The sequence below is a fragment of the Lutispora saccharofermentans genome (genome assembly GCF_024363565.1).
Classification (GTDB): Bacteria; Bacillota; Clostridia; order Lutisporales; family Lutisporaceae; genus Lutispora; species Lutispora saccharofermentans.
Genome location: NZ_JAJEKE010000003.1, coordinates 173,014 through 230,684, shown reverse-complemented (window position 1 = coordinate 230,684; position 57,671 = coordinate 173,014). Strand labels below are relative to the sequence as shown.

Here is a 57,671-nt window from a genome sequence, read left to right as displayed (position 1 = left end):
TTGAAGCTTAGGATAATCCAGCAGCTTTTTGATCAGATCTATCTGATTGCGGCTTATGGTTATGTCACCGGTAGATCTCAGCTTTAAACCGGTTTCCTTCTCTATTTCGCGGGTTTTTGCCTGCCTTATTTCTTCCAGAACATACTCGGCCTTGGCCCTGGAAGCCCGCAAATCTCTTAATTCAGGAGAATAGCAGTCATATATGTAAAAGGTTTTCAATCCGCAGCTCTCAGGATCCAAAAGCCTTTCAACCTCTTCCAGCACATCTACTCTAAACTTTTCGGGTATTTCCCAATGAAGGAATGATTGGCTTTGAGATATGGATCGCATGATGGATATGAGATTTTTTATCTCGAAAAATTCTACGGAGTTCAAAACTCCGCCTTCTATACATCTCTCAACAGATTTTCTTATATCCTTAATGCCCCGCATGTAGGTCCTGATCTCCACGAAGACAGCCCTTTGAGTATCTACAAGCTCTTTTATTTTTTCTATCCGATCCAATTCTTCAAAAAGAGCTTTTGCATCTTCCCTCTCATAAGGCTTCATAAGGCTTTTAAATTTCATGCCAAAAGGGGTTATTGGGTGCAGATCGCCAAGCACTCTTTCTATATCCAAAGCTTTGTAAGATCTTTTATTAATAATCATAGCCGCTTCCTCCCTGCATCACATCAAATACCGGGATGTCCGGCACTGCCCTTCTCATGTTTTCCAGGAAGGTCAATGCTTCAAAATAGTAGCCTTCGGGGGAGTACGGATTTACAGTGACCGCGATGATATTTATGGCATCCACAACCTTCAGCTGCAGGCCCATCTTTTGCAGCATATGAAGGTCTCTTTGGGGGATGAAAACCCGGGTCCCATCCTTCACCAAAATTTGTATCTCGCCCCTGGCATTTTGCATAATATCCTTTATGGTATCAGTGGTAGCCGAACCGGAAAGCACCACATACCTGGTGCTGTCTGTCAGGTATCCGGCGATGAGACTTCCGCTCCTCAAAGAAGTGAGGGTGTCCACATAAGTTATTGATAAGTCCTCGTTTATCAGGCCGGTCTTGCCCTCTTCCATTATTTCCCGGGCCAGATCCCTGATCTCCCCTCTTTCCACGCTGGGTATGGAGTAGGTATTTATTATATGCATTGTCTTATCTATTACCAAATCCTGAGATCTGGCTAAGGCTGCTCCCGTAGCCAATATGGTGCCGTCAGAAACAAAGGGCGCCGCAGATGCCCTCCTGTCCAGGGATCCGTCTATCAGGACAAGCTTTGCGCCGAAAGCCATCATATCCTCGCACATGCTCTTTATGGTGCGGGAGGAGTAAGGCCCGGATATTTCTACATATCCGTCCTCCACGGCCTTGCCTATTACAACCCTTCCCATCGGTGTGTTGTAGTCGGTTACGGAGAATATCTCTATGCCTGCATACTCAGGCTTTATGGCATTTTCCACAGTGGTGACTATGGTCCCCTTCCTCACAAAAACAGGCGGCTTCTCCGTCTCTGTGAGCACATCGCGCCTTTCGCCGTCCCTGCCGGTGGAGATAAGGGCAAGCGATATGCCCCTGTCTCCGGCCTGGGCGATGATCTCATTTAAGGTGACGGTTTTGCCCGCATTCTTGCTGGTGCCTACTATGGAAACTATTCTGTTGGATGGATAGATAAGATCGATAAGTTTCATTTCAGCATTCCTTTCGGGTCTTTTTTTGAAAACCACGGAAAGACACGGAATTTTTCACAGAAAAACACGAAAAGGTTTCTTTTTCCCTTAACTGAGTCATTCCGAGCATGACCAAGCTAAATAGGCTTAAGTATTCCTATATGGTCTCAGATCCTTCACTTTGTTCAGGATGACAATAGCAGAAGCCTTTGCCTCATCCCTCCGTGAAAATCTGTGTTCTCCGTTCCCCGTTTCCTCTTATTTCTGTCTAAGTTTTGCTCTTTCTTTTCTCAGCATTTCGGTAGGTTCCAGGTTCATAGCATTGCCCTGGAGAAGTCCGGCTACGCCGCTGAGCTTATCTTCTCTTTCCTTCTTGCAGACCTCACAATTGCATGGTCCTTCAATATATTCCGGCTCTGTATAGGTGGTTATTACGCCTTCAAAGTTTCTCAGGATCACCTTCTGCTTGCTCTGAGATACGACATACTGAGGCATTACCGGAGTCTTTCCGCCGCCGCCGGGTGCATCAACAACGAAGGTGGGTACGCAGAAGCCGGAGGTATGGCCTCTCAAGCCCTCTATTATCTCTATACCCTTTGAAACAGTAGTTCTGAAATGCTCTATGCCAAAGGATAAATCGCACTGATATATATAATATGGTCTTACTCTGATCTTTACCAATTCATGAACCAGGTCTCTCATAATATGAACGCAATCGTTTACTCCTCTTAGCAGAACGGATTGATTGCCGAGGGGTATCCCTGCATCAGCCAGCATGGCACATGCTTTTGCGCTTTCGGGAGTGATTTCCTTGGGATGGTTAAAATGCGTATTAAGCCAAATCGGATGATATTTTTTCAGCATATTTACCAATTCGGGCGTTACTCTCTGGGGCATGACCACAGGAGTCCTGGAGCCGAGCCTTACTATCTCTACATGAGGTATCTCCCTAAGCTTTCTTATGATGTATTCCAGAACATCATCCTTTATCAATAGGCAGTCCCCGCCGGAGAGCAATACGTCTCTTACCACAGGAGTATTTCTGATGTATTCTATGGCTTTATCTATTCTTTCCATAGGCTGTGCATTATCATGCTGCCCTGCAAATCTTCTCCTTGTGCAGTGCCTGCAATACATGGAGCACTGGTCTGTTATAAGGAGGAGCACTCTGTCCGGATATCTGTGGGTAAGCCCGGGAGTCGGTGAGTCTTCGTCTTCATGGAGTGGGTCCAGCAGGTCTGCTTCTGCTTTATGAAGCTCAAAATTTGTCGGAACAGCCTGCTTCCTGATAGGACAATTGGGATCATTCGGATCCATCAGAGAAGCATAATAGGGTGTAATGGCCATTCTCAAGGTCTTCAGGCATTCATGTATGCCTTCCTCTTCTTCAGGGGTGATGTTTATTACTTTTTTTAAGTCTTCAACTTTTGTGATCCTGTTTGAAACCTGCCATTTCCAGTCGTTCCATTGTTCCGGAGTGACATCCTTCCACAATTCTATTTCATTATAATGCCTCATGAAACAAACCTCCTTTTATTTTTGGGGTAGTCCTTTTGGAGCCTAGAGGACGGGGAACACGTATTTGCACGTAAGGGTTTCTTTTTCCTTAACTTCGTCATTCTGAAGACTTTCATTTCCTGTCATTCTGAAGAAGCAAAGCGAGTGAAGAATCTTAAGTAAGATCCTTCAGGCAAAGCCTTCAGGATGACAGTGAAGCCGGACTTTTATAGCAATGACAATATTATATGATACTTATACAATGATTATAGAGCTTCAGACTCCTTCAGTGAAATTTCGTGTTCTTCAGTGCCTTCCCGTGTTTCCCGTTTCTTTAGCCCTGAACTCGTGACCCTAGCTCCTGAGTTCTGAGCTCTTGATCCTGAGTTCTATTAATTAGGCGTACAGTTCGGTGAAAATGTTCCTTAGGGCTTCGGATTCTCTGAGCAGCTGCAGTGTTATGTCTGCATGTCCTTTTGTATAGCCGTTGCCTATTATCATCGTCACATCGCTGCCTACGCCTTCTGCTCCCAAAGCTGCCTTTGTAAAGCTGGTAGCCATGCTGAAGAAATATACCAGGCCTGTATTCTTTGTGCTGAGTATGCTGGTCATTTCCGTATCCGGAACGTTTACGTTATTGATGGTTATGTCCGCCATTTGTCCGTTTGTATATTCTGCAACCTTATTCATCACTTCTGTCGGTGACTGGGCATTAGCTGAAAATACTATATCGCAGAAACCCAGCTTCTGAAGTCTTTCGGTGCTCTTCTGGCTGTGGCACAGTCCTATTACTTTACCTGTAACCCCTGCTCTCTTCTTTGCTTCGTAGCAGCAGAGCATGCCTGATTTGCCGCCGGCACCTATGATGAGCACCGTATCTCCCGGTTTAACAAGTCTTGCTACCTGTGCCGGAGCTCCTGCTACGTCAAGCGCAGAAAGCACCAGTTTTTCAGGCATATCTGTAGGAATCTTGGAATAGATGCCGCTTTCGAATAATATGGCTTTTCCTTCTATATCAACCTGATCGATATCTTTTCTTATCTCTTTTATCTTGTCTATTCTGAGCGGTGTGAGCGACAAAGAAACCAAAGTGGCGATCTTGTCCCCAATCTTTAGATCTGTCTTTCCTTCCAAGGCTTCACCTATCTTTTCTACCGTACCTATAAGCATTCCGCCGGAGCCTGTTACAGGGTTCTGATGCTTGCCTCTCTCTGCTACTATTCCCTTCATGATCTCAGCGATTTTTTCTTCATTGCCGCCAGCCTGTTCCTCTATCTGTGTGAAGCTAGCTGAATCTATATTTAGTGTCTGTACATTTATCAGAATTTCATTATCATAGAGAACATCCATGTTGTTATCGATTTTCTTTGCAGGCTGGGGCAATACTCCCTTCGGTTCAATAACCCTGTGTGTACCGTATTTGCATCCTTTTAACATAATATTCCTCCTATTATTGATAATTTTTTGATTTACAAATCTCTGTTGTGCTTACTGATAACGATTGCCTAAGCTCCGAGACTAAGACTTTGTAAGCTTGCATAGGGTTGCGTCAAAACTCGCTTTGGCTCAAACAGTTGACGCAACTTTTCCTATACTGCGCTAACAAACTCTAAGCCCCTTCACAATGCACTCTTATATCAGTAAGGACAACGGATTATTGCAGTAAAATTAGCTTAAGTATTCCTTGTAATGTTCTTTTATACTACGTTGCAAAAACTATGCCAGATTAAAAAAGGGGCAAATAGCTATGCTAAGCTGATTTGCTCCATTTATAATGCCGAAATTTAGGCTTTATATTTTGATTCCATATTTGCTTATTTTATATTGAAGAGTTTGGCGAGGCACTTCAAGCATTTCTGCAGCTCTCGTAATATTTCCTCCGGTTCTTTGCATGGCCTTATGGATCATGATGCTCTCCACTTTGTTTATCGTTTCTGTCAAAGGCTTTATCTCGGCTCTCTTTATCCTGGATCTATTCTTGATATAAATATCCTGGAGATAATGAGGCAGGGACTTGGGAGTGATCTCATCCCCCTCTGCCATATTCATCGCTCCTTCTATGGCATGCTCAAGCTCTCTGACATTGCCGTGCCAGGGATAGGACATGAAAAATTCCATAGCGCTTGCAGTTAAGCCCTTGATGTTCTTGCCCAATATCTTATTGTATTTTTCTATAAAAAATTTGGAAAGGACCGTAATGTCATCATACCGCTCCCTGAGAGGAGGCATTCTGAGAGAAATAACGCTCAGTCTGTAAAAAAGATCATCTCTTATATACCTGTTTGCCAGGGCTTCTCTTGGGTCTGTACCGATGGCAGTCATAATCCTCACATCCACATGTGTCACCTTGGTGTCTCCCACTCTCCGCACATTATTATCCTGCAGCACTCTCAAAAGCTTTGCCTGGAGGTTGGTGGACATGGAGTTTATTTCATCAAGGAAAAGGGTGCCTCCGCTGGCCAATTCAAACAAGCCGGGCCTGTTTTCGGCTCCCGTAAAGCTTCCCTTTACCGTGCCAAATAGTATGCTTTCCAGCAGGGTATCCGGTATGGCAGCGCAATTTTGGGCTATGAAGGGTTTATTACGCCTTGGACTTGCGTTATGTATGGCGTGAACCAGAAGCTCCTTGCCCGTGCCCGTTTCTCCATAGACCATTACCGGCGAAGGGGAATTGGATACGGACAGGGCATCCTTTTTCAGCTTCAGCATGACATCTGTTATTCCGATTATGTCTGCGAAATTATATACTGCCCCGCTGCCGTCCTTTTTTCTTGTGTGGTTGGCTTCTTTCAAAAGCTCTGCCTGGAGGTCTACAACCCGCTCCGACAGTTTCTTCACTTCGGTTATGTCCTTGGATATTTCTACAGCGCCAATTATTTTTCTGCCGGATTTTATGGGTATGGTGGTGTTGATGGTGGTTATCACCTGACCTCTGTAATTTCTGAAGGATTGCTGATGATTCAGTATGGGGCTGCCGTTTTTTATTACTTTCATGATAGTGCTGGTTTCTGCGGTGAGAGAGGGATATATTTCAAGTATGTGGCGGCCGATAGCCTCCTCAGGGTTTATGGCGTCCAGATCTGCGGCAAATTTATTGTAATAGATTATCTTTCCCGAGCTGTCTACAATGTGTATGCCATCATCAATGTGGTCCAATATCTCCTCAATATTCTCCTTAAAGAGAGAGTCTATCATCATTAGCCACCTCCACATTTATTCAAATTTTTATTTGCCAATTATTCGGCACATAGGGTTTATAATTAGCAGGTATATATTACCTGCTGTTTTCATTATATCATATTGCTCTTTTGAGTCAAATAAAAGAGTTACGAGGGCCAGGGTATTCCTTATGGGTCTTGGGAAAACGGGAACCACTGAAAGACACGGAAGAGCACAAAATTTCACTGATGAAAATCTAAATCTTTATAATCGTTGTAAACGGAAGTGAAGGATCTGAAGCCCTATAGTACTACTTTAACCTATAACGGAAAGCATTTCCTGTCATTCTGAAGGAGCAAAGCGACTGAAGAATCTTAAATAAGATCCTTCAGGCAAAGCCTTCAGGATGACAATTAAGCAAGATTTTTATAACAATGACACAGTTTAGGGAAAAGTAATCCACCGTGCCTTCAGTGCAAAATTCCGTACCAATCCGTGTTCCCCGTCTCTCCTGAGTTCTGAGCTCTGAATCCTGAGCCCTGTTAATACTTTTCTATATCTATTTTCTCTACCCAGCCCACGGGCTTATGCAGGAAATTTTCTCCTACCTTCTTGAACTTTACCGGGTTGTCGCTCACATAGTATTTGTATTCAGCCTGGCGCGGCCTTTCATTTTTCAGGCCGTTGGAATTTATCATAGTCTCAAGCACCTTAGCGGTTTCGTATGCCGGGTTTACCAGTCTGATATCCGTTCCCATGACTTCCTCTATGGTCTTTTCCATAAGGGGATAATGGGTGCAGGCCATCACAAGTGCATCTATTCCGCTGTCTCTCAGATCCGACAAGTATCTTAAGGCAGTCAGCCTTGCGATGTCCGTATCCTGCCAGCCCTCTTCCGCTATAGGCACGAACAGCGGGCAGGCTTTGAGCACCATGTTTACGCTGTTGTCTATCCGGTATATCGCCTTCTCATAGGCCCCGCTGGAAACAGTGCCCTCCGTTCCTATTATTCCTATTTTGTTGGTCCTTGTCACTCTGCAGGCAGTTACCGCTCCGGGTTCCACCACCCCTACTATGGGTATATCAAAGCTCTGCTGAGCCACATCCAAAGCGGCAGAGCTTGCCGTGTTGCAGGCTATCACTATTGCCTTTACTCCCTTTTCCAGCAAAAACCTGATGCACTGGAAGGAAAACTTTATAACCGTTTCTTTGGATTTGCTGCCATAGGGAACTCGTGCAGTATCTCCAAAATATATGATATCTTCATCGGGCAGAACTTCCATTATTTCTTTTACAACCGTCAGTCCGCCTATCCCTGAGTCAAATACGCCAATAGGTCGTCTATCCATGATTTACCTCCACATTACAGCATAAGATTTGCCAGCTCCCGGTCCTCTGCCGGTTTTACCCTGATGTGCTCATATTTCTCGTCTTTAGGCTTTTTGTACTTTACCAGTACCTCTTCCTCTTCTCTTGCTTTGCTGTAACGGGCCGCTATTGCAGCGGCAGATTGAATTTCATCCGCTGTAGGCTCATGTCCCCCGGATGCTTTAAGTGCAACGGTAGATCCGCTGTAATCTGCGGTATCGAAGATCAGCATATCATCTGTGATACGCTCCCACAGTGCTTTATATTCCTCTTCATTTCTGGTGCTGATGGCTTTTGCCTTATCTGTAAGGCGGAAATGCCTGCCGACCCTCAGCAGATCTATATCGCTTCTGTCAGTATTTTCTTTGTCATGTTCGTATAAATCCTTCAGCCTGCCTGCAAAATTAGGCTCGGTAAGGCTGCAGCCTCCTGCAGGGCTTGGATATTCCACTATGCCCAGCTTTTCTGCCAGAGCCATCTGAGGCTTTCTCGTCTTTCCGTTAAAGCCTAAGAGCCTGTTCCTATCCACCATACCGCTTAGTTCCATCTCTGTAGGCTGAAGGTTCAGGGCACTCAGAGGCCTCAATATCTTGTTCTCATAGCCCGACTCTTCCTTTACGGTTTGAAGAGCCTTATAATTTTGTGACATGGGTCTTTGGTTTAGAACTTCACCTGTTATAAGGAAATCATAGCCCTGCTCCTCCATAATTTTGCCTGCATAGTTAAGCATCATAGCGTGGCAGTCTATGCAGGGGTTCATGTTCTTGCCATAGCCATGCTTCGGCTGCTTGGTCATCTCCAGGTGCTCGTCGGTAAAATCAACGACCATAAGGGGTATGTCTATTTGTGCTGCCATTCTCTCCGCGTTTTTGCTGCCGAAAAAAGCCGATTTGAAGCAAAGACCTGTTACTTCAATGCCTTGATCCGCGATTATCTTCGCCGCCAATACGCTGTCGAGACCGCCGGACATAAGCGCCAGTGCTTTTGCCATGTATATCAAATCCTTTCGTTTCTACTAAATCCTTATCCACCTCAGATTGTTTCCCAGAATTTCCGCTTTCAAAATCCCTTCATCTGTCATATATGATAGGAATGCAGATACCGTTGATGAGGTCAGATAATATTGCCCCATATTCAGCTTTATATTATAGCAAGCTGCCATATATGCCGTGATTTCTTCCCTTGATCTGTACTCGCAGCAGAAATCAGCTATTTGGGATGCGATTTCGTCAATCCTCGCTATATTGGCTTCAATGGTGGGCATGGGGTCCTCCAGTATTTCTCCATGGCTGGGGACAAAATAATCATACTTTAAGCTTTTTAAATATTCAAGGGTGTTTATTGTATTTTTTATATCTGTAAAATATGCCAATCCGTATTTCTCCAATATGTTTAAGGAAAACAGGGCATCTGCGACAAATAGGACATCATCATCTGTCGCAATGCCTATCATACCGGGAGAGTGGCCGTTTAGGGGCACTATTTTAAGGTTTATGCCCCGAATCTGTATTTCTCCTTCTACTATAATATGATTTACGATGCTATCCTTTGCCATAAGGAACTTATTCTTCATATCTTTTGGCGGAGCAGCCGAGAAAAGATAGAAAGGCTCCAATAGAGGATTTTCAATCAACGCCTTTTCAAAAGCGGATGCATAAATGGGCACCGGGGTTCTTTTTGATATGAAGCTATTGCCTCCGCAGTGGTCTGCGTGAGAGTGAGTGTTGATTATAGCCGAAGGTACGAGGCCTTCCTCTCCCATCAGCTTTAATATCCTTCGCCCCATATCATCATCCAGACCTGTGTCCACTATAACCGCCCTGCCGCTGCCGTCACTTATTATCCCTATGTTTACAGCACTGTCTATATAATATGTATTTCCTTTAAGCCTGATAAGCTTTTGCGCCATCGTATCATCCTTTCTTTGAGCCGCTGAGAACCACTCTCTATTGGCTCTTTTATGAAAAAAGCAGCCTAGCCTTGCCAAACTGCTCCTTGTACTAAACAGGTAATAGCTTTCAACATATCATCATCTAAAGCTTGTTCACATTCTCTTTGCATGATTTGTAAACATTATAGCATATGATTCTGTCATATTGTAGGAAAAATTTTGCCATAAAAACAATAATAGACGGTGAGAATTTCCCACCGCCTATTTTGCTTTGACTGTTACCTGCCGCCAACTTTTCCGTTGGCAATTTCTATAGCCTTAGCTACGATATTGCCGCAGTCTCTTGAAGAGACTCCTCCCCAGCCCTGCGAGCTCACGATATGGTCTACTCCTAGTTCTCTGGCAATTTCATATTTAAGTTGCTCAGACATAAGGCCTTTTCTGCTCATGGCCGCACCTCCTGTTTTTTTAGGCTGTATTTATATTTTCTCCTGTATTAATTTATTTACACATGTAAATTTTTCATGCCGCCGGAGTCATAGAGGGCGGAAGGGTTTCTCTTGCCTTAACTGCGCCATTGTTATAAAAGTCTTGCTTAGCTGTCATCCTGAAGGCTTTGCTCCTTCAGAATTACTACGCGTTATCCGCACCACGATAAACGAAAACATATCTGGTCATTCTGAGAGCACAGCTCGAAGAATCTCAAATTAGATCCTTCGGGCGCAGCCCTCAGGATGACAAGAAAGCGGGTTTTTCATAACAATGACAGGAAATGCTTTTGTTATAGGCTTAAGTATTCCTATAGGTTCAGATCCTTCACTTCCGTTCAGGATGACGTGTATAATACACGCTTTACGTTTTTTATATTTATCGCTGAATGATCTCGTTCAAAATCCCCTCCGTGAAAATCCATAGGATTTCCGTATTAATCCGTGTTCTCTGTCCTCCTGAGCTCTGAGTTCTGAGCCCTGAATCCTATCTACCCTATTGCGTCAATATACCGTTGGCCTCTTTGATGATGCGCAATATGTTTTCTTCGTTGCCGTTGTCCGCATTTATATATATGAAGTAATCGGCTCCGTTATATATTCCCTTGAATTCATAGCAGAGCTGCTCTCTGTCTCCCGGCATTGGTATTATCGCCAGCCTTACCCGGTTTATCTGAACTTTGCTGCTCACCTTTGCCCGGGCTTGAGCCTCTGTTATGGCCGGTTTTGCGATGTTTCTCTGGTGATGGGCCATAAGATAGGGATAAGCGTCAAAACCTACGATATCACCATTATCCAGGGCGATCTTCACCTTCATCTGATCCGGATATACCAATACCCCGTTTCCTTCTAAGGCCACAAAGGTCACCGTGATGGTGTTGTCATTTTTATAATAGTAGGTTTCCTCCAGATTCCCAAAGTTCTGAGCCTTCAAGAAGGTTTTTGCCTTTTCCATAGCCTGCTCATCTGTAAGCTTTTTCTCGTTTACCACCCTGGGGTCCAGCATCCAAAGGACATGGCCGCCTTTTTTAGTTATATCAATGGATATAGATTTGCTTCTATCTCCATCCTTTGGTATTATCTCAAGGCCGAAGGTGTTGATTTTGCCCTTGCCGGAGCTTGCCTCAACAATCTTGCCTGCCTTCTGACCGTCGACAAACTTCTTCGCCTTCTCCTGGGCGGCGTTCATATCAATATCCTTTTCCGATTCCAGGCCCTTAGGCTTTCCATCTACCACGTTATCGGAAAAGGGTCCGTCATAAATCATGGACGGATATTCGGTGAATCGTTTCTCTAAGGTGCCGAATTGTGTATCTGTAGCATTCCCCGGAGTCTTTTTCAGATAAAAGGGACCTTTTTGAGCTATTTCTCCAAATTGTATCTTCCCTTTGTTTATATCCGCCTGCATAGTTCTAAGCTCTTTTGTAAGGCTTGCCGCATGGGTGTTGAGCTTTGACAGCAAGTTTTGCTGATCCTGGTTCATCAGCTTATTGGCAGCATTTTCCCTTGATATGGACAGGCTGAAATCCGATACCTGATTTAAAAATTTATGGGTTTTCTCCAGAACTCCTTGAGATATGGGGATCTGGCTGAGGCTTTGGGATGCCGAATAGCCGCATTTCCATATCTGATTCATCAGCTGGTTGCTCTGTACATTGCTGGCAGTGACTTCAGACTTATCCAACAGCACTTTCAAATTCTCCACTTCCTGCACCATATCTCTGAAGGATCTTTGATATTGATTCTGAAGAAAGGTCTTATACTCATTCCTCTGGGTATATATCCTATATCCGTAGCCTCCCGCCCCGATAAGAGCGATGGCCAGTGCCAAGGTCAGACCTCTCCATATATTTAAATTGCGCCTGTACTCCTTCTCTCTTTCATCTGCATGATTATCTTCCTTACGCTTTTCTTCCATACCTTCCACCTCCTATCGGGCAAAATAGTGCTTGCCTATTACTTTTATGACAGGTCTGGACCAAATCCAACTGCTGGTGGCCTTTGCGGGGTTATAATAATAGAGTGCCCCTCCCGAAGGGTCCCAGCCGTTTATAGCATCCTGAGCAGCCTTCAAGGCAGTATCTCCGGGCGGCTGGAACATCTGGCCGTCATCCACGGCGCTAAACGCACCCGGCTGAAATATAACACCGGCTATGGTGTTGGGGAAAAGAGGGCTTCTAATCCTGTTCATTATTACACCGCCTACAGCAACCTGGCCTATGTATGGCTCACCTCTGGCTTCGCCATGTATGCATTGGGCCAAGGTATATACTTCATTGCCTTTTGAACTTCCTCCTCCTGAAGAAGAGCTGGATTCCGGAGGTACGTTCATGCCCAGGGCTCTTGCTGTCTCATCGCCCACTATACCGTCTGCTCTCAGGCCGTTCTTTCTCTGAAAGTTCAATACTGCCTGGCGGGTTGCAGTGCCGTATATTCCATCGATGTTGCCGTTATAATAGCCCCATCGTTTGAGCTTATCCTGAACTACATATACGTAATCCCCTGTTGAGCCCCATTTGAGCAGTATCGTTTCCATTCCGTACCTGAATGGGTTTACCAAGTATCCGGAATAGAGAAGCCCTGAAATAATGGCTGCTGAAAATGCTCCGATAACTATAAATTTATATTTCTTCAAAAACTTCATCAACATAAAAACACCTCCTGCTGTTTTAATCTATTTTTTGCAGGAGAAGGTTATTTTATGTTGTTTATTTTTTCATAGATTTTGCCAGCAAAATATTGTTATATTTTTAACACTAATATGGAAAATAATATGTTTTTTTAATATTTACATCCCCCTTATCGCATCCTGGATTGAATGCTTCTGTATTTTGAATTGTCTGTATTTACTGAATAGTAGGAATACCTCAAAACAGATTGACTTATACCTAAGGTTAGGATATAATGTTAAATATTTAACAATTTGTATCATAATATAGCTCTGCTATTATTCGCTGATTGGAGGAATGTTTATGACAACCCGTCAACTGGAAAATGTCAATGAAATCCTAAGAAAGCACAACAAAAGAAAATCCGCATTGATAGCTATCTTGCAGGAAGTACAGAAGGAATACAGATATTTGCCCGAAGACATATTGAAATACATAGCAGCTCAAATGGAGATCACTCCTGCAAAGGTGTACAGCGTGGCAACCTTCTACGAAAACTTTTCCCTGGAGCCTAAAGGCAGATATATAATCAGAGTTTGCGATGGCACTGCCTGTCATGTGAGAAAATCAATTCCCATACTTAATGCATTAAGAGACAATCTTCACCTGAGCGATAAAAAACACACCACAGACGACCTTATGTTTACCGTAGAAACAGTATCCTGCTTGGGAGCCTGCGGACTTGCCCCTGTGATCACAATAAACGACAAGGTATACGCTAAAATGACTCCTGATGCGGTTACAGAAATATTAAATACTCTGAAGGAGGAAGCTTTACATGAAGTTGCGCAATAAAGCAGATTTTAAGGAATTTTTCAAGCTGTGTGAGGAAGCTCTCCAAAGGCAGAGCAAAAAGGTTCTGATATGCGCCGGAACAGGATGCGTATCCAGCGGCTCCATAGAAATCTATGAAAAGATTAAAAGCCTTATAGAGGCCAAAGGGCTTTTGGCTGAAATTGAGTTTACAGAGGATAACTGCGGTATAGGCGTGACTAAAAGCGGCTGTCATGGTTTTTGCGAGATGGGTCCTTTGGTAAGGATCGAGCCTGATAATCTTCTGTATTTGCAGGTCAGGCTGGAGGATTGCGAAGAGATTGTAAATGAAACGATCATAAACGGTATTCCCATCGTGAGATTGATGTATTCCCAGAACGGGGAAATATATCCGCAGCAGGAATCCATACCTTTTTACAAGAATCAGACAAGATTGGTTCTTGAACATTGCGGACATATTGATGCAGAGTCTATAAAGGAATATATAGCTAAAGGCGGATATAAGGCTTTCTATAAGGCCGTTTTCGATATGGAGCCGGAAGATATATGCCAGGAAATTTCTGATTCGGGCTTGAGGGGGAGAGGCGGCGGCGGATTTCCAACGGGCAAAAAATGGTTTCAAGTATTGTCTCAGAATAGTCCTGTCAAATATGTGGTATGCAACGGAGATGAGGGAGACCCGGGAGCTTTCATGGACAGAAGCCTTATGGAGGGGGACTCTCATAGAATAATAGAAGGCATGCTTATTGCAGCCGTCGCTACCCGCAGCACAGAGGGATATGTATATGTGAGAGCGGAATATCCTCTGGCTGTTAAGAGATTGAATCTTGCTCTGGAAAGCGCCCGCAAATACGGCCTTTTGGGAGAAAACATATTAAATTCGGGTTTCAGCTTTGATATCCACATAAACCAGGGAGCCGGAGCATTTGTTTGCGGTGAAGGAAGCGCTCTTACGACTTCCATAGAGGGTGAAAGAGGTATGCCGAGGGTTAAGCCTCCCAGAACGGTAGAAGCCGGACTTTGGGGCAAGCCTACAGTGCTGAACAACGTTGAGACCTTCGCCAATGTACCCAGCATACTGAACAACGGAAGCGGCTGGTTTAAGACCATAGGGACTCAAAAGAGCCCCGGTACAAAAGCCTTTGCCGTTACGGGAAATGTAAACAATACAGGGTTGATCGAAGTACCCATGGGAGCTACCTTAAGAGATGTGATCTTTGAGAGCGGCGGCGGCATAAAAGGCGGTAAAAAATTCAAGGCGGTTCAAATAGGCGGCCCTTCGGGAGCTTGCCTCACTGAAGAGCATCTCGATATGCCCCTGGATTTTGATTCATTGAAAAAGGAAGGAGCTATGATAGGCTCCGGCGGCCTGGTGGTCATGGATGAAGATACCTGCATGGTAGAGGTTGCAAGATTCTTTATGAATTTTACACAGAATGAGTCCTGCGGCAAATGCGTGCCTTGCAGAGTAGGAACAAAGACCATGCTGGATATACTGGAACGCATAGTGGAAGGCAAGGGCTCCTTGGAGGACCTTGCTCTGCTGGAGGAATTGGCAGATACCATAAGCGAGACTGCCTTGTGCGGCTTGGGCAAAACAGCTTCCAACCCTGTGGTAAGCACTTTGAAGCATTTCAGAGATGAATATATTGCTCATGTGGTGGACAAGAGATGTCCTACAGGAACATGCAAGGCTTTGAAAACCATAGCTATAAAAAAAGAATTGTGCAAGGGCTGCAGCAAATGTGCAAAGTCTTGTCCCGTAAGCGCTATAGAGGGCAAGCTGAAGGAGCCCTTTAGAATAAATGCGAGCAAGTGCATAAAATGCGGTGCATGCATAAAGATTTGTCCATTTTCTGCTATTAAGGAGGTTTAGTCATGAAGGGTACTATGATAATTGATGGTCAAAAGGTTCAATTTGACGGAGAGCAGCATGTCCTGGAAGTCATAAGAAAAGCCGGCATAGAACTCCCTACTTTCTGCTACCATTCTGATCTCAGCGTTTATGGGGCTTGCAGAATGTGCATAGTGGAAGACAAGTGGGGGGGTATATCTACATCCTGTTCAACCCCTCCTAAGGATGGCATGGAGATCTTCACCAACACACCCAAACTTCAGAAGCACAGGCGTATGATTTTGGAGCTGCTGCTGTCCAGTCATCATCGCGATTGCACCGTATGTGAGAAAAACAATCAGTGCAAGCTCCAGGAATTGGCAAGACGTTTTGGAGTAAGGCAGGTCAGGTTTGATACCAAAAATGGAAAGCTTCCCATTGATAGCAGCAGTACCTCTGTGGTAAGGGATCCAAATAAATGCATCATGTGCGGAGACTGTGTGAGAATGTGCGAGGAAGTACAAGGTGTGGGCGTTCTTGGTTTTGCCAATAGGGGCTCAAATATTAAGATCGTTCCTGCCTTCAATAAGGAGCTTGGAGAGGTTGATTGCGTAAACTGCGGCCAGTGCATTACGGTTTGCCCCACAGGCGCTTTGCTTATAAAAAATGATACGGACGAGATATGGAAAGCCTTATATGATAAAAAGAAAAGGGTTGTAGCTCAAATAGCTCCTGCAGTGAGGGTGGCTCTGGGCGAGGCCTTTGGCCTTGAGCCCGGAGAGGCGGTAACTGGCAAAATTGTAGCAGCGCTTCACAGGCTTGGCTTTGATGAAGTATATGATACGGCTTTTGCCGCTGACCTTACAGTCATGGAAGAGAGCAAGGAATTTGCCGAAAGATTATCATCCGGAGGGAAGCTGCCATTATTTACTTCCTGCTGCCCCGCATGGGTGAAACATGCCGAGAACAGATATCCGGAACTTCTGGACAATATTTCGAGCTGCCGTTCACCTCAGCAAATGTTCGGCTCTGTTGTCAAGCAGCATTATAGAGGCTCGGGGCATGAAAGGTCTACCTTTATAGTTTCGATAATGCCTTGCACGGCCAAGAAATATGAAGCTAAAAGGCCTGAGTTTTCAAATTCCGGCGAAAAGGATGTAGATGTGGTGATCACTACTCAGGAATTGATCATGATGATAAAGGAAACCGGTTTGCAATTTAGCGAATTGGAGCCTGATTCCTTTGATATGCCCTTCGGTATGGCCAGCGGCGCCGGCGTGATATTCGGCGTGACCGGCGGAGTATCGGAAGCAGTTTTAAGAAGATTGTATCAGCACAAGACCGCTTTGCACTTAAAAAGCCTGTCCTTCGATGATGTAAGAGGTATGGAAGGCATAAAGGAAACCCAGGTGGATCTGGATGGTAAAATCATCAAGCTAGCCATAGTTAACGGCCTTGAGAACGCCAACAGGCTCATCAAATCCATACAAAACGGGGAGGTGGAATATGATTTTGTAGAGGTAATGGCATGTCCGGGAGGCTGCATTGGCGGCGCCGGCCAGCCTCTGGCAAGCTGTGCTCTATCAAAGGAAGAGAGAGCAAAAGGCCTTTATAAAGTAGACAGAGTATCTCAGATCAAGACTTCTGAGGAAAATCCTTCAATTATATCTCTTTATAAAAACATGAGCGAGGATAGCCACGAAATGCTTCACAATAAATAATGTATGAGCCATAGGCTAGTGGCTTCTAGCTGCTAGCCTATGGCATCAGTGTATTCCTCTGGGGTCTTGGGGACGGGAAACACGGATTTGCACTGAACCCAAGAGGAATACACAAGATTCTTCACTGCGTTCAGAATTTCCATGCGGTACCAGTGCCACGTTGAACGAGACTTCATTCAGAGGGGGATTCAACCCCCACTGAATGTTAGTCGAGTCCATACTGGACTTAGCCGCTCTTGGCACCCGCCGCCTATAGAGGCGGGGGTCTTAGAGCGGGTTAGTTCAGTGATGAACGGAAGCATTTCCTGTCATTCTGAAGGAGCAAAGCGACTGAAGAATCTTAAATTAGATCCTTCGGGCAAAGCCCTCAGGATGACAACGAAGCTGGGCTTTCATAGCAAGAAATACCCTAATCTCCTGAGCCCTGAGTTTTGAGCTCTGAGTTCTGAACTCCGTCTGTTGCTTTGATTATCTTTGCTATATTCTTATTCAAATCCTTGGCCATCTCAACCAGCTTGAACTTTACTTTTACAGTTTTCTTGCCGTCTCTTTCTCCGGACCTTAAAAGCTCCAGCTCTTCCTCATTCAGCACTTCCTTAAAATCCTCTATGGCTTTATCGGAGACCACTCCCTGGGCTATATCCACAAAGCATAAGGGTGGAAACATGACACACCACCAATTTTTGCCTTGAGCCGTACCTATCTTTACATTTAGTGCTTGATAGGAGCCGGCAGGGAAGGTCAGCGGTCCATAAACCCTGGTAGGGAATTCAAATGTACCCAGTTCAATATCTATAGGAAAATTTTTGCCCAGTCTTTGCATTTCCTCTTCCGAAGCTTTTCTCAGCTCTTCCATGTTATCGCATATGAGCTTTTTTACTTCATCTTGATTTTTCAGGCTCTTAAGCTTTGGTTCCAGTTCTTTTATTATTACGTCTCTTATCTGAAGCTTTAAAGCTTGATCTTCAGGAGAATCACTGTTGGCAACTACATGAAGCCTTATTATTTTATCCTTGATATCTCCTAGAATGGAGTCCTCGTTAATATGCAAATTCATGAGCATGCCGTATATGAAGAAGGCAAGCAGTATAAAGGCTATGATTTTATATTTCATGCGAATCCTCCTTTCAGGTGTATATGTATCGAGTTTCGAGAACTAGGGCAATGGCGTTTTGGCACACCATCTGCCGAGCGCATGCAATGCGTTCCCTACAATTACATTATAACCACCAGATTGCCTTGCTATACAGTTTATCCCTTATTATTGTGATTTTCCTATCCTCCTGATCTTTACATCAGCCTTGACATTTATCACTACATCTCTCTGGAAGAATTCTTCAAAATCCTTTTCTATGCTTTTATACAGCTTCGTATGATACTTGTACAGATACTCTCTGACTCCCAGCAGATCAACCGCGTATTCCTCCTGCATCTTTTTTATCAGATCTTTACAATCCATCTCTATGATATTCTCCAATTTCTTTTCAAATTCTTTCAGCTTTTCTTCGTCCATAAGACTGCTTGCAATCGTGTACTCTTCCATAGAGCCCTCCGTCTCCAAGTTGTAAGTGAGATAAATTTTACCTTTCTCCACCTTATCCAGATTTATCCTCCTTTTGAAGGTGAAATAGGTAAAGGGATATGAGCAGGTGTTATTACTTATTTCTATGACTCCGCCTTTTGCTTTGCCATTGAGCCATTTATACGCTACCGTCTCTATTTCATTCAAGTGGCCTGTGTGCTTGTAATCCTTCATTATGCCCAAATATTGAGTGGTCAATCCATCTGCGGAAGGGGACAGGTCGGGTATGACCGCATCTCCGTTGTTATCGGCAAGCTGCTTCGTAAACTCCAGAAAAGTGGAGCTTCCTATCCGCGCTACCAATTTTTCGTTATCTGCTATGCCTGTGATATAATAGGCCAAAAGGCTTCTCATCTTGGGCCTGATCTTAAATATATCGGCAGCCTTGCCCGTTGTCATATATACCAGCATGCTGGAATTGAACTGATGGCCTCTGCCGAAGGCATCGAGAATATCCTTTACAAGGTCCGCATTCTTCAATAGTTCCTCCCCCAATATAAGCACCTTGGTATGATCATAGCTGTGAACCTTCGAAAACCGCTGCAGAAGATTAGCAACACCTGCGTTGTAGGAGGCAGCAACAGTATCATAGGTTACAAAGTCGAGAACTTTCCCTTCTTCTGCCTTAGCCGTGTCAGGGTTGACAAAGGTCAATAAATATTTGTTCGGGCTTCCGGCCTCTTCAGGTGCCTTATCAACTCCCAGAGACAATACAAAGGACCTTTCATCTATTTCAATCTTGTCCCAGCAGCCGGTGAGGGCTATAGTGCAAAGGAGTATCAATGAGATCAGCTTCCGCTTTTTCATGCCTTTATGCCTCCCTTCTTCCTGAGCTTGGCTATGATAAGCAGCATCAGAGGGACTATGAATATAAGTATCCTTCCAAAATACTGGAATACATATGTTGCATACCTGTTTATCTGAGCAACATTATCCGGAATCAAAGCAATATAATATATTAAAGGCACCATGGGCAGAACAAATTGCTTTTGCTCGCTTGCGCCAAAAATTTTTGACAATGAGTAAGTAAGGGCAAAATAGAAGGATATCATTGTGGTAAACACGGTAAAAACCCATATGCCTAGCATCACACCATCAAGCCTTTCTATAAAAAGCCCGGGCAAATTTATGGATCTAACATATCCGAGAAGAGGCCACTGTAATTCTTTTATCAGATTTTCACCATATACGGAAAAACACAGTACGGTGATCACTACATAGGATAGTGTTATGAAAGCCATAGCAATTGGAGCGCTTAGATAAGATTTATTGGGTTTATCCATAAAGCCGATATAAAAAAGCAGTACTTCATAGCCGGCAAAGCTCAAGGACATGATAGGGATAGAGAGCAATATCTTGGAAGGGATATCCTGAAAAACAGGCAGCATATTTGTCATTTTAAATCCTGCCATGCCGGGAAGCAGTATGAAAAACAAAGGTATGAAGAGAACAGGAAAGAATAGCTCCATGACCCTTCCTATGCATTCTACCCCTCCCCTTACCGCATAGGTGCATACCAAAATAAGGCTTATTATTATGACCTCAGAGGGTGTTCTGAATAGAAGAAACACTTTTACGACCTCATTTAATAAGCGAGCCTCATAAGCTATAAAGATTGCAAAGTATGCGGCATATATAAGATTAAGCAAAATAGCGGGGACCTTGCCTATTATTTCGCCTGTGAATTCAGAAAAAGTCCTGCCCGGAAATCTATTGGCCAGGACCAATATAATATATAGCGCTATCATGTTTATGATGCCGCCTATTATAATAATAAACCAGGCATCGGTGCCGGCGGTTTTAGCCAGCTGTGAGGGCAGTGAAAATATGCCTACCCCGACTATTGTCATAATAGTTATCATAGCTATTTGATAAGGGCTTATGACATCATTGTCTCTTATCATCCTTCGTGCCTCCTTTGGCTTTATCATCTATAACAGGCCTGTTGTTTCTCATCCTGACTACATTTTTGGAGGTAAGAGGTGGCCTTTTGATCATCTTGTATGTGGGAGCCCTGTATATGGTATCCTTGAAATCACCTGGCTCCACGGCCACATAAGGCGTCAAGTATGGCACATTGAAGCATTTTAACCGTGCCATATGGGTAAATATCATTATCAGCCCCAACGCCAGGCCGTATAAGCCCAATATTCCCGATATTACCATCAAACTGAACCTCAGCAGCCTGAAGCCTACGCTCAGATTATAGCTTGGATTGGCAAAGGACGCGATTGCGGTTATGGCAACGATTATTACCATTATGGGGCTTACTATGCCTGCTCTGACTGCTGCCTCACCTATTACCAGACCGCCTACAATACCTATGGCATTGCCTATAGATACGGGAAGTCTTATTCCGGCTTCTCTAAGCAGCTCCAGCGTTCCCTCCATTACGAAGGCTTCTACCAGTGCAGGAAAGGGCACGCCCTCTCTTGAGGCCGCTATGGATAAAATCAGCTTGGTCGGAAGTATGCCGGTATTATATGAAGTAAGGGCTATATAGAGTGATGGGAGTACCATGGCAATAAGGCTTGCAGCGTACCTTATCGTTCTCAGCACAGTGGCGATGATCCATCTGTCATAATAATCCTCAGGGGATTGGAACATGCTGTTTAGGGTAGCGGGCATTATAAGGCAGAAAGGAGAATTGTCCACCAGAATAACTACGCGCCCCTCATACAGCTCCGCAGCCGCCTCATCCGGCCTTTCGGAGGCCAGTATCTGCGGAAAGGGCGAATAAGGATCATCCTCTATGAGCTGCTCTATGTAGCCGCTGTCTAATATTGCATCTATCTCTATGCTTTTAAGCCTTCTGAATACTTCATCCACCAATTCCGCTTTGGCTATGTCTTCTATATAGAATACCCCTACATCCGTCTGGCTCCTTCTGCCTATCCTGAGCTGCTTCAGCTTCAGCTTATGGTCCCTGATCCTTCTTCTGACCAGCGCAGTATTCATTCTGAAGGTTTCTACAAAGCCGTCTCTGGGTCCTCGTATGACCGCTTCTGTAGAGGGTTCGTCTATGCTTCTCGCAGGCCAGCCCTTGACGCTTATGGTTATCAAGGTTCTGATACCGTCGATAAAGAGCACCGCATCACCTATAAGAATATCCAGTATTGCTTCATTTATATCCTCCGATTCCTTTAATTCCGAAGCGGGGATAGTGCCGTAGCGCACCAGCTCATAGAGCTTATTCGATAGCTTGGGAGCTTCGGGCGGTATATATCTCGCTTGGATCATCAAAGGATTGAGCACAGCATTATTCAGCTTGTGAGTGTCTATCATTCCATCTATATAGATAGCGGTGAATCTCAGTTTTTGTTCCACTCCTACCACAAATTCTTTGTATACTACATCGTCGCAATCCTTCAGGAGTTCTTTAACCTTGGTTATATTGACTTCAAGAGAGTCTGTGCTTTGAATTTTTTCTCTTTCATTTTCCTGTGCTTTTTTCTTTTTACCGAACAGGAACATAAGTATCACCTCAATTTAAATCTACTTTACTATTTTGGCTACTAAAGCCATTGCTACAGCTGATACAACCAAAACAATGCTGATGATGGATGTGATTTTGGCATCCTTGATGAGTCCTTGCCTTTTAAAAGCAGGCCTATCGACAAAAAATCCAAATATTGCTATAAGGATCATAACTCCAAGAATAGTGAAATCCGTTAAATCCTTTATGAACATTAAAGATTGACGAAACACAAAACCACAGCCTTTCCGCAAGTATCCCAATCCAGACTTAATCTCCAGTTAGCTTTTGCAGGCTGTGGTTTTTATATACATTTATACGTTTGTGAATTGATCCGTTATGCTGCCTGATAACGATTGCTTATGCTCCAGAGCTAAGACTTTGTAAGCTTGCATAGGGTTGCGTCAAAACTAACAAACTCTAAGCTCCTTCACATTGAACGAGACTTCATTCAGTGGGGTTTCAACTCCACTAAATGTCAGTCGAGTCCATACTGGACTTAGCCGCCCTTAGGCACACGCCGCCTATAGCGGTGTGGGTCTTAGGGCGAGTTAGTTCAGTGCTGCACTCTTATATCAGGCAGCATAACGGATTGAAACCTGAATTTTGCAGTAGTAGAATCTATACTATATTATCTGCTTGTTTTTTGATATACGTTTAGCGCTGCTGTAATTGCGGCTCCAACATCTGCTCTATGCCCTTGAGCCATAAATGCATCTCCCAGCGCCCCAAGCAGGAGTATAACATTATTCCTGCTTGAAGATTCGCCCATAAGCCCGACTCTCCAGGCTTTGCCTTTAAAGTCTCCAAGGCCTCCGCCGATTTCAATGCCGTATTTCTCTAATAGATATTTCCTTACTGCCGCATCTTCAACGCCTTCAGGTATGCTGACCGCATTAAGCGTAGGAAGCCTGTGTTCTTTGTTCTTCACTACCATTTTTAAGCCCATTGCTTCCACTCCGGCTACAAAAGCGTCTGAGTTCAGTTGATGCCTTTTAAACCTTTCTTCCAGACCTTCTTCATAAACCATCAGCAGAGCTTCTCTCAATCCATATATCATATTTATAGGTGCAGTATGGTGATAAGTTCTCTCCTGGCCCCAGTAGTTTTGAATCATGCTTAAGTCCAGATACCAGCTGTTAACTTTTGTTTTTCTGTTATTTAATGCTTCAATAGCTTTTTTGCCAAAAGTCACAGGGGATAGTCCCGGAGGGCAGCTCAATGCTTTTTGAGTGCCGCTGTAGCAGGCGTCAATACCCCATTCGTCTATTTTTAAATCAGTGCCTCCCAATGAAGTGACTGCATCTACCACTAAAAGGGCGTCATTTTCTTTTGCAATCCTTGATATTTCCTCCAAAGGCTGCTTGACTCCCGTTGAAGTTTCAGCATGGACTATTGCAACCAATTTAATATTGCTATTGTTTTTGAAAGCTTCCCTTACTTTTTCAGGATCGATTATTTCACCCCATGGTGCTTCTACGCTTATGACTTTCGCACCGCATCTGCCTGCCATATCTCTCAGCCTTTGGCCGAACACTCCGCTGACACATACAATAGCAGAATCTCCGGGCTCAAGCAGATTTACCATTACGGTCTCCATACCTGCACTTCCTGTGCCTGACATGGGCAAGGTCATCCTATTTTCAGTCTGAAAAGCATATCTCAGCAATTCCATTGTCTCATTGGCAATGTCCAAAAATTTATGATCCAAATGGCCATATAAGGGCTTAGACATGGCATTCAGCACTCTTGGAGAGACCTCTACGGGTCCGGGGCCCAATAAGAGTCTGTAGTCCGGAGCCAGTTGTTTGTATTCTTTTTTCATAGCAATTCCTCCTTGATATAATTGTTATATTTACTATTGGTAAATATATATTTAATATTAGTAAATATATTCTACATGAAATCAAAAATACCTTCTTAATCCGGACAAAAAAATAAAAAAGCTTCCATAGGAAGTATAGACCAATAAGCTTCATAAGCAATAGCATCCATGTATAGCTTCGTATAGTATATAAAAATTGATGACACTAATTATATAAGCATACTTAGTCTATACATGGATGCTATTTTACTGCAGCGGAATATATAAAAGTTTCGAGTTTCGAGTTGCGTGTCGCGAGAGCTAGGGTAGCCCGCTGAGGTCATAGGGGAATTCCGTGTCTTTCAGTGGTTTCCGTCCCCCGACTTGCCCAGACATACATACCATTCTGCTTATTGAGTTATAAGTATTTTTTTACAAATTCTACGTCCGATATTTTGTCCACATCATTTCCTATTTCAGGGTAAGGAGATATGACCACTGCTGCATTTATGTTGAGCAGCTTATCGCATTTTTTCTTTATAGCGTCTATGGTAAGTATCCCCAATGCAAGCTTTATCAGAAAAATAAATCCTAATATCCTTGCCATCTTAGCAGGGCTCTTTCTGAACTTCAGCATCTGGTCGGCAAAATCCCTGCATCGATCCTTTATCTCCGGATTAAAATAGAATACGTTGCCTCCGGTAAATTCACCTTCCTTTAGCTTTGCGTAGGTTCTCTTGACTTCCGGATATCTTTCATCATTTAAGCTTTTTTCAACTATAGAGTAGCATAGGTCTGCATTTTTTTCCCTTGCATTTTTGATGAAATGCTCTAGGGCTTCATGGGTGATCATAGGGATGTCACAGGTGAGAAGCAATATTTCTTTATCACCGGTAAAGCAGTCCAATGCCATTATGATATTCTCCACAATAGAGTCTGTCCCTTGGATTACATAATCGACTTTATCGGCTATGGCCTTGGATAATTGCTCTTCATCCCCTATCACAGCAATTTTGTCTATCTGGGGTACCTTTTTCAGACTGTCTAATACATAATCTATCATGTATTTGTCATTGATTTTGAGCAAAGCTTTATTCTCTATGGCATTTACTTTTTCTCCCTTTTTTTCACCTGCGAGTACAATGGCATTCATCCTTAGCTCCTCCCATGCTATGAATTTTCCCAATCGGGCAAAGGTTTCACCACAAATATCTCGTTGACCATCTGCTTTATATGGTCATAAGCATTATATGCAAGGGATTGATCATCGAAGAGTCCGAATACGGTGGGACCGCTGCCGCTCATGACACTGCCCAAGGCTCCGTATTCCAGCAATTTTGCTTTAATATCGGATATAAGGGGGCATTTTTTAACGGTGACATATTCCAGTACATTGGACAAGTTCTCCCCAATCTTTTGCAAGCTGCCCTCATTTATAGCCTTTACCATGGCATCTATGTCCGGTCTTTCCAGTATTTCCTCCATATCTATGCCTTCATATACTTCTTTGGTCGAAATATCTATATCGGGCTTGGCAAGGAGTATGTATGATTCGGGCATAGCCTTAAGAGGGGTCAGCTTTTCGCCCAGTCCTTCAGCCAAGGCTGTACCTCCCGATACGCAGAAGGGGACATCGGAGCCCAATCTTTTTGCAGCTTCCAATATCTCTGTCTTAGTCAGCTTGAGGCTCCAGGCTTTGTCCAGAAGATTGAGCACTGCGGCTGCATCCGTGCTCCCGCCTGCCAGACCGGCAGATACGGGTATATTCTTCTCTATATATATTTCAGCTCCATCTTTTACATTATACTTGTACCGTAGAAATTCAGCGGTTCTATATGCTATATTAGTGCTGTCCTCAGGGATACAGCGAGAATTGGAGGTAACGGTAATCTTGCCTCCATGAACTGGCTTCAGCGTTATAGTGTCATATAGCGCTATAGATTGCATTATCATGATGACATCGTGGAAGCCGTCAGGTCTTTTGCGCAGTACATCTATCGCAAGATTTATCTTTGCCGGTGCTTTTTGAGTATATTTCATACTTATCACGCTCCAATTTATTGCTACTTATATTATAATACACAAGTTAAGTTTTGGGTATTCCTATGTGATAGAACTCAGGGGTCAGAACTCAGGGGTCAGGATTCTAGGGTATTCCTCTTAGGTCAGCCACTAGCTTCTAGCCACTAGCCTCTGGCATTAAGGTGTGCCTCTGGGGTCAAAGGTTACGGCGAACACTGAAAGACACGGATTTTTTCACAGATTAACACGGAATGAGCACAGATTTTCACGAAGGGGTATTTTGTTGTCATACTGAACGTAGTGAAGTATCTTATACTTGTTAGGAATACCCCACCAAATATGCTCAGGTATTCCTTTTGGGCGTTAGATCCTTCGGTCGTTCCTCCCTCAGGATGACATATAAAGATTTAGATTTTCTTCAGTGAAATTTAGTGCTCTTCAGCGTCTTTCAGTGGTCTCCGTTCTCCTAAACCCCAGAGGCATATCCAAAAGGTGCACCCTAGCCACAATCATAAAAAAGCTAGAGAATTTAATCCCTAGCTCATTTAAACCTATTTGCCCATTTGCCTATTTGCCCATTCGCCTATTTGCCTGAAAGCCTCATATTTTTCATTATGAGGATCTTGTCGCCTTCGTGGATATTATCCGGATTCTCAATCTTGTTTAACTTTGCTATAGCATCTACTGTAGTGTTATATTTTTTTGCAACCTTCCAGAGCGTATCGTTCTTCCCTACCACATATACAGTTACTGCGGGCAGGGTGCTGTAGTCCAGAACTATGCCTTCCTTTTCTTCTACTTTGCCAATGATCTTCTTGGTCTTCTTTTTATATACATCGACCACTGTATTAATGATTATTCTGAAATCTATGACAGTGCTGCTGAGGACAGAGAAGCTGATGTTCTCAACCTTGCATGCTGCCTTAGCGTACATTTCTGTCTTGACATTGTCCATATCCAGAACTGCTTTGAAGGGGTATTGCTCCTGCAAAACATTCATAGGTTCTCCGCTGAAGGAAGAAGTATATATGCAGTCTACATCCACTATGCCTTCCACAGCTACCTTATCATCCATCACCTTTACTTCATTTATTATGACCTTGGCATCCATGCAGCACACTTTTTCTATTTCGGGGCTTTTGGGCTTGATATTTATGCTTTCCTTCAATACGGTGCTGGTGGTGCCTCTGCCCATAAACTCATTGAATTCATAGCCAAGCTTCTCTATATTGAGCTCTGAAGCAGGACTGTAAAGATCGCTTATGATCTCCGGCTCTGCGTCTTTATAGGTTTTACCTGTCAAATCCATGTTAGCATTTATGGAGATTTTTTTATTTTCGCCTTCTTCATTTTCAGATACATCCAGATAGCAGTCTTTGAACTGCAGATCTGCCGTGCTTTCCATATTGCTTTCTGCTTCTGGAATTTCTATGTACTCTGAGAAAGGAATTTCTCCTTCATAGCTTTCTACGGAGCCTGCATCCATCGATTTATACAGCATGGTAAAGCATAAAATACCGTTTATCTGAAGTTTTCCTTCCATAGTCTCGCAGTTCTTGGCAGAAGCCTTGAAATCTGTTTTAAGCACTTCATCGACTGCAGGTTTATCGGAGCCCATCTCTATCTCCTCTTTTATGGTATATTTGTCCTTGGTGAGTCCGGTGAGCTCCTTAGCATTGAAGCTTTCCTTCAATATCTGTATGTCCGATGAACCTCTGGCATCTGTGGGCAATTCCATGTCAAATATATCTTCAACCATGCAATTTATGTCCATTATTACTCTTATCCTGACTTTTCTTGAGTTTATTATCTTACATTCCACATGTTGTACTACAGCATCTATCCATTCTTTCATGCGAGGCTTTACGCCGGGCATTTCAATGGGCTGGTTGAAATCTGCAGAGATATTTATGCAGTTTAGAGGTCTACCTTCTGAATCAGCGGCGTATAAAATATTTATGAGCACTTGGCCGTCTATCATCACTTTATCCCCTGCTGTCTCTGAGTCTTTTATTATGACTCGCGCAGAGGGGTATAGTATTTTATACACATCAGGACTTACATCCGGTACATTTATGTCTTCTTCCACGACAGTGCTGGACACTTCTTCTCCAATTACCCTGCATACCTTTAAAGGATTTTTTATTAATTCAATAGGCATTGCTTTCCTCCTCCTATAAATAATTTGGCTTTTCCCATCTGTGGGCATAGCTATGTTCTATATCTATGTATATGAGGAGGATAAGGTTTTATGACAAAAAGTAGCACGCGTTGGGTATTCCTTTTGGGTCTAAGATCCTTCGGGCAAGCCCTCAGGATGACAGGATTAAAAAGTCACGGCATTTCTGGGTTCTGAGCTCTCAATCCTGAGTTCCATAAAAAATGAGCTATCGGAGACAATTCTCCGATAGCTCATTTTTTTATATCTTATTTCTGATCGAATGCTACTATTCTGCAGATGCTGGATTCGCCGCCTACGAATTTCCATGGGAAGCAGCCGATTACAAGTCTCTTGTTGAGAACCTTGTCTATATCTCCGCCTAAGTTTTCTGCATGGATTGCTTCATAGGGTTTGCAGAATAATTGAATATGCATTGCCTGATATTCTTCAGGCCATGGATACATTTCATTCAATGTCTTGCCGTATTTTGCCTGCATATATTTGTCGCATGCTTCTGCTTCTCTTGGCTCCCAGTCTCTGATCTTTGTGTTCATCGGATGGTCTGCAGATCCGCAGTCAACACCGATCCATTTGATCTCCATATCTCTTACCCACTGTACAAAATCATGGCTTGGGCCCGGATGCCTCAGCATGTATCTTCTTTCATCGGCAGTCGGCTGATCCCAGCCATATTTGTGATAGCCTGTGTTGATTATAAGTATGTCACCTTTTTTAACTTCTACTCTGTCGGTGATATCCTTTGGTGAGTAGATTCCGAAGTCTTCTGCCATATCTGAAAGATCAACAACTACGCCTGGTGCTACTAATTTAGTTAATTCTAAGGATGCAATATCTCTTCCTGACGTATCAAAATGCATAGGGCCATCCAAGTGAGTTCCAACGTGGTTTGAGGTTGTTATCAATTGACCATTGGCTCCGTTAGGGGAAAGTCTCTTGAAGAATTTGATCTGCAGAGGCTCATAAGTTGGCCATGGTGGTGTAAGATGGCTTATTGGTTGTGAAAGATCATAGATTTTAACGTTTTCCCAATTTTTAATCATTAAGCTTACCTCCTGTTATACTATTTTATATTTATAAGTACGCTTGGAATATGGCTCATAAGGCCATATTCTTCGCACTTATCAGCTAGTGTTATATGATGTTTTCTTTTTTGAGTTCAGCTATTTGTTCATCGGTATAGCCGAGGTATTTCTTGAGTATCAGCTCGCTGTGCTCTCCTATTTGGGGAGCCGCATCCTTCGGAATTTCTTCTTCCAGACCGGATAGCTTTATGGGGTTCCCTGCTATCTTTATCTTGCCTACTCCGGGTTGTTCCACTTCAACAAGCATTTTTCTTGCCGCTACTTGAGGGTCTGTAAATAGTTTGTCTACTGTGTTTATGGCACTGCAGGGTATTCCGTTTTTATTCAGGTATTCATCCCATTCCGCTGTCGTCTTTTGTCCGAATATTTCAGTCATGTATTCTTTCAGTTTGCGGACGTTTTTTACCCTGTCAGGGTTAGTTTTGAATTCGTCCATGGCTAACAGGTCTTCCCTGCTTGTGAGCTTGCAGAATTTTTCCCAGAGTGCGTCATTCCCGCAGGCTACTATCACATAGCTGTCCTTGGTTTTATAGGCTTCAAAGGGGGCTATGGATGGGTGTCTGGCTCCCAGTGGTTTTGGTACTTCACCTGTAGCAGTGTATCTGGATATGGCGTTTTCCAGTATGGATAGCTGCCCGTCCAGCATGGCTACGTCAACCATGCGGCCTTCTCCGCTTATGTCCCTGTCCACTAAGGCGGCGAGTATGCCTATGGTTCCAAACATGCCTGCTGTTATGTCTCCGATGGAGGTTCCTACTCTGACCGGGTCTCCGCCTTCTTCTCCGGTTATGCTCATTATGCCGCCCATTCCTTGTACTATCATGTCATAGGCAGGTCTTTTAGAGTATGGTCCTGTTTGCCCGAAGCCGGACATGGTAGCGAATATGAGCTTGGGGTTTATCTTTTTAAGTTCTTCATAGCCTATGCCCAGTTTTTCCATGGTGCCCGGCCTGAAGTTTTCTGCAACTATGTCTACTTCTTTTACCAGTTCTTTTACCAGTTCTATGGCTTTGGGGGATTTAAGGTCAAGAGCTATGCTCTTTTTACCTCTGTTTATGCTTACGAAGTAAGCGCTTTGTCCATTCATAAATGGACCAAAGTCTCTTGAGTCGTCACCGCTGCCGGGTCTTTCAATCTTTATGATTTCTGCACCCATATTTGCCAGGATCATGGTGCAGTAGGGCCCTGCAAGGACTCTTGTAAAGTCCAGCACTTTAATGTGTTCAAGGGGCTTTCTCATAATTTACACCTCCTGAGTTATGCAAGTCCTTCCTTTTCCAATTCCTCTACAAATGCTTCCAATGCATCTTCAAAGCACTTCATAGGAGGATTAACAAGTCCCGCACCAACCTGGCCAACACCTGGATCCTTGTGTGCCATACCTGTATTGATTATAGGAAGTATGCCTGTTTCTACAACTTTTCTTATGTCGATGCCTGTAGGTGTTCCTCTGAAGTTTAATGCGGGTATATTATACATTTTGTTCTCTTCTGTTGTTATTTCATACATACTTGTTGAGTAGTTTATTGCATCCTTTGGTGTGCCGCCTACAAATAATACTATTGCAGGAGCGGCTGCCATTGCAAATCCACCGTAGCCGCATGTTTCTGTTATACAGCTGTCGCCGATGTCCCTGTTGGCATCTTTTTCAGAGAAGCCGGGGAAATACAAGCCCTTGATATAGTTTGCCTGTGCTGTGAACCATCTGTCGCCTAATCCTGATACTCTTATACCGAATTCTGTGCCGTTTCTTGACATTGTATAAACTATTGTGCTGTATTTGATTCCTTTTGCAGCTTCAAGCGTGCATTTTGCAGCAGGCATCGTGAGGTTAAGCACAAAGTGGTCATTGCCGTTCATGAATTTTAATACATCGACTTTATCTTTTTGTGAGAAGCTGGTTTCAACTATATATGGTGCGAACTCTCTGATGAACAGAGAAGTGCCGGCTTTGTTTCTGTTATGGCCTTCATCGCCCATTTGAATCATCTGAGCTATCATCGTCTTCAGATCATATGGCCCATGAAGCTTTATGGCTTCCTTAACAACAGGGCCCAGAACTTTTTCCATCCATTTCAATCTTTCAATTACTTCCGGTCCAAAAGCACCGAATCTCAAAGCTTTGCCCAGGCCTTCATTCATGTTGCAATAGGAGTAATTGCCATAAGCTTTGTTTTGAAGTACCCAAACGGGCATTGAGTAAGAAGTAACACCTGCCATAGGTCCGACTGAGCTGTGCTCATGGCAGGAACCGAATTCGATTTCGCCTGATGCTGCAAGCTTTTCTGCTTCTTCTGCATCTTTAGCCAGGCCTTCGTATACTAAGGCGCCCATTATTGCACCTTTTAACGGGCCGCTCATGTTTTCCCATTTGCATGGCGGGCCTGCATGGAATATGGATTTTTTAGTCATTCCGGGGATTGCTTCCCCTGCTGTTGATACGTCTACCAATGTAGGTTGGCCGTTTTGAATGATTTCAAGAGCTTTCTTATTGGCTTGCTCTATTAATTGTTCGATATTTGCCAATTGTATTCCTCCCTTATATTTTAAATGTTTCAAGTTGCGTAAATTTAGTGCTTTCCGTTCCTACTTGCTTTTTAGCCTGGAGAGCAAGGATGAAAGCTTTTTGTTGCCTCCTGCAACGGGTCTCCAGTCTACATGTATTACAGGCACGTCTTGGGATTTTACATCATTTGCGAAGGATCGGAGTCCCATATTTATTACTTTTAGTTCTTCTTTGAAAAGCTCATTTACCTTCAACATTTTATAACCCCCCTTACTACCTTCATTGCAAATCTTATGGCCTGAGCATTGCTGGGCATAAGCACTGCACCTGCGTCTTCCAGCTTTTTAACCTGTTCGTCATAGTTTTGAGGATCAGCTTTTGTACCGCATACATATGCCACTACGCAGAGGTATTGCCCTCTATCGGCAAATTTTTTCTTTGCCAGCTTTATGTGATCTGCAAGGCTTCCTGCAGGGTCTTCGTTGGAGCCGTAACCAAGGACCACATCCATGATGAGAACTGCCATTTCGCTGTCTTCTGCCTCTTTTACTATCATTTGCTGTCTCATATAGGAGTCAATCATAGGATGAGGTCTTCCTACTGTGAATTCATCGTCTCCAAGATCCAATGCGGTATGCTTATAGCTTTTTTTGTTGTCTTCCAGTTTGTATTCTGGAGTCAAAGGTATATTGGAGTATATCCCGCCGAATTCCTTAGTGAAAAGCTTCAATGTTTCATCACAGAGAGTTCCGCCCGAGTATAAGCCCCTGAGGTATTTTTGATTTGATGCAAGCTTTTCTCTTTCTTTAGCTGCTAATTTATCTATTTTATCTTCAGATTCAGTAAATATTGGCGCATCCTTAGGTTCTTCGCCTTTTGCCAATGCTACTGCCTTATAGGCTGCATCTTCCAAGCTGCTCGCTGCTATGAAGCCATATTTTCTTATGAGCTCGTCATCGCCGCCTATAAAATCTACCACTGCCTTTTTGCCGCATTCTTTCAGTGTCTTAAGGACTTTTTCTGCAATTTCAATTGCCGGCGGTTTGGAGACAAGCACTATCACATCTGTATTGTCATCATTTGCCAATGCTTGTATACCGAGCGTCATCATGAGGCCGCCTATTTCTTTTTTCAGATCTCTTCCTCCGGTGCCTATTACCTGAGAACAGCCTCCGCCCATTCTGTGTACCTGAACCATTATTTCTTGAGTTCCTGTACCTGATGCTCCGACAATTCCTATATTGCCCTTATTAACCTTGTTGCAGAAACAAAGAGGTACCTGATTTATCATGGCAGTACCGCAGTCAGGGCCCATCATCAGAAGCCCCTTGGATACAGCCAGTTCTTTAAGTTCCTTTTCCTGTTCTATGGTAACGTTATCACTGAAAAGCATAACGTGTTTATCATTTTCCAGCGCCTTTTTAGCTTCAGCAGCAGCATATGCTCCCGGAAGAGATATGACTACCATGTTTGAATCAGGCATGTATTTGATAGCGCTATCCAATGTAGGAGGAGTATAATCCTCGCCTGCATCGGATTTTTTCTTGTTCAGCAGTTCATCTACCTTGGCAAGTATTTCATCAAACTTGCTTTCATCCTTCATTCTAACTGCGATGATAAGGTCATTTGCTGTAGTTTTATTGATTTCATCATTTAGGAGTCCTACATTGTTGAGCAAGTCTTTGTTAAGATCTGTGCCCATGACCACAACAGCATTTTCTACATCGTCTCTTGCTTCGATTTCCTTGGTTATGATCATCAATGTTACAGAATCATAATAGGAATTTTCCTTTATGAGCCATTTAGAAACCATTATTTTACCTCCTTGTTATTTATTAAGGCCAATATATTCGTCATACCAAACAATATGCCTGCCGAAATGTCCGATCCTGAGCTGCTGCCTATCTTCAGCATCTCAGAAAAAGCTGCTTCTATTTGCTGCGGATCTCCGTATATAACCGCGTCAGCCATATCCTCCACCCATTCTATGAAGCCTCCCATGGCACCCTGGCGCAGCATGTTATAGCTGATTATGTTGGTCTTATTTTTTGCTTTTCGAACCATTATATCCTTCAGGCCCGAGATAATATCTTCACTCATTCTAAAGGAATAGATGGCAGCGAAAACACCGAGAACAAAGTCATCCCCGGAAGGTGTAAGTCCAGGGCCAAGCCCTATCAGTCCCAAGAGCTTCTCTCCTGCTTCGTCAAACCTTTTCTGCAGGAAAAGGGTCGCAAACTCCGATAGAATAGGTGCTGCATATCTGGAATATATATTCTCTTTACCCAACAATCCGTTTTTATTTCCCTTTTGGCTTAATAAGCTTTCAAAATATATGTTGTTTCCTTCGGCTTTTATTATGTCTTCAGGAGCCGGTTTGTATCCACTTCTTCTATAAATGGTTTGGGAGTTCTTTATGCTGATCAACTCATTAAAGTCCAATGTATCCGCTGCTCCCAATCCTAAGCTTTTGAATTTTGCAAAATCCTCTTGTGCCAAAATAACTGCTTGCGGCCCTGCCGAATAATCTTCAGGAAGCAAAGTTATTATCCAATCGTTGTCATTTATTAAATTTACAGCATGCTCGAAAATAGAATGAACTTTAAGCCTGGAATCGGATTTTTCTAATATCTCTTCTACTCCGTCTCCGATCTTTAGTGCGTTGATAACACAAATCTGATCCGTTTTAATCACCTATTCCTATGGGATTTTGTTCATGTATAAGTAATTCTTTATTTTATCCTATATTCCTTTGTATAAATTTTATGAAGTTCTCCCTAAATATATTATTATTTTTGTGTACTTTATACATCGTTTTCTTGTGAAGAAAATGCTGCATCATTAATGATGCTCATTATTTTCAGGCTTACCTCTAAATTCAATCTATCATTGGAATTGGCCAGATCCAATTTTGTTATCTGCTGTATTTTCTGAATTCTATAGAGTATTGTATTATAATGTATATACATCTTTTCCGATACCTTTTTAAGATTGCCGCTGCATTCAAAATACATTTTCAGAGTCCTTATAAGTTCTCCGTCTTTTTGCTCATCATATTCGCAGAGAGGTTCCACGTTTTCTTTATAAAATCTGCGTATTTCAGATTCCTGATGCTCCATGCAAAGAAGCCTGAAAATTCCCAGATTATCGTAATGTATAATATTATCATTGTTAAATATTCTGGCAAAGGACAGGGCTTTTCTTGATTCCTCCAGGCTTTTCCACAAATCATTGAGCTTCCCATAGCACCGGCCTATTCCTGTATAAGGAGATATATAATTATAGTTCTGCTTCAATGCACCAATTATTCTCCTGGCCATGTCTATGCTCACATCTTTTATGCACTTTGATTCGTCAATATCCCTGAAAGCCAGAACTATGGTCAGAGTATTGCCTTTACAGCCGGAGAGTATCTTGATATCGCTCAGCTTCACGGCCGCTTCAATGGTTTTTATGAGTTTATTCTTGAATTTCGTTCCGTTTTCTCCGGGGCTGTCATAAAAATAACTTTCCAGATCATCAATGTATATCAAAAATACTGCATATTGATAGTCCGAATCCAGGCCGAATATATCCGCTTTATTTACAGATGAAGATCTTATATTTTCATCAGAAGATAAAAGCCCTTCTAAAAATTCATTTTTATGCCTGCTTTCTACTTCAAATATGGTCATCTGCTTCATAAGCTCCAACGCTACCACCGTACATGCATATTGAATGGCTCTCACATCAACCGCAGTAATCTTTTTATCCAGCTCCCATATGTGGATTTCCCCGTAAAGCCTCTTTCCTGCTATTATGGGAAATATGCATCTGCAGATTTCTCTGCCGTCAACTCTGTCCTTCAGCTTCTTGCAGGGCTCTTCCGCTGAGATATCAAGGCATAAATCCGTATAGGCATTTTCCGCCTTCATCACGCCTTTGATTTCTTTTTCAAGAATGAGCTTTTCTTCTTCGGGCGCTACAGGAACAGATTTTGAAAATATATTATCTTTTATGACAATGGGATTTTTGGTTATGCAGTGCAGGGTTGTCCCTATCTCCCTAAGACCTCCGCCCGATAATACTACATCGGTTATCTTCTGATGTATTTCATCCATTCTCATCAAAACATCGGCTTGTTTGTTATAAATTTCAAGAAGTATAGAATTCATAAGATCTGAAAAAGAGAGGTCATAGGGAAGTTCGATGATGGGGAAGCCGAGCCTATTGGCTTCTTCCGCCATTATTTCAGGAATTTTTTCCAGATATCTCTTGGTTTTTATAGCCAGGCCCGTTAAACCTTTGCTGTTGAGGCGGGGAATGAGATCTTTTTGGGCCTTTTTATCGTCTTTTATGGAATAAGCGGTGGTTATCAGTAGTTCGCCGGGCTTGACCCATTCCAGAATGTCCGGCACTTCCATTATATTGGCTCCGGTTATGACTTTTGATATGCCGCCTTCCCCTGCAGCTACTACTGCATCCTTCATTATCTCATGTTTCATCAGTTCTTCTATGGTCATTCCTCTTTCATTAAGCATCCATATCCCTCCTATCAAAAATGCTCAATAAGGCTTCCAAAACCCCTCCTCCTATGGCTCTTGCCTTATCTGATATAGTACGATAGTCGATCTTGCTCCCCCTAGGGTCTACATCTCCTATCTTCATTCCTTCATAAACCTGGCTGCCGTCAATTATCATGCCTCTTACTAGTCCGTCTATGGCTGCCAAAGCGTATTTGCCTTCTATTTCACAGAGGGGATCTCCTGCTTTAACCATGCTGCCTATATCTCTTATTATCCTCACTCTGCCTTGAGCAGGAGCTTTTATAAGTCTTTCCTTTGAGTAGCCTCCGATGTCTCCCGGTGTTCCGGTATTAGGCTCTGCAGATCCGTCCCATATAACCCTTCCCAGATAGTGGCCCCTATTGGTCTCCACCACCGCATGGGCATCTATGCCCGCAGTAAAGCCTGGTCCTGCTGCTACAACGGCAGGAGCCATATGTATATTTGTGCCCAAATTCTTTTTGGCGAGGATGCAATCTACCACTCCATCAGGTTTCAGCGCCTTAATGCTTTCGCCTGTAGGGTCTATCAAAACAGGTATAATATTTGTTCGAGATAAAGCAGCCGCTTCTTGATAGGTATCAGCCTTTACCGCCTTTATGCCTTCGATCTCTGCTTCACCTGCAAATACAGCAGTAGCAAAGGATACGGTCCTTCGTATCACAGTAGGTTTTTCTATTTCAAGCATTATTACTCTAAAACCGCCTTTTTTCAATCTATGACCTACACCGGAGGCCAAATCTCCTGCTCCTCTAATTATTATCAATTCTCGCATATTTTCTCCTCCTTTGTTTTGAGTATAGAAGCTTATACTTAAGCTTCCGCCCGCTGGGGTCCTGGGGCTACGGAGAACACGGAAATACACGGAAGGGCACTGAATTTTACTAAAAAACACTGAAGTATTTTCTATCGCCATATCACACAGGAATGCGAGTTACGAACCTAAGACTAAGTAAGGCAGTTCTTCATTCAGGCGGAATTTATCTCCGGCTGAATGTTAGAAATGTCAATCGGGTTCGTAGCGTGCCTTGCCTGCAGTTAATAAAAACTGAAGGCTTAGGCACGATAGAACGGGGTAAACTTGCTTACTGCAGCTTCAAAACTCGCTTTGGCTCAAACAGTTGAAGCTGCGGTCGTTACGCTTCGTTAACTTACTCTAAGGTTCTTCACAAAATTCCTGCTTAGATATGAGATTAGAAAAATAGAAAACCGTGTTAATCCGTGAAAAAATCCGTGTCTTTCAGTGGTTTCCGTAACCTTTGACCCCAGAGGCACACCTTAATGCCAGAGGCTAGTGGCTAGAAGCTAGTGGCTGACCTAAGAGGAATACCCTGGCTCCTGAGTTCTGAGCTCTGAATCCTGAGTTCTACATCATGCTTTTCCGAAGTGACATGCAGGATAAGTGCATACCTTGCATTGGGTGCAGAGGCCTCCGTAGCCGAGTGCGGCTATATCACGCCTTTTGATTCTTTCTCCCGCCAGCACTCTGGGAAAGATCAAATCAAATATGGTGGTTTTATGGTACATGCCGCAGGCAGGGAGCCCCATGATAGGCTTATCCCCATAATAGGCAATCATAAACATAGCTCCCGGCAGCACCGGCGCACCATAGCTTATTACCTCCGCCCCAGTAAGCTTTATCCCCTCCGGAGTCACATCATCGGGATCTACGGACATGCCGCCGCCGGTTATCACTCCGTCGGCACCGTTCTCAAAATGTTCCAAAATCGCTTCCTTTATCTTTTCCGCATCATCGGGAGCAAACTTTATGTCAATGAGTTCCGCCCCATATTCCTCCATCTTCTTTTTAAATACAGGAGCAAACTTATCTTCTATGCGTCCATAGAATACCTCATTGCCCGTTATTACAACGCCCAGCTTCATTTTTCTGAAGGGTTTCACCTGCAAGACCGGTTCTTCCCCCTTGCAGCTTTTTTCTACCTCTTCTATCTTATATCTTTCGGTTACAAGAGGGATGATCCTGGTGCCTGCTACTAGCTGTCCTGCCTTTACAGGGGTATTGTCCTGAAGCGATGCCATGCTGATATGTTCAATGCTGTTTATTTCATAGAGCAGCTCCTTGCGCACCTTGAGCAAGCCGTCATATTTGGCTTTGAAGCTCACTTTGCCCTCCGCAGGTTCGGTAAGCTCAATACCTGCACCGGCTGCTGCATTAGCCAGCCTCACTGCTGCTTCGTTTTCGTGGATTTGACTTTCGTTGAGCTCAAGAAGAAATATATGATCCTTACCCATGCTTTTCAGTATTCCAATATCAGCCTCGGTAATTATATGTCCTTTCTTAAATGCAGCACCTTTGAAATCGCCGGGTATGATCTTTGTCATATCATGACCTAATACCATGCCTATACTGTCTTCTACTCTTACCTTTTTCATTGCAGTTCCTCCACTTCTATGTTAATTAACAACAAATATTTTACGTTTTTTTGTGATTAGTATGTATATTCTATATAATATTCTAAATTCCTCTTCCTGATAGAAAATTAATCTGTTGTGGTAGCTGATAAAAGAGTATTTTGTGAAGAGGCTTAGAGTTTGTTAGCGAAGTATAGGAAAAGCTGCGTCAACTGTTTGAGCCTATATGCTGTTAAATCTAAAGCTCTCATAACTCACTTGAGTTTTAACAGTAACGACAAACGCTGCATGCGAGTTTTGACGCAGCCCTATACAAGCTTACAAAGTCTTAGCCTTGAAGCTTTATACTTGTTATCAGCTACCACAACCGATTAAATTAACATTAGCAATTACAAGCTTCATAAAAAATAGCAGCCATGTGCAGCTATGTATAGTATGCAAAAATTAAGCAATTTTACATACCATATATAAGCAATAACATGACTGCTATTTTATTTGCAGATATTATCACCAAGTTAAAATACGTGCCCGCAGGCACGTATTTTAAGTCTTAATTTATTAGTAATGAAGTAGGATTTTGGATTTTGTCCTTATTTATCTGTCTTCCGGTAAAATCTTATTGAGTATTATACCTACGATTGCGCCTAGAGCCATCCCGGCTAATTGGAATATTTTGAAATCAAATACTGCTCCGCCGATTCCAAGTACAAGTATAACAGCTCCTATCATAAGGTTCCTGTTAAGCGAGAAATCAACTTTGTTTTCAACAACTGTTCTAACGCCTATTGAAGCAATCATACCAAACAGAACTATGGATATACCGCCAATAACAGGGCCGGGGATGGTGGATATGACTGCTCCCAGCTTTGGAATCATGGAAAGCACTATTGCAAAGCAAGCTGCTATTCTCATTACCCAGGGATCAAAGACTTTTGTCAATGCAAGTACGCCGGTATTTTCGGAATAGGTCGTATTTGCAGGTCCGCCGAGCATTGCTGCCAGGGATGTGGCAACACCGTCTCCCAGTAATGTTCTATGCAGTCCGGGATCAGAAACAAAGTCATCTCCTACAGTTGCACTTACTGCCAGTACGTCGCCGATGTGCTCAACCATGCTGGCTATAGCAACAGGAGCTACTATGGATATGGCTGCTCCGCTGAATTTAGGCAGTACAAAAGGCGGAAGGCCAAACCATGCAGCTTGAGCTACAGGTGTAAAGTCAACCAATCCCATTGCTATTGCAGCTATATAACCAACAATCAATCCGCACAATACGGGAAGAACCTTCAAGAAGCCTTTGGCAAACAGGCTGACTGCTATAACCGTAGCAAGGCATATGCCGGCTAAAAGCCAATTATCCTTAGCCATATTAACAGCTGTTGGAGCGAGATTTAAGCCTATAACCATGATTATAGGACCTGTAACGATGGGCGGGAAGAAGCTGTATATAAGCTTAGGCCCTACAAAGTAAACCGCTACCGCTAATAACAGGTACATAAGGCCGGCTATTACTATACCGCCTGTAGCATATTCTATTCCGCCATAATTTTGAGCTACCAGAATTATCGGGGCGATGTAAGCAAAGGAGGAGCCTAAGAACACCGGGACCTTCATCTTGGTTACAAAGTGGAAGAACCAGGTTCCTATACCCGCCGTAAACAGTGCAACAGAGATGTTGAGTCCAGTCAGTATAGGCACCAGTACTGTAGCGCCAAACATTGTGAAGGTGTGCTGGAGACCTAAAATTATGAGCTTGTATAACGGCAGATCGCCTCTTCTGATTGCCGTGTCTTTGTTAGTGTTTGGGCTTGTTGCCATTTGATTACCCCCTTATTTATTATTATAGATTAGTATTGCGATAACCCTACTTCATTATCCGCAAACAATGCGCCGGGACAGCAGAGCCGTCCCATTTATATATAGAAAACTTCTATTGAAGCAATCTAAATAAAAAATCTTGTCTGCAAGATGCAGACAAGATAATAATTCACAATATAGGGCTTTTATATACACCTATAACCTTAGTTTAATATCTTGTCAGCATCTCTGTACATGACTTAAAAATATCGCACTTTTCCTATTGTAGCATGCACAAATATTTTTTTCAATATATTTTTTAAGCCGGCTTTAGTTGATTCCGCATTTTACCTGGCCTTCTCCATCCTCTCCTTTGTTGTTTTGAACCATCTTGCAGCTTACGCTTTTGTTGTTCTTAATGGCATCTAAAACTTTTTCAGCACTCAGCGGGAGAGAATTTATTCTGATCCCAAGTGCATCATATATAGCGTTGGCTATGGCAGGAGCTGTAGGTACCATAGCAGGCTCGCCTACTCCCCTGGCCCCATAGGGGCCTGTGACTTCAGGAACCTCTATTATCCTTACTACCATCTCAGGCACGTCTCTCACAGCAGGTATCTTATAATCTACAAAGTTAGGATTCTTTACTTTGCCATTTTCCATTATCTGATGCTCCAGCAGCGCCGATCCTATACCCTGCACTATGCCGCCTTCGATCTGGCCTCTGCAAAGCTGAGGATTGATCACCTTGCCCACATCATAGGCAGCCGCTACTTTGATAACTTCTATCTGACCGGTTTCCATATCTATTTCTATTTCGACCGCCTGAGCGCCAAAGGTCCAGAAGGCGACAGGCTTTTCGCCCTGACCGGTCTCCTTGTCTGTATTCCTTACATTGGGAGGTATGAAGGAGCCCCTGCCTATAATAGGCCCATGGACTCCAGAGCCGTCGGCCATTTCCAGGCCAAGGGCCAAAGAGGCAATAGACTTTTTCCTGTCAGGATAAACAGCGGATACTACATATCCATCCTCGAGTTTCAAATATTCTGCAGGAAGTCCCAGGCCGATGGAGCCCAGCTTCAGCAGCTGCTCTTTCGCATCCTCCGCTGCCTTTTTAACCGCATTCCCTGCGCAGTAGGTTATACGGCTGGCAACCGTCTGCCATTCATAAGGAGTTACATCAGTATCTCCGGATATAATGCTGATTTTTTCTACAGGTATAGTCAGGACTTCTGCTGCAATTTGGGTCAGAACAGTATCGGAGCCCTGGCCTATATCCATAGCTGTCACCATAAGGTTTGCAGTGCCGTCCTCATTTATCTTGATGATGGCTGAGGATGCAACATTGTTGGGCTGAGAAGGGGCTTTGTACATGCAGGCGATCCCCTTACCCCTCAGCTTGTTTGGCGCGGAAGCCTTATTAGCCTTGCCCCATTCGATGTCCTTTTCCACAGCTTCAATGCACTTGGTTATGCCTACATTATAAAGCTGCTGGCTTGTGACTGTATGACCCCCTTCTTTTATGGCATTTATCTTTCTGAATTCCACAGGGTCTATACCCATTTGTATGGCTATCATATCAAGGTTTTGTTCTATTGCAAAATGGATCTCGGACATTCCGAAGCCTCTGTATGGACCGCCCACAGGCTGATTGGTGTATACACAATAGGAGTCTGCCTTCACGTTGGGTATATCATAAGGGCCTGTCGATGCATAGCCCCCTGCCCTCGCGATGTTCACTCCGTATTCCGTATAGGCGCCGCCCTCCCAATAGAAGGTGTTTTCTTCCGCCACTATACCCCCGTCTTTTTTAACGCCGGTTTTTATTCTGGCCAGACAGCCCTGCCTTACAAAGCTTCCCACCATGTCTTCTTCCCTTGTATAGGTCAATTTCACAGGCCTTCCCATGCATTTTTTAGATAAAGGTATCGTGATGCCCTCCAGGGTCGTACCTGCTTTTCCCCCGAATCCTCCGCCCACTGTGGGCGCAATAACCCTGATCTTGTGAAGAGGAAGATCGAATGCTACCGATAAAGCTTTTCTTACCGCATAGGGCGACTGACATGCAGACCATACAGTAAGCTTACCGGAGGGTTCGGTCAAAGCGATTACCGAGTGATTCTCTATAGGGGCGTGCTGTATATGCGGGACATAGAACTCATTTTCCATTATATAATCTGCTTCTGCAAAGCCTTTATCTACATCGCCTTTTCTTATTTTATAGTGATTGCTGATATTGGTGCCGGGCTTTGGGAAAAAGATAGGACCATATTTATAGCTTCCCAAATCTTCGTGTATAAGAGGTGCATCATGTTTTATGGCATCCATGGCATTGAATACCCCAGGCAATTCTTCATATTCTACTTCTATCAATTCGATTGCTTCTTCCGCAATCTCTTCGCTGATGGCAGCCACAGCCGCTACAGCTTCTCCGACAAACCTGACCTTGTCCGTGGCCAGGAAGGTCTTGTCCTCCAGGTAAAGACCCACCCTGTTAGGCACGTCCGCTCCCGTTATTACAGCCTTGACTCCTTCCAGCGCCATGGCTTTGGATACATCTACCTTTAAAATTTTTGCATGGGCGTATGGGCTTTTCTTTATCTTTGCATAAAGCATTCCTGCCATTTTTATATCATCTACATATTTTGCATAGCCGGTGACCTTTTCAAGGCCGTCTACTCTTTTGATATCATGACCTACATATTTGTACATCTTCCACCCTCCCATCAATTGATTTGGCCGGCTGCTTCTTTTATCGCGTCAATTATCATCTTGTAGCCGGTACAGCGGCAGAGATTTCCGCCTATGGCCTCTTTTATATCATCTTCACTGGGGTTAGGGTTCCTCATGAGAAGAGCCTTAGCGGACATAAGCATTCCAGGTGTACAGTAGCCGCATTGCAGAGCGGCATTTTTTATAAAGGTTTCCTGCAGGGGATCCAGCACCCCATTCTTTGCGAGTCCTTCTACGGTTATTATATCCTTGCCGTTTGCTTCAACAGCAAGCATCATGCAGGAATTCACGGCCTTGCCGTCGACTATGACCGTGCATGAGCCGCATTCGCCTGCACCGCAGCCTTCCTTGGCACCGGTGAGGTTCAAGTCTTCTCTCAGCATCTTGAGAAGCGTTTTGTTAGGCTCCACTTCAAGATGAACCTGCTCTCCATTTATAGTAAAGGATATATCATGTTTCATCTCAACCATCCCTCCCAATTCCTATTGATACTGCAGAAGTGCAGCTAATACGGATCTCTTGAGGCTTATCCTGATCATATCGAGCCTGTATTCCCTGCCGGCTCTCACGTCGCTTATGGGCGATATCTCGGATGCCGCCGCATCCATAGCCGGCACTAAAGTGTCTCCATTTATTTCTTTCAAGTCATTCAATATAGCTTCGGCTTTATGCCCCCTCAATATGGTAGGCGCTACTGCCGCATATGCAATCTTCCACCGGCCCTCATTGCAGAAGGCTGCAGCTCCAACCGTAGCAAGGTCAACATCTTTTCTTCTTGCATGCTTGTAGTATGAGCCTCCATTTTTGCCCTCTATCTTGGGAAGCAATATGCCCATAACGATTTCGGCCGGCTTTAGGTCAATCTTTCTTACGCCCCGGATGAAATCTTCGATAGGAGCTACCCTTATACCGTCTTTGCTATAGATTTTTACCTTTGCGGAAAGCACATATAAGGGAGCTATAGTGTCTCCGGAAGGTGAAGCATTGCATACATTGCCCGCTATGGTGGCTCTATTTCTCAGCTGATAGGAACCCACCTCATGAGCCGCTTCTGCCAGTATTCTATACTTCTCCAAGACAACATTGCTGCAGATAACTTCATTCATAGTAACTGCAGCACCAATAAGCAAGCCTTCTTCTGTAAGCTCAAGCTTTTTCATCTCGGATATTCCTTTTATATCTACTACAACCTCAGGTTTTATGAGATTATCCCTCATCCTGACCAGAAGGTCAGTGCCACCATTTAGTATTTTGGCCCCATCTCCGTATTGCTGAAGTATATCGGCCATCTCTTCCAGCGTTGATGGTTTAACATACTCGAACTTCTTCAAAATCATCCACCTCCAATGATTTAAACGAAAACCCAATGCAATGAAACGAAATGTCTGAATATCATAATTTTTTGAATATTATTAAACTTCTACAAAATAGTGAATTTACCTTTGTATAAAATACCCAAAAAAGTATGTTAAAGAAAGATTTCTTATTGGTTATATTATATAATAACTTTTTCTTCAGGTATATCCTATTTATATGTTTTGCTATAAAAAATTAGCATAAGCAAGAGAGGCGATAATAAGAAACAAGGCCCCATACCGCTGCTGCAAGGGCATTCCTTGCTGCGGTATGGGGCCTCTAATATATGTTTACTTGTTGCAGTTCATTACATTGTCACTGCTGTACCGGCTTTCCCTTCCAAAGCATCAACTGCATTGTATAGGGAAGTTATTATTGCTTTTTTGCCTGGTTTGGACTTTGCGAAGTTAACGGCCGCCATTACCTTCGGAAGCATGCTGCCCGGTGCAAAATGTCCTTCTTCAATGAGTTTATAAGCTTCGTCTACGGTTATGGAATCCAAATCCTGCTGATTTGGTTTTTTGTAGTTTATAGAAACCTTTTCAACCTCTGTAAGGATCATGAGAACATCGGCGTCAACATCTTCAGCCAATCTTTCCGCAGCTAAATCCTTGTCAATAACCGCTGCAACTCCTTCCAAAGATCCGTCTTCCTTTTCTATAACCGGAATCCCGCCGCCGCCGACAGTGACCACTATTGTAGAATCCCAAAGCCTCTTTACCGAATCCAGCTCAACGATTTTTACAGGGACAGGCGAAGCAACTACTCTTCTCCAGCCTCTCCCGGCATCTTCCTTCATTACATAGCCCTTCTCGGCCGCAATTTTTTTTGCTTCTTCTTCGCTGTAGAAAGGACCGATTGGTTTTGTCGGATTTTTGAATCCCGGGTCGTCTTTATCGACTACAACCTGAGTAACCAAAGTTACTACGGGAATATCCTTTCCTTTTTTGGCAAGCTCATGCTTCAATGCTTGTTGTATATGGTATCCTATATAGCCCTGACTCATGGCTCCGCATACATCGAAAGGCATTGCCGGTGTGACGGAGGATGCAGTCTCAGAAGCAAGAAGTATCCTTCCTACCTGAGGGCCATTTCCGTGAGCTATTGCTACTTCATAACCTTTTTCACTTATTTCCGCTATATATCCTGCTGTCTTTTTTACTACTTCAAATTGAGCTTCGGCCGTTGCCGGAGTCCCAGCTTCCTGGAGGGCATTTCCCCCTAATGCTATCACAACTTTTGTTGCGCCCATGTTTTTCTCTCCTCGCTAAAAATATTGAATATATACCCTTAGAATACATTAGAGTCATATTCTATATAGGAAGCTCTTTTACCTTTGTGAACTATTAATAAAAAAGTGTGCATATATAATAAATACTTTATTATTTAACTACAATGTCGCTACGATGACTGCCTTTATAGTGTGCATTCTATTTTCAGCTTCGTCAAATACTACAGAATGCCTGCTGCGAAATACTTCATCGGTGACTTCTCTGATATCGTAGCCCTTGTCCATCATTTCTTTAGCCATCTTGGTCTCAAAATCATGGAAGGCCGGCAAACAATGCATGAAAATAACATCCGGATTGCTTGTCTTATTTATCATATCCATGGTTATCTGATAATGGGAAAGAAGCTTAACTCTTTCCGGTATCTTGTCTTCTTCTCCCATGGAAGCCCATACATCGGTGTATATCACATCTGCATTTTTCACTGCAAAATCCACATCATCGGAAACTTCGATGACGGCGCCTGTTTCTTTTGCAACTTCTGTTACTTGTTTCATCATTTCTTCACTGGGCCATAATTCCTTTGGTCCTAACGCCACAAAGTGCATGCCCATCTTGGCACAGCCATACATCCAGGCATAGGACATATTATTTCTTGTATCTCCAACAAATACCACCTTTACTTTGTTAAGGGGTTTTGCGATGTGTTCTTCAATCGTAAGCATATCCGCAAGTATCTGAGTCGGATGGTCTATGTCGGTAAGGCCGTTCCATACCGGAACTCCTGAATATTTAGCCAGATCTTCCACTACTGATTGCTTATAGCCTCTGTATTCAATACCGTCATAGAATCTGCCCAATACTTTCGCCGTATCCTCCAAGGATTCCTTTTTACCCATCTGAGAGCTGTTTTGATCCAGATACGTAACATGGGCTCCTTCTTCCAAAGCTGCAACTTCAAAGGCGCATCTGGTCCTGGTTGAAGTCTTCTCGAATAGAAGAACTATATTTTTGCCCTTGAGAAGGTAGTTATATATGCCTGCCCTCTTTTTGGCTTTCAGATCATGGGCCAAATCCAGCATATACCTGATTTCCGATGGAGTAAAGTCCATTAAAGTTAAAAAACTTCTGCCTTTTAAATTAACCGCCATTTTATATTCCTCCTTTTATGTATCTATATGGTATTCCTCTTGGGTCAGCCGCTGGCCTCTAGCTTCTAGCTTCTGGTATTTTGTTAGGTATTACTATTGGGTCCTAATACGTGGCACGCGGTTTTAGTTCTTCTCTGTAGTCTATGGTTATAGTAACCTGAAAGCTTCACGTGGCTTCACAAAACCTCACAGGGCTTCATAAAGATTTGCAAAATGTGGTTTCTGCTCCCCTAAAGCTCCAGCGGCACACCCTAATTTTATATTTCCTCTCTTGCCAGCGGCATGCTCATGCATCTTGGACCGCCTCTCCCTCTTACCAGTTCGGAACCGTCTATTTCAACAACTTCTATGCCATTTTTCCTCAGCACTTCATTGGAGGCTTCGTTCCTGCTGTAGGTCACGACTACTCCCGGTGCTATGGCCAATGTGTTTGTACTGTCGTTCCATTGTTCTCTTGCAGCGGTTATGGCATCCCCTCCGCCGCTTTCTATAAGCTTTATGGACGGAATTCCCAGGGATCTCTTCAAGGTATCTACCAAGTCGGCTTCAGGTATCACGTTAATCCTGCCGCTTTTACCTCTGACAAGGCTGTAGACCTCTACTCTGTCCTGGATTCCGGGATATATGGTGAATTTGTCGTAATCCACCATTGTAAATACCGTATCAAGATGCATGAAGGCTCTCAAAGGCGGTATTCTGACCACTACAACCTCCTTCAGCTCCTTCATGCCGGAGAAAAGATTTCTGGCCAGCATTTCTATGCCCTGGGCTGAAGTTCTTTCACTGCAGCCTATGGCTACAACTTCCTTGCTCAGCACCAGCATGTCTCCGCCCTCCAGGCTATGGGGTATGGTATGATCATACCATAGGGGAGATTCATCTTTGTTGAATAAAGGATGATTGTCATATATGTATTTTATGAGCATCGGTTCTCTTCGTCTCGCATCCGTATACATTGAGTTTATGCTTATACCATTTCCCATTACTGCTGCGGGGTCTCTCATAAAGTATAGATTAGGAAGCGGATTGATGTACAAAGGATACTGGGCCTCTATATAATCTGTAAGGCTATACTCCCTGTCGGAAACCTCTATTTCTTTTTTCTGCAAGCCTCCGATAGCCGCTTCAACCAATTCTTCAGGAGTTCTATCATTCAGGTTGTCAAATATTATCTGGTGAAGCTCCGGATTATCGATTTTGCACTGTTTAAGCATGTCATGGATAAAATTTTTCTTTACTTGCTTATTTTCGAAAATCTCCGCCAGCAAATCTTCCACATAAAGAACCTGCGCACCTCTTTTTCTAAGGACCTCTGCAAATTCATCATGCTCGATTCTCATTTGCTTCAACCAGGGTATGTCATCAAACAACAGCTGTCTCAAATATTCAGGTGTAAGCCTTTCCAGCTCTTTGCCAGGTTTATGAAGAAGTACGGCCTTTAACTTTCCTATTTCAGAAGTTACATTCAAAAGGCCTCTGTCTATGTCATCACCCATTTAATCTACTCCTTTCTATACTACTTTATGACCGGTATGCTTAATATTATCTGTGGAGTTTCAGAACTTAGAATACTTTTAATATTAAGTATATACTCTAAAATATATTATAACAAGCATGGGCAATTTACACAAATTGTATTTGGCGTTATTATATGTAACCTTCTGTATATTTATTTGAGGTCCCCCTTTGTCCGAACTTTATTGAGAAAAGTTTATCAATATGCTCCTTGTCTTTATATGCATTATCCGATCCAGCAATCAGAGTCTTTATGCATTTAGTGTATAATAATTTATTGTGAAGAATAAAAATTTTTATGTAATTCTTCCTCAAGAACCGTTGTTATATGGACTTTTATATAAAAACAAAATGGGCGTATAGCCTTTCAGGCAATCGCCCATATGAAATGACTCTTATTTAAAAACCTATATCTCTTAACAATATAGCCATTCAGTATTTCTTACACTACATCTTCTTTGATTTTGCCGCTGTTATAAACCTCCACCTCATCTACAGGCTTACCGATAAACCTCACTATAGCTATGAGTGCAGCTATCCCGATGACATACGATATTATGGGATGGCCATTGAAGCCTGCAACAGTGCAGCCTGCTAAAGCGGCAACAGCTGCGACAGTAAATGCATACGGCAGTTGGGTTCTGACATGTTCTATATGATCAGCACCCGCTCCCATCGAAGACATTATAGTAGTATCTGAAATAGGAGAGCAATGATCTCCGAACACAGCTCCTGAGGTAACTGCCCCGATCACGGCTATAACCAAATGATTCACTTCCATATTCGTATATGACATGACTAAAGGGATTGCTATAGGCATCATAATACCTGTTGTGCCGAACGATGTTCCTGTAGCAAATGCCAAAAAACATGCAAATCCAAATAGGATTAGCGGCAATAACATAGCCGGTATGGAACCGCCTACAAACCCTATTATATACTTGGCTGTTCCCAGATCACCCATAATCGCTCCCGAAGACCAAGCCAAAATCAATATGGTATTGGTCAAAAACATTCCTTTTGCACCGCTTAGCCATATATCAATCGCTTCATTAATGGTAGCGATTTTTTGGCCGACTGCCATAACGGCTGTTAAGACAGTGGTAAACATTACAGACCAAAGAATTACCACTGAGGAATCTGCGTTACCAAAAGCATTTCTGATTCCATTTATAGTAAAAGGCTCATTTAAACCTCCGCCATTATACCAAAGTCCGGCCACAACCGCTGTCAATAAAACTAATATTGGGATTATTGCATTATAAGGGCTTAGCTTTGACCCTTCTTTTGGGCTTACTGATTCATTATCCTCGGACATCATAGGATGGCCACCATCAGCTACTGTTTTACCTGTTTTTCTTGCCCTTCTTTCCGCTTCATACATAGGTCCATAATCTCTTCTCATAAAAATAAGTATCAACACGAAAGCTATAGCTAAAAGATTATAAAATCTATAAGGCACGCTTTTTACGAATAAATCATAGGCATTGACTTCTAAGCTCAGTGCTTCAAATGACATCTTTATCATGCTTATTTCATATGCTATCCATGTCGATATGAAAGCAATGTCAGATACCGGAGCAGCTGTTGAATCGAGAACAAAGGACAACTTTTCCGTAGATACTTTTGTTTTTTCGGCTAAAGGTCTCATAGTAGGTCCAACAATCAAGTTGCTTGCAATATCCTCAAAGAATATTATCAAACACAATAACCAGGTAATAAATAAAGTTCCTTTAGCGCTATTTGCCTTTTTTGATAATGATTCGGCAATGGCTTGCATGCCCCCCATTTTCATCATCAATGAAACTAATCCGCCTATTCCGAATATGAAAATAATCAAAGCCGCGTTCCATGAATCGGTCGCTTCACCCAATATGTAAGTATCGCAAACCCTTAAAAACGCATGAAATATATTTCCTTTATTCATTATAACCGAGCCGGTTAAAATGCCGATAAATAGCGATAAAACCACATTTCTCGTTGTAAAGGCCAATGCAATTATCAAGATGGCAGGAACTAATGTCAATATGCCATAATTGGGATCGCTTTCGCCGTCTGCGAAAGCCGGTGTTATGATCAACATCGCAGTCAATAAAAACAACATAATTATAAAATTAGTTCTTTTATTCATTGCCGTACCCCCATTTTATTTTTTATACTCACTAACAAATGAATTAATTATCTCAATGCTTTCATTGATCGAATCATATACTCTGTTTTTTTCCTTTAGCAGCTTTGTTTTCCAAAGATTATATTCATGTATTGAATTGTTTTCTTTGGCTTCTAAAATTTTCTTTATGGGAAAATATAAGCAAGGAATTGGGTATTCCGCTATTACGTAGCAACACGGGTCTTGTCCATATCTTCCGGAATAGGACCTTATGGCAGGAGAAATTTTCCCGGTTACTTTCAGCAAGGCTTCATTATACCTTCTCATCATTTGAGGTTCCATATACGGTTGCACTTTGGAAAACTCCAGGGCACTGTCATAAAAATCCATAGAAATTTCTTTTAGCTTTTCCAATTCCGCATCTGCTGCTTTACCGCCCAATCCTATGACCTTGTCTAATTTTTCTTTAACCTCATTTGCAATATCAACAATGTTATAAGGAATTATGTTTTGATTGCAGAGCCTGATAAGCAAGGCTGCAAAGAATTCAAAATGCTTGATATATAAATCTTTATCTATCTTGTCGATAGTATCTTCATTGCTGTGGAGCCAAGGGCTATAAAAGGCATAATTTAAATCTTTTAATTTTTCTTCCGTATATTCCGTAGCAAAAGATATGTATGGCACGCCAATGCCGAAGAAAGAAGAATCTCCACCGCCTTTGTATGCCCAATTCCATTTTCCGTCAACCTTCCAGATTTCTTTGATAATATCCAAAGTAAATCTTCTTACTTCGCTTACACTCTCCACTCCCGGAACAGAAGTGCCTTTAATGGCTATATTATCTACATTTATATAAGCCACGCATTTATTGACTATTTTATCCCAATAATTGTCAACAAACCAGGCGGAACCTCCGCATTCAGCAACTTCATGGCCATCCCAAAACGCAAAAATAATATTTCTTTTTAAATAGCTTCTATGAAGTGAAAATACTCTTGCAAGCTCAAGAAGCAACGCATTTCCGGATGAATTACATATTGCCGCTTTACCCCAGGCGTCAATGTGGCTGCCTATCAAAATGAATTCATCTGTTTCTTTTTCGCTGTTCAGAACCCCCATGGGTTGATTAGCTTCAACCCATTCCCTTGTAGCTTCTGCTCTAAACCAAACCTTAACGGCATCCTTATTTATGCATAATTCTCTCAAGTATTCTCCTGCCTGACGGGTGATGCTAAGAACCGGTATAAGAGGCATCTCCTTTATTGTATCCGGTGTAGGGTTTCCCCATTGGGATTTAACCCCTCCCATCTGTATAACCGGATTATCTTCTTTAGGGCCCCAGTTCATTATGATTAAAGCTTTAGCACCCAGTTCATAAGCTATTCTTGCTTTTTCCGGTCTGCCGGGACTCCAGGTCATATCAGTCAAAATAATCTTACCTCTGATGTCTTTATGCTTATAATCCTCATAGCCGCCGTTTTCCGCATAAATCAGTTCTCCCTCAACGCCTTCTTGTAATGTTGAAGTAATGTGGCATACAGGCTCAGCTGCAATGATTTTGTCTTCAGGATACAATACCTTCAATTCAGCTTTTACAGGATAGCTATTATACATTGGGAACTTATCTATTCTTGATTTCAGTCCATAAGATTCCAATTCACGATTTATATACTGCGCTGCTTTCTTAAGCTTTTCAGTGCCCGATTGTCTTTCGCCAATATCGTTTACAAGAAAGTCCAAATGTTCATACACTTTTTCATAAGATATATCTTTTAAAATACCGGCTTCTACATTGTACATGCTCAATCCCTCCTTATTAACTTATTGTTGAAAATGCTGCAGTGTATATATTACCCTCTCTTCAAAAATACTGTAGTGCAGTGAATGGCTCCCCAGCCCTTTAATATCTCGGAAAAATCTATAGAAATTACTTCTATGCCGTTCTTCTCCAGCAATTCCTTGCATCTGGGATTCCCTTCAGGTTGTATTACCAGACCAGGTTTGACAGCTACAAAATTAACCCCTAAAGTCTCTTTTGCTTCAGTCTGGGAAGGTGCCTCAAGAAGTTTTATCCCTTTTTTCTTCAAAGCATCACATACATCATAAGGAACCTGGGAAGCATGTATCATAGCTGTATCATGGCTTGCTAAATTAAGCAATCCATCTATATGGGCATGTCCGTAAGGAATTTGCATAGGGATGATATCAGTAACGCCCATTCTTCTTAATTCATATTCTACCTGTTCATAACCGTCCCTGTTTGTCCTGCAGCCTGTAGCTAAAATAACCGTATGCCTGTCTACCCACATGCCCATGGCGCCTTCAAAGGTTCCGCCGCCATTTATGGTCCTTACGATGGGTACTCCAATCTTAGCTAGTGCTTCCGCCACATATCTCTCTTCGCCTCTCCTTGCAGCCATTGCAGGCCTGGTCACTATGGCTCCTTCGGGAGTCATAAAGATCAAATCTCTCATAAATAGAGCATTGGGCCTGTCCTCCCTTTGGTTTTCAACATAATATACTTTAACTCCATGATCTCTGTAAATTTGAGCTAAATTATCATGCTGCTGTCTGAACTTTTCTACATTGATTGGCTCCTTGAACCTAACCTCCTTATAGTCAAAATTCTCGATTTCCTTGCCGGGTCTTCTCATCAAAACTGCTTTTAAATCATCAACCTCCGAGGCTACTCCCCAATCACCCCAGTAAAGCTGCATATCCTCTTCAAAGGATGTCTCCTTTGGAAACCATCTCTCTCCTGGGATGGCATCAATATCAAATTTCTTGGCACATGGACTCATATCAATTCCTCCTCTGATAATCAAATATTTAGTAGAATAGTCTTTATAAATATTTAAAGCAACATCCATGCCAAATCGTCTGAATATTCTCCATTCTGCTAGTGCCCTGATTTTACTCATTTACAGTTTTTTTATCGAATAGCTTTCTTTTATACAGAAAATTGGAGTAAAATAAATTTTACACATTAGTAAAATTTATTTTACTCCAATTTTTTACTCAAGTAACAACCATAAGCTATAATCCATACTTATCTATTTTATATTTCAAAAGCTGTTTTGATATTCTAAGAAGCTTAGCAGCTTCAACCATGCTATTTGTCTTTCCCAAAGCTATTTCGATAATTTTCTTTTCAAAATCTTCTACCATACTATTCAGAGGAACTTTGCCCAGCACGCCTTCGATCCTTCCTTCATATTCCTTATCTCTGTTCAGCAAATAATCCGGCAAGTCTTTTTCTTGTATCAGATTTCCAGAGGTCAGATTAAAAGCGCCTTCAATAACGTTTTTTAACTCTCTCACATTGCCCGGCCAGGAATAACTATTAAATATTTCCTCAGCTTTTTCACTTATACCAATTATTCTGCGGCCCATCTGTCTATTGTACTTATCAATAAAATATCCTGTCAGCAGCTTTACATCTCTTCTTCTATCCTTCAGACTTGGGAGATTAATCTGCACAACACCAAGCCTATAGAATAGGTCTTCCCTGAGCCGGCCTTCTTTAATAGCTTTATGAGGATCTTCATTTACTGCGGATACTATTCTTACATCTATATTAATATAGTCAAGCCCGCCTACTCTCCGTATTTTTTTCTCTTCTATAGCTTTTAAAATTTTAGCTTGCACACTTATTTCCATAGAATTTATCTCATCCAGGAAAAGAGTTCCGCCATGAGCCACTTCAAATAAGCCTGTTTTGTTTTCTGCTCCTGTATAGCTTCCTTTTACCGTACCAAACAGTATGCTCTCTAACAGCGTAGACGGTATAGCAGCACAGTTTTGTGATACAAAGGGCATATCGCATCTATCACTATGCCTGTGAATAGACTGAGCTACAAGTTCTTTACCCGTGCCTGTTGCTCCATACACAAGTACGGAGGAATTAGTTTTAGATATCTTTAAAATTTTGTCCTTTATCTCAAGCATCATATTATCATTTGTAATTATATCGTCCAGGCAATAGAGTTCATCTTTGCCCTTGGTTAACGCGTTATCCTTAAATGCTATCGTTATATTTTGTCTTTGAGCTTCAGGTTCCAGATATCTTGATACATCAACAACACCAATGATATCCTCGCCAGAGACTATGGGCATCGTTGAATTGACTGCGTAAAAAGATTGACCCTTATTGGTTGTCAAATGCTGCATTTCATTAAATATAGGCTTCCCATCCTTTAGGACTCTCATTATGCTGCTCGTTTCGGGCGTAAGCTCAGGGTAGACATCCAAAATATGCTTTCCTACTACATCTTCCTCCTTAAGCTTATTTACATCGGGCCTGTATGTAATAAAATATTCTATTATACCTTTTTTGTTTGCAACGACCAAACCGTCGATATAATTATAAATGCCTAAAATCTGCTCAACATATCTTCTCAGCAATTCAACCAACCTCGTTCATGCTTTTATTAATGATTCAATTATAGGATTCAACACAGCATCAATAATTCCTCTACCATTCCAGCAATAAAGATATCACATAGTGCAGTATCCTGGGGGTCTTATAAAACAGATCTTCCTTCAGCACTCTTTCCGTAAGCTTGTGTAAATCCTTACCCCAGGGACCGATGTTGAGGCAAGGCATGGATATGTTTTGAATCTTATCCAAGGGAATGCTGTATAAAGTTCCGTAAAGAGGCATATTACCTTCCAGACTATGGGCTACAGCATCCGCATTTTCTATATAGGTATAGCTCAAATCGGAAATGCCCGTAAAATAATTTTCCTTTATATAGGGCTGTCCAAAGCTCTCCAGAGAAAAATCCCTGATTTTCCGGGAAAGATTCTTGCATCTATCCTCTAAATTTTTAATATTCATATTTGATACATTCGGGTAATATGGGGGAGCAAGACCGATAACAATCCTTGGAGCCAGATCATTTATATAATTATATATCTCTTCAACCAAATAAAAATTTACATCAGCTATAGAGCTTTCTCCGGCTTTGACCTTTCTCTCCGCTTCCTCCAGAATGGATTTATAATCCTTTAAAAACTTGCCGCCATAGTTATCATAAGCTTCATCATAAAGCTCTTTATATGTAACAACCTTTGCCTCCCATGGCAGCATGGCAAAGCTTTTATTTTTTCTTTCAGCAAATATTTTATATTTCACGTTCATATCTTCTATCAATTCAGCAAAAGCTTCATGGCATATTTCCTTTATTTTTTTCAAAACTTCAGAGGGCTCCTTGTTTAGGGTGAGCACGCTCAAATAGCCATACGCACTAAGGGGCATGGATACATCATAGTGGGTTTTGCTGTCCCTGATGCTAAGCCAGGTAGGAGGAGGAGAAGCTTCGCCCGATATGGAATCGGATAACTCGAGATTGAGATTTGTTTTATTGATGATGAGCGCTAAAAGGCTCACGGGATTGAAGCCCTCAAATACTTTTCCTGCGTGGGACAAAGAACCGCGGACGTAAATAAAAGGCATCAGCTTTCCCACAGAGCCTTCATAAATTATGCCGGTATCTTTATCAATCCTTTGGTGCGGTTCAGAATTTATGGTTATCACATAATGGAGATGAAAATTCTGCTTCAGGTTGTCCAATAATTCGACAGCGCTGCGCATGCCTGCCGAGATATTTTCTTCATCGGGTACGGATAGGAATAGTATATTGCCTTTTAAGTTTTTCGTTGATGAGTATCTTTTTAGCAGTGAAAGCTGGATCGAGGCTCCCGCTTTCATATCCGCGGTGCCCCTACCGAATATGTATTGCCCGCTCTCAAGATCTTCTCGAACTTCAGCAGAAAATTTGCCTCTTATTTTTTGGAGCTCAACCTCCAATTCTCCGGGCGAATAGGCATAGTCCTTGAGTGTTTTGAAATCTTCAATATCCACCACATCATTATGGTTTATAAGCACTATTGTATCGGCTCCATAGCCTTTTACAAGTCCCCAGGAGACGGATCTATTCAAGCTGTCTCCTTTTATAGGATAAGTGCCGTAGTGCTCTTTATTATTCTTAAAATACTCCAGCTGTTCGAAAAAATTCATAAAAAAATATTCCATCTTCTTTTCATGAGCCGTGTTAGTATCGCTGCGGATTTTTACCATTGGATAAAATATGTCTTCTATTTCCTTTTTGATATCTATCGGTATTTCATAAGGCATGTTAGCCCTTCTTCCAATCAAAAATTATAGTTTCATTATATTATATATTGCAGATCATATTCAATATATGGCCGTTCAAAAAAATAAAAGACTCCTGCTGGAGTCGTTTATTTACATACATCCTATTTTCATATTGTCCTTGTGAAGGAAAACTTCAATCGAATTAGTAAGAATGTCGCAATAACTATAGGAAACCGCTCTGCCTGCGTCTTCGGTAACATCACCATCTATTCGAACCACGAATATGCTAGGATAAGTTTTTTCAATGATTCCTTCCCTAACAGATATTCTCTTTCGACCCTTATTGGCTTTAAGCACCACTCTTTCCCCTACATGTATGTCAACGTTCCTTTTGATGAGGGATAGGCTGTTTTTTGAGGCCATAAAAAAATCACCTTCCTTCCCAACATCTAATATTTTATCATATATTATATGATGTGTCAAATTGGGGGAAAATATTATATCAGAAGGTCTATTCTAAAGTCAAACATAATCTTTCTTGAATTTTGGAGCATAGCCGTATAAAACGCAAAATAGGACAAAAGAAGCCAGGTCTTTTGTCCTATTCTATCTTATTCAGTTTTATACCATTATTTATTCTTTTCGATTGCTATTTCTACAGCCTTGCTGATGGATTTATAGCCTGTGCATCTGCATAGATGTCCGCCTAATGCATCCATTATGTCCTTATCGCTGGGATTTGATTTTTTGTCCAGCAGCGCTTTGCCCGCCATAAGCATGCCCGGCGTACAGAAGCCGCATTGAGCAGCTCCGGTCTCTATGAAGCTTTGCTGCAACGGGTGGAGCTTATCCTTTTCCGATAATCCTTCAACCGTGGTTATATCAGCGCCGTCTGCTTCAACAGCCAGTATGAGGCAGGCTCTTACCGGGTCTCCGTCCATTATGACAGTGCAGGCCCCGCATTCGCCGTTTTCACAGCCTGTCTTTGTTCCCGTATATCCAATCTCATCCCTTATAAACTGCAGGAGAGTCATGCCTGTCTCTACTTC

46 protein-coding genes (2 of these 46 only partly in view) are annotated in these 57,671 nt (G+C 42.6%); 3 read left to right on the top strand and 43 right to left on the bottom strand.

Annotated elements, in window-relative coordinates; all coding sequences use genetic code 11:
• The 11 genes from kamC to sleB form a co-directional block, all read right to left on the bottom strand.
• Nucleotides 1-648: the 5' portion of a lysine 5,6-aminomutase reactivase ATPase KamC gene (gene kamC / locus LJD61_RS06000; protein WP_255226613.1), read on the bottom strand. The gene continues 966 nt to the left of window position 1, outside the view; only the first 648 of its 1,614 coding nucleotides appear in the window; the start codon lies at nucleotides 646-648; the stop codon falls past the left edge of the window.
• On the bottom strand, nucleotides 638-1,678 hold the full coding sequence (kamB, locus tag LJD61_RS05995) for a lysine 5,6-aminomutase reactivase subunit KamB (protein ID WP_255226612.1): 1,041 nt from the start codon (nucleotides 1,676-1,678) through the stop codon (nucleotides 638-640). Before kamB ends, kamC begins: the two co-directional genes overlap by 11 nt.
• A 237-nt stretch (nucleotides 1,679-1,915) precedes the next feature.
• The gene (kamA, locus tag LJD61_RS05990; RefSeq protein ID WP_255226611.1) at nucleotides 1,916-3,175 is read right to left on the bottom strand and encodes a lysine 2,3-aminomutase; all 1,260 of its coding nucleotides are present in this window, start codon (nucleotides 3,173-3,175) and stop codon (nucleotides 1,916-1,918) included.
• A 375-nt stretch (nucleotides 3,176-3,550) separates the two neighbouring features.
• Nucleotides 3,551-4,591: an L-erythro-3,5-diaminohexanoate dehydrogenase gene (kdd, locus tag LJD61_RS05985; RefSeq protein WP_255226610.1), complete on the bottom strand. Its 1,041-nt coding sequence runs from the start codon at nucleotides 4,589-4,591 to the stop codon at nucleotides 3,551-3,553.
• A 354-nt stretch (nucleotides 4,592-4,945) separates the two neighbouring features.
• Complete coding sequence (locus LJD61_RS05980; protein WP_255226609.1) at nucleotides 4,946-6,352, bottom strand: sigma-54 interaction domain-containing protein; 1,407 nt, start codon at nucleotides 6,350-6,352, stop codon at nucleotides 4,946-4,948.
• Nucleotides 6,353-6,855: 503 nt separating this feature from the next.
• On the bottom strand, nucleotides 6,856-7,662 hold the full coding sequence (murI, locus tag LJD61_RS05975; protein WP_255226608.1) for a glutamate racemase: 807 nt from the start codon (nucleotides 7,660-7,662) through the stop codon (nucleotides 6,856-6,858).
• 14 nt (nucleotides 7,663-7,676) lie between these two features.
• Nucleotides 7,677-8,672, bottom strand: coding sequence for a tRNA 4-thiouridine(8) synthase ThiI (locus LJD61_RS05970; RefSeq protein ID WP_255226607.1), 996 nt, complete (start codon nucleotides 8,670-8,672; stop codon nucleotides 7,677-7,679).
• Nucleotides 8,673-8,696: 24 nt separating this feature from the next.
• Nucleotides 8,697-9,668, bottom strand: coding sequence for an MBL fold metallo-hydrolase (locus LJD61_RS05965; RefSeq protein ID WP_255226606.1), 972 nt, complete (start codon nucleotides 9,666-9,668; stop codon nucleotides 8,697-8,699).
• Between the two features lie 182 nt (nucleotides 9,669-9,850).
• Nucleotides 9,851-10,021, bottom strand: a complete 171-nt coding sequence (locus tag LJD61_RS05960; protein ID WP_255226605.1) for a small, acid-soluble spore protein, alpha/beta type — start codon at nucleotides 10,019-10,021, stop codon at nucleotides 9,851-9,853.
• A 535-nt stretch (nucleotides 10,022-10,556) separates the two neighbouring features.
• Complete coding sequence (ypeB, locus tag LJD61_RS05955; RefSeq protein WP_255226604.1) at nucleotides 10,557-11,978, bottom strand: germination protein YpeB; 1,422 nt, start codon at nucleotides 11,976-11,978, stop codon at nucleotides 10,557-10,559.
• Between the two features lie 12 nt (nucleotides 11,979-11,990).
• Nucleotides 11,991-12,704, bottom strand: a complete 714-nt coding sequence (sleB, locus tag LJD61_RS05950) for a spore cortex-lytic enzyme (protein ID WP_255226692.1) — start codon at nucleotides 12,702-12,704, stop codon at nucleotides 11,991-11,993.
• A 328-nt stretch (nucleotides 12,705-13,032) separates the two neighbouring features.
• On the opposite strand from sleB, the gene LJD61_RS05945 reads away from it, so the two are divergent.
• Genes LJD61_RS05945 through LJD61_RS05935 form a run of 3 tightly spaced genes read left to right on the top strand, consistent with a single transcriptional unit; the run spans nucleotide 13,033 to nucleotide 17,058 of the window.
• Complete coding sequence (locus LJD61_RS05945; RefSeq protein WP_255226603.1) at nucleotides 13,033-13,524, top strand: complex I 24 kDa subunit family protein; 492 nt, start codon at nucleotides 13,033-13,035, stop codon at nucleotides 13,522-13,524.
• Nucleotides 13,508-15,379: an NADH-ubiquinone oxidoreductase-F iron-sulfur binding region domain-containing protein gene (locus LJD61_RS05940; protein ID WP_255226602.1), complete on the top strand. Its 1,872-nt coding sequence runs from the start codon at nucleotides 13,508-13,510 to the stop codon at nucleotides 15,377-15,379. The genes LJD61_RS05945 and LJD61_RS05940 overlap by 17 nt, the downstream gene beginning before the upstream one ends.
• A gap of 2 nt (nucleotides 15,380-15,381) precedes the next feature.
• A complete protein-coding gene (locus tag LJD61_RS05935; protein WP_255226601.1) occupies nucleotides 15,382-17,058 on the top strand; it encodes a 2Fe-2S iron-sulfur cluster binding domain-containing protein in 1,677 nt (558 codons plus the stop codon).
• 409 nt (nucleotides 17,059-17,467) lie between these two features.
• Here LJD61_RS05935 and spoIIR read toward each other — a convergent pair whose 3' ends face one another.
• The 32 genes from spoIIR to LJD61_RS05775 form a co-directional block, all read right to left on the bottom strand.
• Nucleotides 17,468-18,172, bottom strand: coding sequence for a stage II sporulation protein R (spoIIR, locus tag LJD61_RS05930; RefSeq protein ID WP_255226600.1), 705 nt, complete (start codon nucleotides 18,170-18,172; stop codon nucleotides 17,468-17,470).
• Between the two features lie 147 nt (nucleotides 18,173-18,319).
• A complete protein-coding gene (locus LJD61_RS05925) occupies nucleotides 18,320-19,447 on the bottom strand; it encodes a Ger(x)C family spore germination protein (protein WP_255226599.1) in 1,128 nt (375 codons plus the stop codon).
• The gene (locus LJD61_RS05920) at nucleotides 19,444-20,544 is read right to left on the bottom strand and encodes a GerAB/ArcD/ProY family transporter (RefSeq protein WP_255226598.1); all 1,101 of its coding nucleotides are present in this window, start codon (nucleotides 20,542-20,544) and stop codon (nucleotides 19,444-19,446) included. Before LJD61_RS05920 ends, LJD61_RS05925 begins: the two co-directional genes overlap by 4 nt.
• On the bottom strand, nucleotides 20,528-22,114 hold the full coding sequence (locus LJD61_RS05915; RefSeq protein ID WP_255226597.1) for a spore germination protein: 1,587 nt from the start codon (nucleotides 22,112-22,114) through the stop codon (nucleotides 20,528-20,530). Before LJD61_RS05915 ends, LJD61_RS05920 begins: the two co-directional genes overlap by 17 nt.
• Nucleotides 22,115-22,135: 21 nt before the next feature.
• A complete protein-coding gene (locus LJD61_RS05910; protein WP_255226596.1) occupies nucleotides 22,136-22,348 on the bottom strand; it encodes a CLC_0170 family protein in 213 nt (70 codons plus the stop codon).
• Between the two features lie 398 nt (nucleotides 22,349-22,746).
• Nucleotides 22,747-23,940 carry a pyridoxal-phosphate-dependent aminotransferase family protein gene (locus tag LJD61_RS05905; protein ID WP_255226595.1) on the bottom strand — a complete coding sequence of 398 codons (1,194 nt, stop codon included), beginning with the start codon at nucleotides 23,938-23,940 and terminating at the stop codon, nucleotides 22,747-22,749.
• A gap of 397 nt (nucleotides 23,941-24,337) precedes the next feature.
• Complete coding sequence (locus LJD61_RS05900; protein ID WP_255226594.1) at nucleotides 24,338-25,072, bottom strand: nucleotidyltransferase family protein; 735 nt, start codon at nucleotides 25,070-25,072, stop codon at nucleotides 24,338-24,340.
• 17 nt (nucleotides 25,073-25,089) lie between these two features.
• Nucleotides 25,090-25,959, bottom strand: coding sequence for a 4-(cytidine 5'-diphospho)-2-C-methyl-D-erythritol kinase (gene ispE / locus LJD61_RS05895; RefSeq protein ID WP_255226593.1), 870 nt, complete (start codon nucleotides 25,957-25,959; stop codon nucleotides 25,090-25,092).
• Between the two features lie 565 nt (nucleotides 25,960-26,524).
• Complete coding sequence (locus LJD61_RS05890) at nucleotides 26,525-28,102, bottom strand: DUF3794 and LysM peptidoglycan-binding domain-containing protein (RefSeq protein WP_255226592.1); 1,578 nt, start codon at nucleotides 28,100-28,102, stop codon at nucleotides 26,525-26,527.
• 266 nt (nucleotides 28,103-28,368) lie between these two features.
• Nucleotides 28,369-29,163, bottom strand: coding sequence for a cyclase family protein (locus LJD61_RS05885; protein ID WP_255226591.1), 795 nt, complete (start codon nucleotides 29,161-29,163; stop codon nucleotides 28,369-28,371).
• 91 nt (nucleotides 29,164-29,254) lie between these two features.
• Nucleotides 29,255-30,445, bottom strand: a complete 1,191-nt coding sequence (locus LJD61_RS05880; protein ID WP_255226590.1) for a CaiB/BaiF CoA transferase family protein — start codon at nucleotides 30,443-30,445, stop codon at nucleotides 29,255-29,257.
• A gap of 17 nt (nucleotides 30,446-30,462) precedes the next feature.
• Complete coding sequence (locus LJD61_RS05875; protein WP_408614930.1) at nucleotides 30,463-31,722, bottom strand: YlbE family protein; 1,260 nt, start codon at nucleotides 31,720-31,722, stop codon at nucleotides 30,463-30,465.
• 69 nt (nucleotides 31,723-31,791) lie between these two features.
• Nucleotides 31,792-31,968 (bottom strand): fdrA domain protein, encoded by a 177-nt coding sequence (locus LJD61_RS05870; protein WP_255226588.1) that lies wholly within the window; start codon nucleotides 31,966-31,968, stop codon nucleotides 31,792-31,794.
• Nucleotides 31,962-33,524 carry an acyl-CoA synthetase FdrA gene (fdrA, locus tag LJD61_RS05865; RefSeq protein ID WP_255226587.1) on the bottom strand — a complete coding sequence of 521 codons (1,563 nt, stop codon included), beginning with the start codon at nucleotides 33,522-33,524 and terminating at the stop codon, nucleotides 31,962-31,964. Before fdrA ends, LJD61_RS05870 begins: the two co-directional genes overlap by 7 nt.
• Nucleotides 33,524-34,405, bottom strand: coding sequence for an oxamate carbamoyltransferase subunit AllH family protein (locus tag LJD61_RS20475; protein WP_255226586.1), 882 nt, complete (start codon nucleotides 34,403-34,405; stop codon nucleotides 33,524-33,526). Before LJD61_RS20475 ends, fdrA begins: the two co-directional genes overlap by 1 nt.
• 110 nt (nucleotides 34,406-34,515) lie before the next feature.
• A complete protein-coding gene (locus LJD61_RS05855) occupies nucleotides 34,516-36,231 on the bottom strand; it encodes a PucR family transcriptional regulator (RefSeq protein WP_255226585.1) in 1,716 nt (571 codons plus the stop codon).
• The gene (gene yqeB / locus LJD61_RS05850; protein WP_255226584.1) at nucleotides 36,224-37,030 is read right to left on the bottom strand and encodes a selenium-dependent molybdenum cofactor biosynthesis protein YqeB; all 807 of its coding nucleotides are present in this window, start codon (nucleotides 37,028-37,030) and stop codon (nucleotides 36,224-36,226) included. The genes LJD61_RS05855 and yqeB overlap by 8 nt, the downstream gene beginning before the upstream one ends.
• A 596-nt stretch (nucleotides 37,031-37,626) precedes the next feature.
• Nucleotides 37,627-38,649, bottom strand: coding sequence for a molybdopterin-binding protein (locus tag LJD61_RS05845; RefSeq protein WP_255226583.1), 1,023 nt, complete (start codon nucleotides 38,647-38,649; stop codon nucleotides 37,627-37,629).
• A 573-nt stretch (nucleotides 38,650-39,222) separates the two neighbouring features.
• Nucleotides 39,223-40,446 carry a uracil-xanthine permease family protein gene (locus LJD61_RS05840; protein WP_255226582.1) on the bottom strand — a complete coding sequence of 408 codons (1,224 nt, stop codon included), beginning with the start codon at nucleotides 40,444-40,446 and terminating at the stop codon, nucleotides 39,223-39,225.
• A 309-nt stretch (nucleotides 40,447-40,755) separates the two neighbouring features.
• Nucleotides 40,756-43,137 (bottom strand): xanthine dehydrogenase family protein molybdopterin-binding subunit, encoded by a 2,382-nt coding sequence (locus LJD61_RS05835; RefSeq protein ID WP_255226581.1) that lies wholly within the window; start codon nucleotides 43,135-43,137, stop codon nucleotides 40,756-40,758.
• Between the two features lie 14 nt (nucleotides 43,138-43,151).
• Nucleotides 43,152-43,619 (bottom strand): (2Fe-2S)-binding protein, encoded by a 468-nt coding sequence (locus tag LJD61_RS05830; protein ID WP_255226580.1) that lies wholly within the window; start codon nucleotides 43,617-43,619, stop codon nucleotides 43,152-43,154.
• 21 nt (nucleotides 43,620-43,640) lie between these two features.
• Complete coding sequence (locus LJD61_RS05825; RefSeq protein WP_255226579.1) at nucleotides 43,641-44,489, bottom strand: FAD binding domain-containing protein; 849 nt, start codon at nucleotides 44,487-44,489, stop codon at nucleotides 43,641-43,643.
• A 332-nt stretch (nucleotides 44,490-44,821) separates the two neighbouring features.
• The gene (gene arcC / locus LJD61_RS05820; RefSeq protein ID WP_255226578.1) at nucleotides 44,822-45,766 is read right to left on the bottom strand and encodes a carbamate kinase; all 945 of its coding nucleotides are present in this window, start codon (nucleotides 45,764-45,766) and stop codon (nucleotides 44,822-44,824) included.
• A gap of 138 nt (nucleotides 45,767-45,904) precedes the next feature.
• Nucleotides 45,905-46,894, bottom strand: coding sequence for an ornithine carbamoyltransferase (gene argF / locus LJD61_RS05815; RefSeq protein ID WP_255226577.1), 990 nt, complete (start codon nucleotides 46,892-46,894; stop codon nucleotides 45,905-45,907).
• A gap of 257 nt (nucleotides 46,895-47,151) precedes the next feature.
• Entirely contained in the window at nucleotides 47,152-48,390 is a 1,239-nt protein-coding gene (gene arcA / locus LJD61_RS05810) for an arginine deiminase (RefSeq protein WP_255226576.1), read from the bottom strand.
• Between the two features lie 461 nt (nucleotides 48,391-48,851).
• Entirely contained in the window at nucleotides 48,852-50,540 is a 1,689-nt protein-coding gene (locus tag LJD61_RS05805) for a Na+/H+ antiporter NhaC family protein (protein WP_255226575.1), read from the bottom strand.
• Nucleotides 50,541-50,555: 15 nt separating this feature from the next.
• The gene (locus tag LJD61_RS05800; protein ID WP_255226574.1) at nucleotides 50,556-52,322 is read right to left on the bottom strand and encodes a M28 family peptidase; all 1,767 of its coding nucleotides are present in this window, start codon (nucleotides 52,320-52,322) and stop codon (nucleotides 50,556-50,558) included.
• Between the two features lie 50 nt (nucleotides 52,323-52,372).
• Nucleotides 52,373-53,323 (bottom strand): dimethylarginine dimethylaminohydrolase family protein, encoded by a 951-nt coding sequence (locus LJD61_RS05795; RefSeq protein WP_255226573.1) that lies wholly within the window; start codon nucleotides 53,321-53,323, stop codon nucleotides 52,373-52,375.
• 235 nt (nucleotides 53,324-53,558) lie between these two features.
• Nucleotides 53,559-54,926 (bottom strand): sigma-54 interaction domain-containing protein, encoded by a 1,368-nt coding sequence (locus tag LJD61_RS05790; protein ID WP_255226572.1) that lies wholly within the window; start codon nucleotides 54,924-54,926, stop codon nucleotides 53,559-53,561.
• Between the two features lie 70 nt (nucleotides 54,927-54,996).
• Nucleotides 54,997-56,661, bottom strand: a complete 1,665-nt coding sequence (locus LJD61_RS05785; RefSeq protein ID WP_255226571.1) for a M20/M25/M40 family metallo-hydrolase — start codon at nucleotides 56,659-56,661, stop codon at nucleotides 54,997-54,999.
• Nucleotides 56,662-56,772: 111 nt separating this feature from the next.
• Nucleotides 56,773-57,045, bottom strand: a complete 273-nt coding sequence (locus LJD61_RS05780) for a Veg family protein (protein ID WP_255226570.1) — start codon at nucleotides 57,043-57,045, stop codon at nucleotides 56,773-56,775.
• Between the two features lie 206 nt (nucleotides 57,046-57,251).
• Nucleotides 57,252-57,671, bottom strand: the 3' portion of a protein-coding gene (locus tag LJD61_RS05775) for a (2Fe-2S)-binding protein (protein WP_255226569.1). Its footprint extends 48 nt past the window's final position; only the last 420 of its 468 coding nucleotides appear in the window; the start codon falls outside the window, past its right edge; its stop codon occupies nucleotides 57,252-57,254.

Bases quoted from the DNA above. Each gene is read 5' to 3' on its own strand.
- kamB (WP_255226612.1), bottom strand. From the start codon at position 1,678: ATGAAACTTATCGATCTTATCTATCCATCCAACAGAATAGTTTCCATA.
- kamA (WP_255226611.1), bottom strand. From the start codon at position 3,175: ATGAGGCATTATAATGAAATAGAATTGTGGAAGGATGTCACTCCGGAA.
- kdd (WP_255226610.1), bottom strand. From the start codon at position 4,591: ATGTTAAAAGGATGCAAATACGGTACACACAGGGTTATTGAACCGAAG.
- LJD61_RS05980 (WP_255226609.1), bottom strand. From the start codon at position 6,352: ATGATGATAGACTCTCTCTTTAAGGAGAATATTGAGGAGATATTGGAC.
- murI (WP_255226608.1), bottom strand. From the start codon at position 7,662: ATGGATAGACGACCTATTGGCGTATTTGACTCAGGGATAGGCGGACTG.
- LJD61_RS05970 (WP_255226607.1), bottom strand. From the start codon at position 8,672: ATGGCAAAAGCACTGGCGCTTATGTCCGGCGGTCTCGACAGCGTATTG.
- LJD61_RS05960 (WP_255226605.1), bottom strand. From the start codon at position 10,021: ATGAGCAGAAAAGGCCTTATGTCTGAGCAACTTAAATATGAAATTGCC.
- ypeB (WP_255226604.1), bottom strand. From the start codon at position 11,978: ATGGAAGAAAAGCGTAAGGAAGATAATCATGCAGATGAAAGAGAGAAG.
- sleB (WP_255226692.1), bottom strand. From the start codon at position 12,704: ATGAAGTTTTTGAAGAAATATAAATTTATAGTTATCGGAGCATTTTCA.
- LJD61_RS05945 (WP_255226603.1), top strand. From the start codon at position 13,033: ATGACAACCCGTCAACTGGAAAATGTCAATGAAATCCTAAGAAAGCAC.
- LJD61_RS05940 (WP_255226602.1), top strand. From the start codon at position 13,508: ATGAAGTTGCGCAATAAAGCAGATTTTAAGGAATTTTTCAAGCTGTGT.
- LJD61_RS05935 (WP_255226601.1), top strand. From the start codon at position 15,382: ATGAAGGGTACTATGATAATTGATGGTCAAAAGGTTCAATTTGACGGA.
- spoIIR (WP_255226600.1), bottom strand. From the start codon at position 18,172: ATGAAATATAAAATCATAGCCTTTATACTGCTTGCCTTCTTCATATAC.
- LJD61_RS05925 (WP_255226599.1), bottom strand. From the start codon at position 19,447: ATGAAAAAGCGGAAGCTGATCTCATTGATACTCCTTTGCACTATAGCC.
- LJD61_RS05920 (WP_255226598.1), bottom strand. From the start codon at position 20,544: ATGATAAGAGACAATGATGTCATAAGCCCTTATCAAATAGCTATGATA.
- LJD61_RS05915 (WP_255226597.1), bottom strand. From the start codon at position 22,114: ATGTTCCTGTTCGGTAAAAAGAAAAAAGCACAGGAAAATGAAAGAGAA.
- LJD61_RS05905 (WP_255226595.1), bottom strand. From the start codon at position 23,940: ATGAAAAAAGAATACAAACAACTGGCTCCGGACTACAGACTCTTATTG.
- LJD61_RS05900 (WP_255226594.1), bottom strand. From the start codon at position 25,072: ATGAATGCCATTGTACTCGCAGGTGAAAAAAAGGGAGAAAAAGTAAAT.
- ispE (WP_255226593.1), bottom strand. From the start codon at position 25,959: ATGAAATATACTCAAAAAGCACCGGCAAAGATAAATCTTGCGATAGAT.
- LJD61_RS05890 (WP_255226592.1), bottom strand. From the start codon at position 28,102: ATGCCTATTGAATTAATAAAAAATCCTTTAAAGGTATGCAGGGTAATT.
- LJD61_RS05885 (WP_255226591.1), bottom strand. From the start codon at position 29,163: ATGATTAAAAATTGGGAAAACGTTAAAATCTATGATCTTTCACAACCA.
- LJD61_RS05880 (WP_255226590.1), bottom strand. From the start codon at position 30,445: ATGAGAAAGCCCCTTGAACACATTAAAGTGCTGGACTTTACAAGAGTC.
- LJD61_RS05870 (WP_255226588.1), bottom strand. From the start codon at position 31,968: ATGTTGAAGGTAAATGAGCTTTTCAAAGAAGAACTAAAAGTAATAAAT.
- fdrA (WP_255226587.1), bottom strand. From the start codon at position 33,524: ATGGTTTCTAAATGGCTCATAAAGGAAAATTCCTATTATGATTCTGTA.
- LJD61_RS05855 (WP_255226585.1), bottom strand. From the start codon at position 36,231: ATGCTTAATGAAAGAGGAATGACCATAGAAGAACTGATGAAACATGAG.
- yqeB (WP_255226584.1), bottom strand. From the start codon at position 37,030: ATGCGAGAATTGATAATAATTAGAGGAGCAGGAGATTTGGCCTCCGGT.
- LJD61_RS05845 (WP_255226583.1), bottom strand. From the start codon at position 38,649: ATGAAAAAGGTAAGAGTAGAAGACAGTATAGGCATGGTATTAGGTCAT.
- LJD61_RS05840 (WP_255226582.1), bottom strand. From the start codon at position 40,446: ATGGCAACAAGCCCAAACACTAACAAAGACACGGCAATCAGAAGAGGC.
- LJD61_RS05835 (WP_255226581.1), bottom strand. From the start codon at position 43,137: ATGTACAAATATGTAGGTCATGATATCAAAAGAGTAGACGGCCTTGAA.
- LJD61_RS05830 (WP_255226580.1), bottom strand. From the start codon at position 43,619: ATGAAACATGATATATCCTTTACTATAAATGGAGAGCAGGTTCATCTT.
- arcC (WP_255226578.1), bottom strand. From the start codon at position 45,766: ATGGGCGCAACAAAAGTTGTGATAGCATTAGGGGGAAATGCCCTCCAG.
- argF (WP_255226577.1), bottom strand. From the start codon at position 46,894: ATGGCGGTTAATTTAAAAGGCAGAAGTTTTTTAACTTTAATGGACTTT.
- arcA (WP_255226576.1), bottom strand. From the start codon at position 48,390: ATGGGTGATGACATAGACAGAGGCCTTTTGAATGTAACTTCTGAAATA.
- LJD61_RS05805 (WP_255226575.1), bottom strand. From the start codon at position 50,540: ATGAATAAAAGAACTAATTTTATAATTATGTTGTTTTTATTGACTGCG.
- LJD61_RS05800 (WP_255226574.1), bottom strand. From the start codon at position 52,322: ATGTACAATGTAGAAGCCGGTATTTTAAAAGATATATCTTATGAAAAA.
- LJD61_RS05795 (WP_255226573.1), bottom strand. From the start codon at position 53,323: ATGAGTCCATGTGCCAAGAAATTTGATATTGATGCCATCCCAGGAGAG.
- LJD61_RS05785 (WP_255226571.1), bottom strand. From the start codon at position 56,661: ATGCCTTATGAAATACCGATAGATATCAAAAAGGAAATAGAAGACATA.
- LJD61_RS05780 (WP_255226570.1), bottom strand. From the start codon at position 57,045: ATGGCCTCAAAAAACAGCCTATCCCTCATCAAAAGGAACGTTGACATA.